A 57,131-nucleotide genomic window follows, 5' to 3' on the forward strand; every position below is an offset into this window, starting at 1 on the left:
CAGTACGCCACTGAGATAGGGCGATGACAACCTTTAATAAACCCGCCATCTCCCCAGACGATCAAGTCGTCCTGCTGGAAGCGCGCGGTCTTACCATAAACGATCGCACCGGGGCGCAGGCATTTCTGCGATCGGTCAGTTTCTTTCGCCTTACGCCTTATATGCGACCCTTTCAGGTAAACAGCAACCACCAATTCGTGCCCGGAACAGGCTTTCGCCAACTAGCCGAGCTCTATGACTTTGACCGCCGTTTGCGACTATTGGTGATGGACGCGATTGAACGCGCGGAAGTGGCGACCCGAGCACAAATCAGCAACCACATGGGAGCCAGCTATGGCAGTCACTGGTATTTGCAGGCAGCACATTTTAAAAATCAACACCAGCAGACTCGTCTCTTGGATGAAATCCGCGAAAAACAACAACATCAGTTGCGCGACTATCACCGGGAATGCAAACGGATTGAACAACTGAGAGCCTCTCCCGACCGCAAACAGGCTCTCAAGCAACGGCGCCAGAAAGAAAGCTATGCTCGCCACTACATCCTTACCTATACAGAACCTGAGCTGATGCCTAACTGGGCAATGCTGGAAGAAATCACACTCGGCACACTCTCGCATCTATACAAAAACCTGAGCCGCGACAGTGACAAAAAAGTCATAGCCAGAGCACTGGCACTCGAAGCGCCCCTGTTAGAGTCATGGCTGCACACGTTAACGGTTGTACGCAACATCTGCGCGCACCACAGCCGCTTGTGGAACCGGGAACTGGGCATCAGACCCGCAACACCCAAAAGCCCACGAGTTTCATGGCCCTCGTACCTTAGAGACGACACCCGATCGCTGCACACTCGAATTGCCGTGATTCTGCCCATATTGCAGCACTTTATGTTGCACTGTGCACCACACGCCAGTTGGAAACAGCGACTATTCGAGCTTTGTGCGGAATTCCCTGACATTCCCCTGCGAGCTATGGGCCTGCCTATTACCTGGCAAAACGATGCCTTTTGGCTTCAACAACCCAATTACTGAGAGACTCATGACCAACAACGACATCGTCCAAAAGCTCTGGAACCTCTGCGACGTGCTGCGCGACGACGGCATCAACTACTCGGACTATGTGACCGAACTGGTCCTGCTACTGTTTATTAAAATGGTGCACGAGAACACCGAAGCCGGCACCCTGAAAAAACACCCCTTGCCCGAAGGCTGCCGCTGGGTCGACCTGAACGGCAAATCCGGCATCAACCTGCTGAACGACTACAAACGCATACTGCTCAGCCTCTCGACCGGCAGAGACGGCGACGGCACGGAAGTGCATAACGACCCTTTGATCAGCGCGATCTACGCCGACGCCCAGACCCGACTGCGCGAACCTCGCCATCTGGAACAGATGATCAAAACGCTCGATCAGATCGACTGGTTCAGCGCCCAGAAAGACGGCCTGGGGGACCTGTACGAAGGCCTGCTGGAAAAAAACGCCAACGAAACCAAATCCGGCGCGGGGCAGTACTTCACCCCCCGCGCCCTGATCAACACCATGGTGCAGTGCCTGAAACCCCAGCCCGGCGAACGCATACAGGACCCGGCCGCCGGCACCGGCGGCTTTCTGATAGCCGCGCACGAATACATCAAAAGCCAGACCGATGATCTGTACACACTCACCGACAAAGCCAAAACCTTCCAGACCACCCAAGCCTACACCGGCATTGAACTGGTGCCCGGCACCCGCCGCCTGGCGCTGATGAACTGCCTGCTGCACGGCATGGAAGGCGACGAAGAAGGGGTGATTCACCTTGGCAACGCCCTAGGCCAGCAAGGCGCGAACCTGAGCAAGGCCGACATCATTCTCGCCAACCCGCCCTTTGGCACCAGCAAGGGCGGCGACGCCAGCATCACCCGCGACGACCTGACCTACAAGACCAGCAACAAGCAACTGGCCTTCCTGCAGCACATCTACCGCAACCTGAAACCCGGTGGCCGCGCCGCCGTGGTCTTGCCAGACAACGTTCTGTTTGAAGCCGGTGTCGGCACCGAGGTACGGCGCGACCTAATGAACAAGTGCAACCTGCACACCATTCTGCGCCTGCCCACCGGCATCTTTTACGCCCAGGGCGTGAAAACCAACGTGCTGTTCTTCACCAAAGGCAGCGCTAAAGACAAGCATCAGGAAGAAAACTGCACCGAGAACGTCTGGGTCTACGATCTGCGCACCAACATGCCCAGTTTTGGCAAGCGCACTCCCTTCGGCCAGCCGCATCTAAAACCTTTCGAAGCCGTCTTCTCTCCCCTCGCCGCTTCTGGGGGAAAGGGGAAGACAGCCACAGCCGCCCATCCAACCGGCCGCACCGAAGGCGAATGGAGCTTCCATTCCGACAAAATCGAACTGCCGGAAGCCACCAAAGCCACCGACGAAAACCAGGGCGTCGACGAACGAATGATTCACAGCCGCTGGCGTTGTTTCTCGCGAGAGTGGGTTGCCGAGCACAAAGGCGACTCGCTGGACATTGCCTGGTTGAAAGACAGCGACAGTGTGGATGCGGCGAACTTGCCGGAGCCGAGTGTGTTGGCCGGTGAAGCGATGAGTGATTTGGTGCAGGCTTTGGGAGAACTGGATGGGTTGATGCGGGAGTTGGATGCTGGGGAAAAGGCTGACGGGGCTCGGGTATTGATGAGTGAATTGTTAGATGGTGTTAAATAATGGTAGATGCGCTAATCCCACAGCAGTGGGTCTCTGTTCCATTAAACGAAGTAATTCAGCGTATAGTGGGCGGTGGAACCCCGAGCAAAGCCAAACCTGAATACTACAGAGGCGAAATCCCTTGGATGAGTGTCAAGGACATGAACAAGCATGTCCTCCTGGATACAGTCGATCACATATCGCAAGAAGCGGTGGATAACAGTAGTACTAATGTTATACCAGCAGGCACGCCAATTATTGCAACACGTATGAGCCTCGGGAAAATTGTTGTCGCTAACTTCGACTCGGCAATCAATCAGGATTTGAAAGCGCTCTTCCTACCCTCCAATTTAAATCGGAACTATCTGATTTACTGGTATCGGTCGATTGCGCGAACAATAGAGCAAATGGGTACAGGCACCACAGTCAAGGGAATAAGACTGGAGGCTTTAAAGGAGCTGGATTTCTCACTACCACCCCTCGCTGAACAAAAAGGCATCGCCGACAAACTCGACATCCTTCTGGCCCAAGTGGAAAACACCAAAGCCCGCCTCGAACGCATTCCGCAAATCCTCAAACGCTTTCGCCAGTCCGTGCTGGCTGCGGCGGTTAGTGGGCGGTTGACGGAGGAGTGGCGAGAGCAAACATGCCCTCCTCAAGTGGACCTTCAAAAAATTACAGATTTGTTATTTAACGATGGAATAACGACCGGGAACTTTGGAAAAAAGTTAGATCGAGCCCCGAAATACAGTGATGGAGAGCTTGAACTAGCAATTAAACATATTGAGGGCTGGCCATTCGTTAGAGTAGGTGAAATTTGCGCTTGTATAGTTCCAAATAGAGACAAACCGAAATCATTCAGCGGTGGGTATCACTGGCTCTTAACACCTAACTTTAACGAACAAAGTATTTACATCAACTATCGCGATGTAGAGCTCGGATTGAGTGAAAAAGAAGTCAAAGACTACAAAGCTAAAGTTATTCCAGAAGGTAATGTTGTGATGACCTGCGTGGGCCGCCTTGGGCTATCTGCAGTTATTGAAGAGCCATCTGTAATCAATCAACAGCTCCATGCTTTTATAGTTAATAAAAATATTTTATCTGAATACTTATCTTTTTGCATTCGAGCAAACCGAAGGTTTTACGAATCCAGGTCAACCTCAACTACTGTCAATTACCTTAATAAGCTCGCCTGCAATTCATTGCCTATACCCTTACCCACTATTAGCGAGCAGACCGAAATCGTCCGCCAAGTAGACCAACTCTTCGCCTACGCCGACCGCATCGAACAACAAGTCAACAACGCCCTGGCCCGAGTCAACAACCTCACCCAGTCCATCCTCGCCAAAGCCTTCCGGGGCGAACTCACCGAGCAGTGGCGCAAGGACAACCCAGACCTGATCAGTGGCGAGAACAGTGCCGAGGCTTTACTGGAGCGCATCAAAGCTGAGCGAGCTGAGGCAAAGCCCGCCAAACGATCAAGGAAAGTCAGTGCATAACCACCGCAATCACTAACAGGGAGATTCAATAATGGACAAGCAACTGCATCACAGCCTGAACCAGCGGCTGCAACGGCTGGACTAGGAGTCTGTCGGACTTAGGGGGATTGAAGCGAGGGAGTGGGATGGCGAGATCAAATGTTCGCAAATTTCGTGTGCATAGTGGGCCTATGTGCTCGACATTTGCGGGCATTTGGGCCGTCGTCCCGCTTCCGCAGCCAATTCATCCTAAGTTCGACAGACTCCTCGCAATCGGATATCGAGTTCTGGTTTGCCCGAGACCTGCAGCAGCCACTTGGCTACGCCCGTTGGGAGAATTTTCTCACAGTGATCAATAAGGCTATAGCTGCCTGCACCGGCACGGGAATAGTGGTTGAGGACCATCTTCGTGGCGTCACGAAAATGGTCCCACTCGGTAGCGGCTCAGACATGACGTACGGCTAACAAGTTCTCTCTTTCTGTTACCGCCTAGCAAACGTTAACACTGAGTCATAAGACACAGTGTGCTAGTATTTAGAGGCTCAGTTATGTAACACCATCATTTACAGGTGGCTCGTGGGAAAACACATAAATATCAAAGACTTAGAGTCAAGCCTTCTGGGAGTTGGGTTGTACACGCCCGCCGAGGCGGCGGCTTACACAGGCATTGATGCAGCGCAGATCCGCCGCTGGTTGTTTGGCTATACGTCTGGTGGAAAGCACCATGAGGGCCTGTGGCACACTCAATTGGAAGGTGAGCTTGAACAAGCCCTGAGTTTTCATGACTTGCTGGAAATTCGCTTTGTGAATGCATTCCGCCGCCACGGTGTCAGCCTACAGGCTATCCGCAGGGCTTCCACTTACGCCCGGGAAACGTTCAACCAGCCATACCCCTTTACCTGCAAGCGCTTTCAAACCGACGGGCGCAGTATTTTTGCCACCGTCCTTGAGGAAACCGGTGATGAGTCACTGTTGGACCTGGTAAAAAGACAATATACGTTTACACAGGTCATCAAACCCTCACTCTACCGGGGTATCGAATACGACAACGGCAAAGCCCTACGCTGGTATCCTCTCAGCCGCAACCAGAATGTGGTTCTGGATCCTATGCGTAATTTTGGAAAGCCGATTCTCACAGGCAGCGGAATGACTGTAGATGCTATCGTCACCGCCTGGCATGCTGAAGGGCAGCATGCGCGTCGAGTTGCCGCCATTTACGAAGTGCCCTTGGCTGAAGTGGAGGCAGCTATTCAGTTCGAGCAAAGGACCGTTGCTTGAAATTTTTACTGGACAATAACTTACCACCTTCCCTCGCGAGAGCCCTCAATGAACTATCTTCAAGCGAAGGCCATACCGTCGTTCATTTGACTGAAAAGTTTTCCCGTGACACACCCGATATCGAATGGATCGGTACCCTCAAGACCGAGGGTGATTGGGTTATAGTCTCTCAGGATCAATTTAAAAAAAGCGATCTGGAAAAACAGGCATTTCGTCGGTCAGGGTTAACCGTGTTCTGCCTGGCTAAACACTGGAGCAGCGTTTCGTATTGGGAAAAGGCACACCAGATCGTCCGTTGGTGGCCATCAATTATGGCTCAATCTGAACTTCTGGTCGGTGGGGCCGCACTACGCGTACCATGGCGCTATGTTGCCAAAGGGCGATTTGAACAAATAAAATGATCGATCAGCTGGCACTGATTTCGAGGTTAATGACGACTTTGATCCATCAGAGTCAGCTCATCCAGCTTTAATCCTTCCGCCTTTGCCTGTTCTTTGAATCGGGCCGCCACCGCTCATTCACGTCCGGCCTTCTACTCATGTACCCACTTGAATCGTCGCTTGAGATCATTACAAAACTTCATGTCTAACAGCCCACGGTGTTGCAGTTGGCCTACTACGATGCCCGGTGAAATTGACATATCCACGGCAAATTCGCAGATACGCTGCTTGCTGAACACGCCTTCCGCGATAAAGGCCATAAATGCCTTGGGCGGTATCAACTGAGCCTCGGCAAAACGGTTCGCTTCTTGCTCTTTCTCCGCATCCAGCCCATTGGTTCCTTCCAGAAACATTTCTCTCTTTCCATGCAGTAAGATGTGCCCCGCTTCATGAAAAAACGTAAACCACAGGTGATCATCGCTCTTATATCGCAGGCTGAGTTGAATCAGCGCCTTGTCTTTATTGAGCCACCGGGTTGCACCGCTGATACCCGTCTTGGGCAAGGCTGGAACAAAAACGACGGCTACACCGGCCTCGGCACACAGGCGCTGCAACTCGGGCACAAAGTGATCCGGGTCTGCAGTAGTCAACGACCGTACCTGCTCCAATACGGTTCGAAAGTGGCTTTTATCATAGGGTTCACACACAATCCCGGAAGCCTGCAGTTCACCCTGTCGCAGCCAGGCTGACACAGACTCCGGGAAAATTTCATGTTTGTTGTGTTGGCGATAAGCGATGCTCAAATTAGGCCACATTTGCTGCCATTGCTTCACTTCCGCAATGCCAAAGAAATTGAGTAATTCGACCAACTGCGCTTTTTGGTCTTTATATTTTTTGATCCAGCCTAACTTGACCATGTCACTGACAGGCACACGTTTCAGCCAGTCCAGGTCATCGGCCAACTGCTCTTCTTCGTCCAACCGTGCCAGGACCTCCCGGTAGTTGGCTTCAAGATTAAGCCAATAATCACAGGGCATGCCCAGCGCACGCTCGAACTTGATCGCCGTATCTGGCGTGATTGAGGCTTTGGCCTTCAAGATGGCAATGAGATGCTTGGGGGTCAGGCCGGTGCGATTGGCCAGCTCTTGCTGGGTCATGCCCCGGATCTCGAGCTCGTGTTCAAGGACTTCGCCCGGGGTTACCGCGTAGTCGGGGATGTATTCGTTCAGGTGATTACCCATGGGTATCCTCCACGCCTTTAATCTTAATAGCTGTCACCTGAGCCCAATCCAATCCTCCCTCAGATCGCATTGGAAAAGGGTCATGGTTGGGAATAAAGGTCAGCCGGTATGGATGATCAAGGTCGAGTGATAGTTGGCCTTTCCGGTTACCTGTCAGCTCATGACAGCGGTGAGGCGGACTGTACGGCGGTGCGAAGGCAGCCAGACTGGGCGCAGCCCTCAATTGGGTCATGAGGATCTTCAGCTTTTTCGTGCGACGATCACCAAATGCCTTCTCCATGGTCTTTGCTTCACTGAGCTGTTTCATGAGCTTTTTGGAAGAAAAAACAATATCCATATAAAAACCTTAACCTATCTGGTTAATAAAATATCATATGTTTTGGTAAAGTGAAAGCGGTTGACCAATAGCAAACCGTTTCTTGCACCCGTTTTAGTCAGTTTTCCCCAACTTATAGGCACACGGTATTACAGTTGACTGAAAAGTTTGCCAGGAGTCTGTTGGATTTAGGGGTATCGATGCAAGATAGCTTCCGTGCTTTGGCGCTTATCTCCACTGTAGCCAAATAGCCTCCTGCTCAAGCGCAAGCCCGCTGCGTTGCATCACGTCCATCAGGCACTTCAATTCAGGCTCTTCCCCCGGCGTTCCTTCAAGCCCTTGCGCAGCGGCTCGAAACTCTCGTTGTGTATCCTGCCAGAGGGCGTTACTTCCAAATCGTTGCAGTTTCTGATGCCAGTCGGGCATCAGCCAGAAGCGGGCACGCGAGCCAAGCTGCTGTTTCAATCTGAGGTAGTTGAACAAGCCCACGCCGTCGTAATCCGGAAACAGGGTGACACTGATGTTCGCCTGTTGCGCTAGCCAGTCGATCAGGTGGTTGCGCAAGTGGCCGCTGTACCAGGCGAGGCTTGTGGCGTCGGTGCCTGGTAGCCAATCGGTTCGGTCGAACAGGGCCTGGTTTTCAACCAGCCAGATAGGGCTGTTGGTGCGCCAGATCTCCTCTGTCGACGGGGTAATGGCGAGCACGCCAGCACCCTGGGTTTGGGTTTGCAGATTCAGATCCAGTGTCTGGCCATGGTCATGTTGCCACACCGGATCGCCACGGGCTTTCAGCAGCAGGTAGTATTGGTCGTGCCCGTGTGTCCCGCCTTTACTGGAACGGGTGTGACCGAGGTTGGCCGCACGCCCGGGTAGGGTCTCGTCCGTTACCGTTCCGGCAAAGGGCGAGAGGTCAGCCAAGTGCTGTTCGACGATGCCCGGGTGTACCATTCGAAATACGCGCCCACGGCCACTGCGTTGTTGCTGAACCGCTCCGGTTCGCTGGCTGAAGGCATCCAGTGCGCGCTGTTGTGACACCGTCAGCGCTGAGGCGGAGACAAACCCGTCCTCCGCTTTTACCAGTTTGAGCAGGGCGGCTCTGAGCGGCGTGTTCATGGTGTCAGCTCGTCGGCGGACAGCGGTTCAAGAATTTGCCAGCTGTCCCGGCTGATGTGATTTTGGCCCTGGTGATGGTGAATCGGTACGCAGTATCGCACCGTGGTCAGTGGCGCCGGTGAGGCAAAGATCAGTGAAAAACCAAAGTCCTTCGCGGTGGCGATCAGGCTGGTCTGGTTGCGGCTGTCCAGTGCCAGGGCTTCGTCGAGGTAGCAAATGGCGTGCAGGGCATGGCGTTTGTCCTGCATCAGGTGCAGCATGGCGAGACCGGTCACCAGCTTGGCCATCAGCACGGTGCCGTTGGAGGCGGCGCTGTCGATGTCTTCAAAGGATTCGGGTTTCTGATCTTTCTTGCCCACCACGAACACAAGCCGAAACAGGTCGGCGACTTTCAGGCCCTGGCGTGCGTTGCCTTCGTTGATCAGTATCTGCTTGGCGCGGTCGAGTTTGGCGTCGTCGAGCACGCTTTGCTGATTGAACAGCTCGAAGCTGTCACCGGTGTTTACCTGATCCGCTTTGTCGATAAGCACATCGATGGCTTCGACCAGATGCGGTTCATCCTCGGCTTCGATCTTGAAGATGTTCAGGTCAGACAACTGGCGATGACCGATCAGCCGATTAAAGCTGTTCATTTTGCTCTGGAAACTCAACAGGCCATCGCGCAGTTCGCGCAAGCTGGCGGTCACGTTGACCACGGCGCTGCGGGCTTTCTTTTCGAGGGCTTCGTGTTCCTGCGGCAACTGATGGCTGAAGTCGATGATGCGCTTCAGTTCCTGATCTCTGGATTCGCTGTACTGGTATTTGGTCAGACCCCCGGCATGGAGTTCATTCAGGCCAGCATTCAGGTCGGCATTGAGCTGTTGCAAGGTGCGGCAGTCACGCTGATATTGCTGCAGATGGTCGGCCAGCTGTGCCAGCGACCAGTCCGCTTCACCCAGCCACCGGTGGTGGGGTAAGTCAATGAGGTAGCTGTATTCCTCGGCGGTATCGGCTCGGTTGTCACGCAGTTGTGTGATGCTGCGATGGTCATGCTGCAGGTCGTCCTGTTTGCGATGGACGTCGTTTAACCTGTCTTGTAGCTGAGCGCCGTGTTCTTTGGCGGTCTCCAGTTGGTGAGTCACTTCTTCCAATTCACTGGTGAAGCCCTGTTGCCGGGCCTGCCGTTCGGGTTCGCTCTGCACCAGCGTCTGTAACTGATCGAAATCGGCCAGGTCCTGCTCGCGCTGTCGGCTTTCCCGGGCCAGGGCCGATTTACGTTCCTGAGTCTGTTGTAACGATTGGGCGGCGTCGAGTTGTTGTGCCAGATCGCCGAGCTGGCGCTCTGTGTCGGCAATCTGTTCGTCGAGCTCGGCCGGAGTCAGTTGCTGGTGTTGCGGGCTGAGCTCGGTCAGGCTGAGATCGAGCCCGGCGAGCTTTAGACGGTCCGCCGAGGTGTTTGACAGCGCAGACCGCAAAGCTTGCACATCCAACTGATAGGCATCAGGCGGCAACACCAGTGCCTGACCATTGAGCGCCCGGTTGAGTCGATCCAGTTCGTCGGCAGGCAATTGCTGGCTGAGCGTCAGGTAGAGGTTGTCGTTCAGGTGCCGCTGCTGTTGTTTCAGGGTGTGCAGGCGTTGCTCCTGCTCTTTGCGGTCGCGTTCAATCACCGCCGGAGAACGGCCGTCGGCCTGGTTCAGTATGGTGATGATACGCTCCAGTTCAGCCTGAACTTGCCGGTATTCCTGTTCCAGCGCAGAACGCTCGGTGACCAGCGCAAAGCGCTGTTGCAAGGCATCCTGTTGGGTCTTTTGTTTTTCCAGATCTGTCAGTGTTGTTTGCAGATCAATTTGTCGCCGGGTTAACTGCCGGTCCCGGTCGGTCAGCGCCTGTTGCTGCTGGCCCAATGTTTCAACCTCGGCTACCAGCCGGGTCGCTTCCTGTTCATAGTGTGCCTGCCAGTGCGATAACCCGTCATCGATGCGCGGTCGCCAGTCGATAATTTTGCCGCGCAGCGTCAGACGTGCCTCGTAGTTTTGCTCCAGGGATTCAATGCGCTTTACTTGATCTCTGGCCGCCAGGTACTGGGCCCGGTCGGCATTGACGTCGTGAAAGGCCTTGTCCCACTCCTGCTTGAAGTCGATCCCGGCAGGTCGCGGCGGAATATCTGCAACAGATAGGTTTTGACTTCGGTTGAAGAGAGTTTGTCGAGCCGCAGGGTGCGGGTTAGTACCTGCTGGAACACCTTTGAGTCGGAGGCATTTTCCAGTTTAAAGACCGTAAAATCGGGCTCGACACTGCGCCGTTTCTGGTTACCGCCGTAAATCAGCCGGGCGAAGTCGGGGGCATCGTATTGAAATACCGTGCGGCCCTTGCTGGCCAGGTGGGCAATCAGTTCTGGTTGCTGAACCAGCGTGCCTTGCTCCTGGCGAAAGTCATCCAGCTTCAGTTCGCCCTTGTAGGCGAAGTAGACGTACTCGTTGCTGGCCCCCTTACCGACACAACCAAAGACCACAGTACCCGTCTGTGGCAGCACGACTTCCAGCAGAATGTAGGCGCTGTTATTGGGAAAATAGAAGGTGCGCGTTTTAGCCCAGTCGTGCGAGCCGAAATCCATGCGCCTGCGGTCGATGATTAGCAGAAACTGCAGCGCGTTGATCAGGCTGGTCTTGCCGGTGTTGTTCGGGGCGATCAGGGAAACGGCGTCGTCCAGTGGCAGTTCGGCACGCTGATAGCCAGCACTGCCTAACAGGACCAGTCGCTGAAAACCGTAGCGAATCATCGGGTGTCCTCGTCTGGCTCGTCCATTGCCGGGACGGTCGTCTCGTCCGTTAACTGTTCAGCAAGCGCTTCGAAATGGTCCAGATAGCGACAAACGGCGGGCAATAGTTGCCAGTGGCCAGCTTCACGCCGGGCAAAGCCAAAGGTTTCGGCGCGCTCCATCAGGGCCAGCAACGCGTCGACATCCAGCCCCTCAGCCTGAAGCAGCTCCTGGTGGTGTTCACCGGCGGTGGTGAACAGGGCACGGTCGATGGGCCAGTCGCTGAAGCGACTCAGCGCTTTGCCTGCGTCAGCCTGGGTGTCGAAAATCACCATAAACAGCAAGGCGAACTGGCGTGACTGCTGACTGAGCGTGGTGCTTTTTTCATCGGTATGAAACCAGGCGAAGCCGCGCCCGTCGATGCGCAGTTCATAGCCCAGTGCCTGAAACAGGGCCGCGTAGGCTTTCTGTTCCTGCTCAAGCTCAGCCCACAAAGCCGCATCGGACAGCCGGTTCAGGTGTTTGCCACTGTTAAAGTGCCTGAACAGGTCGGCCAGATGCGGCAAACGAGTCAGGTCAATGGCTTGGGTCATGGGATACCTCGTTCTGCGACGTTGCCCGGGCCTGCACATGGTGCGGATAATACCGCACCCGAACCGTTTGTAACGGGGTGCGGACTTCCTCGGCTTGCAGGCACGCCTGCCAGTCGGGCTCGCGCACCAGTTCATCGTAGAGGCGCAACAGCGTCGCGTCTTTGAGTTGCGGGTAGTGTTGTTGTAGCCAGAGCAGCAGGTTGTCGACCGGCAAGGCTCGCGCCAGTGCCTGTTTCAGACGCGGTTCATCGACCCAGTCATTCAGATCAGCCGGGTGGCCGGCCAGAGCTTCGGGAAACGCCTGCACTTTGGGTTCAAAGTGCAGGGCATCGGCCATCAGGGTTCGAACCTCGTCGCCCAGGTGCACCAGGGTGCGGCGTTCGCGTTGCCAGCCGGGCAAGGTGTTCGAGCCTGGGGCTGATCGCAGCGCAGCTTTAAGACCTCGCTTGCGCACCCGACCCAGGAGTGTACCGATCGCACTGGACAGCACATTGTGCTGGCGGGCCTCTTCACGCAGCGGCAACAAGGTGTCCGAGCACTGTTGCGCCACAATGCGCCCGAGACGACGCAGCTCCTTGGCTTGCTGGGCAACCTGGCGCAGTTGCAGCCGCTGGGTGTAGAGCGCGCCGCGAATGGCCAGTGATTCCTCGGCCCGGTCCAGTGTCTGCACCGCGAGCTTGAGATGAGGGTAGAAGGTACCGCCGAGGCCGCTGTCCATCATTTCGTTCATCGGTTCGACATACTGATCATAGGCATCCAGAACGTCACGGTAGCGCCGTGCGATGGGCATGGATGCATCGCTTGCCTTGGCTTTTTCGGCCAGTTCCAGAATGGCATGGCGGTCGGCATCCAACTGCCGTGTGATTTGCCGAAACAAATCCGACAAGCGCGCGGCCCCGGTGCGTACGCTGTCCATATCCTGCTGGTCGACGCCCTCGGCCAATAGCGCGGTCGCCTCACGAACTGCCTCCACACGGGCTTTGAGCACCGCCGACAAACCCAATTCATGCTCACGGGTCAGGCCGCGCACAAAATCCAGCACCAGCGGGTTGATCTGCCAGTCGTCGGTGCGGCTTAATGGCTGCAACAGTTCAGCGGTGCACAGTGAGCGCAGAATGGCCGCCGGCTCGGTGGCATCGTCGCTGGCGGTAAAGTGTTCAATAACGGCCAGCAGGTGCGGCGGCTCAAATGCTGGCAAGTCGCGCGACTGCCGGCACAGGGTTTCGATGATGTCCCAGTGACGATGCAGTTGAAAAATCAGGCTTTTGGGTGAAGCCATGCGACGTCAATCCTGTGAATACGAATGAAAGTTGCCCAATTATGCCAGAGAAGGAGACATGCTGTATGTTGGTGGCGGAGACAACGATTGGATCGCTGGCCCTGGCCTGCTAAGGAATTTAACCATGGTTGCGACTGAATTCGACGCCCTGCTAACCCGCATCCACGCCTGCCAGACGTGCGCCCGGCACCTGTCGCTTGAGCCCCGGCCCATTCTGCAGGCCGACCCCAGGGCTACCATACTGATCGCGGGTCAGGCCCCGGGGATCCGCACCCATGGCGCGGGCATTCCCTTTGATGACGCCAGCGGGGACCGGTTACGCCGTTGGTTGGGCGTAGACCGGGAAACCTTCTATAACCCAGCCCACTTTGCGATTGTACCCATGGGGTTTTGTTACCCTGGCAAAGGGTCTGGTGGCGATGCACCGCCCCGGCCAGAATGTGCCGAGCAATGGCATGCGCCGCTGCTTGAAGCCTTGCCTAATATCCAACTGACCCTGGTGCTGGGCCGGTATGCACTGGCCTATCACCTGCCACAATACCGGCGCAGCACAGTTACAGAGGCGGTTCGCCAGTGGGAGAAGCTCTGGCCCCGGTACCTGCCTTTGCCGCACCCCAGCCCGAGGAATCAGGCCTGGTTCAAGCGCAATGCCTGGTTTGAGGCTGAGCTGTTGCCCGAACTCAGAGACCGGGTCAGCCGATTGACCTCGCCGCCGGGTTAGTGCATTCAGCCAGGCCCCGTGACCGACATTAACGGTACCCGGCTACAATACGATCTGCGCTGTCGTTAAAGTCGGGTGAACGTAACACCTCGTCGATACGCTCGATCAGCATGCGGGTTTCGGGGTGGCTACGGCGCAGACCGACATGAAACGGGATGCGGGCATTGGGTATGAAGTCTACCGGATGGTAGGCAATTTGGCCTGCATACCCAAGGCGGCGAGCGATGGCGACGGCCTGCTCCGGAGGCATTACCAGAAAGTCACCCGTCTGGCGGCGTGCCAGCAGGTGCATCATGGTATCTAACTGCCCCACCAGAATGGTCTTCAGGCTGAACGGAATATTGTCCCGCTCCCACTCGACGCCCTGCTGGCCGATGAAAACCAGACCTTCAAGATCATCAAAGCTTTGTGCCGATTCGAGTCGTTCACGCTGGGGGTGGTCGCTGCGGTACACCAGATAGCCAAAATCGATGTTGTACACTGGCGTTTCACTGAACAGCGCATAATCTCTGCGTTCTGTGGAGGGATAGGTCACAAAACCATCGATTTCCCCGGTCGCCACCCAGCGCTGCATCCGTATCCAGGGGCCGGCACTCATCGACAATGACTCACCGGGCAGCCGATCAAACAGTTCCCTGGTCAACTCGGGAAGTATGCCCCAGGCATCCTGCTGCCCGCCATCACTGACTGGGGCTTCTTTTTCGGCAAACCCAAACAGCCAGTCGGCCGCCATTGCCGGCGCCAGGGCAGTGCCCAGACCGAATCCCAATGCGAACAGAAACGTACGCAAACAGCTCCGAAACCACCCTGATAATTGGTTGGCGAATGAATCACGATCACGGCTTATCATGGGAACACTTGCCTCACTACTCGATATTCTGCACCTGCTCACGCATCTGTTCGATCAACACTTTCAAATCGACCGAGGCCTGGGTAACCCTACTGTTCGTGGCCTTGGAGCCCAGGGTATTGGCCTCGCGGTTGAATTCCTGCATCAGGAAGTCGAGCCGGCGGCCGATGGCGCCTTTCTGTTTGAGAATATGGCGAACTTCACGGGTGTGGGTGATCAGGCGGTCGAGCTCTTCGGCGACGTCGGCTTTTTGGGCCAATATGACCACTTCCTGTTCCAGCCTGTCAGCGTCGAGCTCGACCTGCAATTGCGCCGCTTTGGCGTTCAGAGAGTCACGGAAGCTGGCGACCCAGCCGGGCATCTCTTCACGCATCACCTCGACGATGGCGTCGATTTCATCGAGCCGATCGCTGATCATCTTGCCCAGTTCCTGACCCTCGCGACGCCGATGCGCCATAAAATCGGTCAGGGCGGCGTCGAACAGACTGCGCATGGCGGTAAATACCACTTCCATATCCACCGCTTCCGCGGCGAGAATGCCGGGGTACTGCAACAGCGCCAGGGCATCCGGCATCGGGCTGTCGGCGACGTTGTCGCGTACCTTGTGCAGGGCGGCGTTCAGGGCTTGCAGCCGTGCGACGTTGACATCCAGCCCGGCACTGGCCTGGTTCGGGTAAAAGCGTAACTGAACGTCGACCTTACCGCGCTTGACCTGTCTTTTAAGCGCCTCTCGCAACGGTATTTCTACCGGTTTCAACGTATCGGGCTGGCGGAAGGTCGGCTCCAGGTAGCGGTGGTTTACCGAGCGAATCTCGACCGACAGGGTACCGAAGGCGGTGTCTTCCTCGCGCCGGGCGAAAGCGGTCATGCTGTCGGTCATGGCTCAGGCCTCCGGGTTTAGCGCGATTTTCTGGAGTTCGCACAATTCGGCAACGCCCTTGCGAGCCAGCGCCAGCATGGCGTTGAGTTCGTCCGGCTGGAAGGGTTCGCCTTCGGCGGTGCCCTGAATTTCGATGAAACCGCCATCGCCGGTCATGATGACGTTCAGGTCGGTGTCGCAGGTGCTGTCTTCAGCGTAGTCCAGATCCAGCACCGGGGTGTTCTGCCAGATGCCGACCGAGACGGCGGCAATAGGGTGTTTGATCGGGCTGGTTTTGATCATGCCTTTGTCGAGCATGTACTGAACGGCATCGGTCAGGGCAACAAAAGCACCGGTAATGGCGGCGGTGCGGGTGCCGCCGTCGGCCTGAATCACATCGCAGTCGAGGGTGATACTGTGCTCGCCGAGCGCTGTCATATCAATGGCCGCCCGCAGGGAACGACCAATCAGACGGCCAATCTCCACGGTGCGTCCGCCCTGCTTTCCGCGCGCCGCTTCGCGCTGATTACGAGAGCCCGTAGCGCGTGGCAACATGCCGTATTCAGCGGTGACCCAGCCCTGGCCTTTGCCCTTCAGAAAGCGCGGTACGCTGGCCTCGACACTGGCAGTGACGATGACCTGGGTATCACCAAAACTGACCAGCACCGAGCCTTCAGCGTGCTTGGTGAAACCGCGTTGAATGCTGACAGGGCGAAGTTGATCGGGAGTACGACCGCTTGGGCGCATAGGGTAAAGCCTTTAACTGGTTGATGAACCCGACAGTATAGAGGTCGGGCCTGCTTCTGCACACCGTATCAGCCACAGTCTTGGGGCGCCTTTATTGGGCCCATCCAGGTTCCCCGCCAGGCATAACCGGTTAGCATGGCGGCATCGCTAGCGACGCCAACAAAATCAGCACTTGTTTCGCCGCGCTCGAACCCCAAACTCAGATAAACAGTAGTCGGGGCCCTGGCAGGGGCCCATACTAAACCGATCAGGATCAGTACCAGCGCATCGGAAAGCCATCGTGGGTGACGCCACAGAGCGCGAGGCAATGAAGTCATACGTCGGTTATACGACGTTTTGTGACCATTTGGCGACACCGCGATGACCGCACGGGCCAACCCATCGTACTGATCCTTCAAGACTCTACAAAAGGACACCACCATGACCAACCCTTTGCTCGAACCGCATGAATTACCACCCTTTGAGCAGTTTCGGGCGGACCAGATCGTTCCAGCCATGACCGACATCATCGACACCAGCAAAGCGCGGATCAATGCGCTGGTTGAGTCCGTCACCGAGCCAAGCTGGGATACCCTGATCGAACCGATCAGTGAACTGGACGAACGGCTCGACAACGCCTGGGCTGTTTTTGGCCATCTGACTGGCGTTAAGGATTCTCCTGAATTGCGCGAAGCCTACAGCCAGGCGCTGGCGTTACTGACCGATTACCAAAGCTGGCTCGGGCAACACGACGGGTTATTCAAGGCGTATCAGCAGATTGCGCAGCGGGATGACTTCAGCTCGCTCTCTACGGCGCAAAAAGCCGCCATCGAACAGGCCCTGCGCGATTTCCGCCTGTCCGGCATCGACCTGAACGACAACGATAAAAAAGCCTTCGCGACGCTGCAGTCAGAGTTGGCCCAATTGCAGCAACGGTTCAGCGAACACCTGCTCGACGCCACCCAGGCCTGGTCGCTGCACATTACCGACGAAGCACGGCTGTCCGGGTTACCGGCTTCAGCCAAGGCTACGTTGGCGCAATACGCCCGGCAAAAAGACAAGACAGGCTGGCTGGTGACACTGGAAATGCCGTCGGTGCTCCCGGTGCTGACCTATGCCGACGACCGCGAGCTGCGTCGGGAAACCTACCTGGCCCATGTCACCCGCGCCTCGGACGCAGGCCCGCACGGCGGTGTCTACGACAATGGCCCGGAGATGACCGACATTTTGACCAAACGCCATGCAGCCGCACAACTGCTGGGCTATACCAACCACGCCGAAGTGTCTCTGGCAACCAAGATGGCCGACTCACCGGCTGCGGTGCTAGATTTTCTGTATCAACTGGCCGAAAAAGCCATCCCCCAGGCCAAACGCGAGTATGAGGAACTGGTCGCCTTCGCCCGCGATGAACTGGGCATGACCGACGAACTGGAACCCTGGGACATCAGCTACGCCAGTGAAAAACTCAAGGAACGCCGCTATGCAGTCTCCCAGGAGGAGCTCAAACCCTATTTCCCCGCGCCCCGGGTGATTCAGGGTCTGTTCGAGACAGCACACCGGCTGTTTGACGTCTCGTTTGAGCAAGTAACCGAGTTTGAGACTTACCACCCGGATGTTCAGCTCTACAACGTTCTGGAAAATGGCGAGGTCGTGGCCCGCTTTTACATGGACCTGTACGCCCGTGAAGGCAAGCGCGGCGGCGCCTGGATGGATGAATGCCGCAAACGTGTCCGCATCGGGGGCACTTTGCAGAAGCCGGTCGCCTACCTGACCTGTAACTTCACGCCACCGGTCGACGACAAACCCTCACTGCTGACGCACGACGAAGTAACCACCCTGTTCCACGAATTTGGCCACAGTTTGCACCACATGCTCACCCGGGTAGACGTGGGTGACGTCAGCGGCATCAGCGGTGTTGCCTGGGATGCGGTCGAATTGCCCAGTCAGTTTTTGGAAAACTGGTGCTGGGAGCCCGAAGCGCTGGCCTTTATTTCCGGTCACGTCGACACCGGCGAACCCCTGCCCGCCGACCTGCTTGAAAAAATGCTGGCCGCAAAGAACTTCCAGTCGGCCATGGCCGCCGCGCGTCAGCTACAGTTCTCGCTGTTCGACATGAAACTGCACAGCAAGACCGAGGGCTTTATGGTGAACGATGTGCAGGCGGTACTGGACCAGGCGCGATCCGAGGTGTCGGTCATCAAGACCCTGCCGGAGAACCGTTTCCAGCACAGCTTTGGCCACATCTTCGCCGGTGGGTACTCAGCCGGATACTACAGCTATAAATGGGCCGAAGTGCTCAGTGCCGATGCCTACAGCCGCTTTGAGGAAGAAGGCATTTTCAACGCCGAGACCGGCAAGGCGTTTCGTGAGGTGATTCTGGCCAACGGCGGCAGTGAACCCGCGGCTGACCTGTTCAAACGATTCCGTGGGCGCGAGCCCAATGTCGATGCGTTGCTTCGCCACAGCGGCATTGCCGCCTGATCCTGACCTGCTATCGCACCGAGCCAGTCTGACCTTCGCCCCTGGTTGAGGTTCAGACTGGCTACTCGCCCGATGCGCATCAAGCCAATTCGGTCCGCAACTGTTCCAGTACCGGCACACTGTCGGGTCGCACCCCGCGCCATAATTCAAAACTGACGGCCGCCTGGCCCACCAGCATGCCCAGTCCATCGGAGCATTGTCCGGCACCCTGTTCGCGTGCCCAGCGGTTAAAGGCGGTTTCACCCTTACTGTAGATCATGTCATAACAGTGGGTATCGTGCTTGAGCAGCCCTTCTGGCAAAGGGGGTAAGTTGCCGGACAACCCGGCTGAGGTACCATTGATTACCAGATCAAAACGGCCGCTGAGTTCATCGAAAGCACTGGGTGATATTTCCGGGAAATCGTCAGTCAGTTCTTCGGCCTTGGCCAGGGTGCGGTTTGCCAGCACCAGGGTGGCCGGGTTACGCGACAACAGGGTTTCCAAAACCCCCCGCACCGCACCACCGGCGCCCAGAATCAGCACATTGCGATCGGCAATGCGCCACTTGAGCAAGGTTTCCAAATCAAAAACCAGACCTTCACCATCGGTGGTATCGCCCAGAATCCGGCCATCCGGTTGTTTGACCAGAGTGTTAACGGCGCGGGCCCGTTTGGCGCGCTCGGTGAGATCATCGGCGAAGTCATGCGCATCCTGCTTGAATGGCGCAGTAATGTTAAAACCCCGATAACCATCACGAAACATCTGCCAGACCCGGGTTTCAAAACTGGTGACCGGTAACTCGATGGCCTCGTATTCCAGTGCTTCTCCGGTTTGCCGGGCAAAAGCGGCATGAATAGCCGGAGACAGGCTGTGCTTGATTGGGTGGCCCAGTACCGCATAACGGTCCATAGATGATCCTTAGTAATGGGTGAAGTTCGAAATTCTGGCATACGCCCGCCGCGCGCTGATTGAAACGATAATTTGGAGAAAAAACAAGCGCTCCGGGGACCCTCCCGGTACCAGGTCGTGAAAACACCAATTGCTGACGTCAAAACACCAGAGGTCACTGCAAAAACCATAGTCAGGGTAAAGCCGAATGTCTATGTCTATCCGCTACAACCAGAGTTCCCCGATCAACTGGCCCAGTTGCACACCTGCCCACAGCCAAAACCCGACCGATGCCAGCCACAGCCCGCCAATAAGTACTTGGCGGCCGATGCCCGGTGACGGAGTGCTCGCAGCGTCACGGCGGTTCTGGTTCGTATCAGATTCAATCGGTTTCATCGGGCGGGCCAGAGGTGGCAGGTGACAGACGGCTTAAGCCTGACCTGTCCGGTTGGCCGTCGTCAATACCAGACCTGTCTGAATGTGCAATCGGTCCAAAGATCGCGGCATCCGTTGACCACTGTTCCCTGCTTGGGTCACCCCTGGCGGGCTGGTACACTGCGCCGGCTCGTCTTCGCCTCCCTACAGGACACCCAACCCCATGGCACAGCTCAACCCCAGACAAGAAGAGTCTGTCAAATACATCAGCGGCCCGATGCTGGTGCTGGCCGGGGCGGGCAGTGGCAAAACCTCCGTAATTACCCAGAAGATTGCCTACCTGATCAACGAATGTGGCTACAAAGCGCACACCATCGCCGCAGTAACCTTTACCAACAAGGCCGCACGGGAGATGAAGGAACGGGTAAGCAAGCTGATCAAGGGCAAAGCCGCGCGCGGGCTGATCGTGTCCACGTTTCACAACCTCGGTCTGAATATCCTGCGCAAGGAAGCCAGTCACATCAACCTGAAGAACGGCTTCACTCTGTTTGACGATCACGACTCCAAAGCCCTGATCAAAGACATACTGCTGCGCGAAGTGCCCCATGCCGTCGATGAAATCGATCATTTTCGCAACCTGATCAGCCGCTGGAAAAACGACCTCACCGAACCGGCCGATCTGCGTGGCAAGATGGAGGAAGCACGCGATGCGCTGGCGGTCGAGATTTACGAGCAATACAACCGCATGCTCAGCGCCTATAACGCCGTCGACTTTGACGATTTGATCCGCCTGCCAGCGCTGCTATTCATGAAAGAGCCCGAGGTACTGGCAAAATGGCAACGCAAGATTCGCTACCTGCTGGTCGATGAATACCAGGATACCAACTCCTCCCAGTATCTGCTGGTCAAACTGCTGGTGGGCGATCAGCCGCGGTTCACGGTGGTGGGCGATGACGACCAGTCGATTTACAGCTGGCGTGGTGCCCGGCCGGAAAATCTGGTGCAACTACAGACCGATTATCCACACCTGAAAATCGTAAAACTGGAGCAAAATTACCGTTCCACCGGCCTGATTCTAAAAGCCGCCAACACCGTCATCGACAACAACCCGCACGTGTTCAAGAAAACCCTGTGGAGCGAGATGGGTTTCGGCGACCCGATTCGCATAATCCGTACGCCAAACGACGAAGCAGAAGCAGAACGTATTTCCAATGAAATTCTGCACCAGCACCTGATCCGGCGTGGCGATTACCGCGACTTTGCGGTGCTTTATCGCGGCAATCACCAGGCGCGCATTCTGGAAATCAAGCTGCAGCAAAATCGTATTCCCTACAAGATCAACGGCGGCACCTCTTTCTTTGCCAAGGCCGAGATTAAAGACATCATGAGCTACCTGCGCCTGCTGGTTAACCCGGACGATGATGCCGCTTTTTTACGCATCATCAATACGCCACGCCGGGAGATTGGCCCAGCCACACTGGAAAAACTCACTGAATACGCCAGTCACCGCAAGGTCAGTTTGAGTGCCGCCTGCCAGGAACTGGGGCTGCAACAATTATTATCCGCAAAAGCTGGCGAACGCTTGCATCGTTTTTCCGACTGGCTCGGCCGCATCATTCACAAACTGCACACCGAGGCCGACCCGGTGATGGTCATTCGTGAAGTGGTGACCGACATCAATTACGAAGCCTGGCTGCGCCAGGACAGTGTCTCCGACCTGCAGGCCGAAAAGCGGCTGGCCAACGTTTACATTCTGATCGACAGTCTTAAATCGATGCTCGAACGGGGTGATGAAGACGAAGAATCGGATCTGCAAATTCAAGATGCCATCGGCAAGCTGGTGCTGCGCGACATTCTCGATCGCCAGGAACAGGAAGACGAAACCGATGCCGTGCAACTGATGACACTGCATGCCTCCAAGGGCCTCGAATTTCCGCACGTGTTTATTATGGGCCTGGAGGAAGAGCTGCTGCCGCACCGCAACAGCATCGAAAACGGCGACATCGAAGAAGAGCGTCGCCTGATGTACGTCGGCATTACCCGCGCCCAGCGCACCCTGGCACTGACGTTCGCGGCCCGGCGCAAGCAATTTGGCGAGATCATCGACTGCACGCCCAGCCGTTTTCTGGATGAACTGCCCGCCGACGACGTTAGCTGGGAAGGCCGGGACGCCAGCAGCACTGCTGACCGGGTGAATAGTAAAGAGACTTTTGCCAACCTCCGGGCCATGCTGAACAATTAGGAAAAATCGGTTACGCTCTATTATTCATAAGGCCAAAAAAGATAACAAATTCGTGCCGACGTCGAATAACCTCCCGATCACATCCGCGAAATTGCTTATCGATAAAGAGTATCGGCTGATATCCATGGGTGATGCACAGGGGTTGCTGACACCACCACCGGTCACCGGCCAGTGCCTATCTGACTACTGGCTCAATTTTGATGACTGGCTGGTCCGGTACCAGGCTGTTGATCCGGAACGGAATAATTTCCAGACCTGTATCCCCGGGGCAATGGCCAGCCTGACGCCGCTGAACGGCCAGTATCTGTTACACATCTGGAAACACGTCGATGTGCTGCAGAGCAGCCTGTCACTGCTGCAGCTTAATGCCCTGATCTTCGATGCCAGCCAAACCCTGGTTTATGCCAACAGCGCCGCCCAGCATTTTCTTGCCTCACTGGGTCTTCAGGATTGGGAAACCTTATTGCCCGAACGCTGGCACCGGGATTTCCCGAACTGGCTGCGCCAAAACACTTCCGTTAACCTGGAACGGGAATGTCAGGGCATGTGCCTGCGTTGGGAAATCACCAGCGACCCTAACCAGCAATTCGTGGTCCTGGTCTGCCACCCCATGGAGGAGCACGAAAACTACCGCCGCATTCTGGAATACTCGGTAGACGGTATTTATCAAACCGACGCCGAAGGTGCCGTTGTTTACGCCAATAACTCCCTGGCCCGGCTGTTTCGCTACGACTCACCCGAAGACATGAAAGAGCAGGTCAGGCGTGCGGCGCTTGACATCTACGCTCACCCGCAAGACCGGACACGCTTTCTCGACGTCCTGGCACGCAACAACGAAGTGTCCGGTTTCGAATGCCAGATGAAACGAAAGGATGGCGACCTAATATGGGTTCGGCAGAACGCACGGCGAGTGGTAAACGAGCAGGGCGAACTGGTTCACATCATCGGCACTATTGCCGATATTTCCGAGCTAAAACGGTCGGAAGAAGCTCGCAGAAACGCGGAAAGTGACTACGAAGACCTGTTCAACACTGCTCAGGCCGGGCTGTACCAATCGACCATCGGTGGCACCTTTATTCGGGTAAACCATTTACTTGCGCACACGCTGGGGTGTGCGTCGCGCGAAGAATGCCTTGCTTATTACGATGACATCACACAGAAACTCTACGACAGCCCGCGTCAGCGCCTACGCCTGCTGTCGATGCTGCAACGCGACCGAGTGGTAATGAATGAGCGCGCCCGAATAATCCGCCGTGACGGCAAGCCAATCTGGGCGCTGATGAACGCCCAGTATGTAACGGAACGTCACACCGGGCGCGAGGTTATTCAGGGGTCGATCATCGACATCACCGAACAGGTCGATGCCGAAAATGAAATTCGCTACCTGGCCGAACACGATACGCTGACCCAGTTGCCCAATCGCAGTCAGTTTCAGCAGCAATTGCAACAAGCCTACGAACACTGGCAATTGCACCAGCACCATGAGTTCACAGTAATTTTTCTTGACCTCGACCATTTCAAAGACATCAACGACACCCTGGGTCACCTGGTCGGTGATGCGCTGTTGATTGAACTGGCGCAACGGTTGCAACAGCCACTCAATGCGCCCTGCAAAACCTTTCGGCTTGGGGGTGATGAATTTGCCATCCTGGTCGACGGCGCGCTGCCGGAAACCGAACTGGATACTCTGTGTGTGCAGATAGGTGATCGCGTCAGCCGGGGATACCGCTATCAGGATGCAACGCTCAAAGTCACCGCCAGTATGGGCGTGGTGCAGTGTCATCAACTGGATGCGGACCGGCCGCACGCTGTGGTTGAAGATGTCATGAGCGCGGCCGATCTTGCTCTGTACCGCTGCAAGCGCACCGGTCGCGCTGGCTACCGCTTCTATGAGCACCTGATGCGCGTGGATCTGCAATCGGAAAAATCAATGGAGCACGAGCTGACACTGGCGCTAAAAGCCAACAAGCTACTACTGCATTTTCAACCGGTTTTCGATGCTAAGAGCAAACGCATCATCGGTGCCGAAGCGCTGATTCGCTGGCCAACCGACGAAGGGTTTATCAGCCCGGCCCAGTTTATTCCGCTTGCCGAACGGTCTGGCCTGATCGCCGATATTGATCTCTGGGTACTGCAGCAAATCCTGGATCATTGCGATCAGCTCAGCCGAAAGCACTCCGATCTGGTACTGAGTTTTAATCTGTCAGCGCACCACTTCAACAAACACACCTTTACCGACATCATTCAGCCGCTGTTGCCGCGCATTAAACGGGTTGGCCCACAACTGGCGCTGGAACTGACCGAGCGGGTTATGTTTGAGCGCACCGAAGGCGTTATCGCGTCGCTGCACTCGTTGCGACACCTGGGCGTGCATATTTCACTCGATGACTTTGGCACGGGGTTTTCATCCCTGAGCTATCTGACCCAGTTTCCGATCGATAAAATCAAGATTGACCAAAGCTTTATCAAAACCATGCACAGCAACACCACCGCCCGAGCGGTGGTGCAGGCCGCTGCACAAATTGGCAAGACATTAGGTTTGGTTGTTAACGCTGAAGGCGTTGAAACCGAGGAACAATTAGCGGTGGTGAGCCAGCTTGGCATCGATGAAGTGCAGGGCTTTCTGTTCGCCAGGCCGATGCCATTTGATGCGTTCTTGAAGTTGCTGGACGATTAGCGTGGTGACCTCAACCCAGTGCCAACCAAACCCCAACCACCAACATTAACGTACCGGCAATCCGATTGATCAGCCGCACGTTCTGACCACGCGATAAAACCACACTCAACGATTTTCCGCCGCCGGCATACATCATTAGAGCCACCCATTCGATCAGTAGCATAATGGCGACCAGTGCCGCTAACTGGGGTGCCAGGGGTTTGCTATCATCCAGAAACGGCGGCAACAAGACCATGGTAAAGGCCCAGCCTTTGGGGTTGGCAACAGCGGTAACAAAGCCCTGCAGGGCCAGCTGCACCCGACTGGCACCGGCATGGGCCGAGTCGCCGGTTTCCGGTATCGCAAGCTTGCCGCGCGATTGCCACATTTGCAGCCCAAGCCACATCAAATAGAGACCACCGGCCCATTTGAAGAGGGTAAACACCAGGGGGGCGCTGAGCATAATGGCGGCAACGCCAATGACGGCCAATACACTGACCAGGCCAACGCCGATCAGTTCGCCGATCATCATCCACAGGGTGCGTTTAATGCCGATGGTAATGCCGAGACTCATCGACAACGTCATGCACATGCCCGGTGTCAGCGACACCAGCGCGAAGGTGGGAATAAAAGCAGCCAGCAAGGCAGTGTTGATCATGATGCGGATGACTCCTCAGACAACCCAGGTTTTGAACTGATCCAGAAAACGAGGCCGGTGGCGATGGTTGCCAGCAGGCCGCAGCCGATAAAGACGCCATCGTAACCGCCCCACTGAGCGATCACGCCACCCAGACCGGCGCCGGCGAGGCTGCCGATCTTGATCGAGGTGGTGTACAGCGTGGAGGCCATACCGAGCCGGTCTTTCATCAGCGTCTGAAAGATACTGATGCCTATACCTGCCGCCAGGCCGACCAGGCCAGCATTAAATACCTGCATGGCGAGCAGCATGGTAAAGCTGTCGAACCACCAGACGCCAGTATAAAAAATCATTCCACTGACGGCGGCGACTTTGAGCGGTGCGAACAGGTGCCAGCGCCAGGCCCGGGCACCACCATAAATCATGATCGGAATTTCCAGCCCGGCGGCCAGACCCATCAGCAAACCGGGGGCAATGGTCATTAAATCCAGCACGTCCCGCACATACAACGGCATATAGACAATGTACATGGAGTTGGCGGCAAAGATGGCGATGGTCACCAGCATCAACCCCAGAACCCTGGGGTCGGTAACGGAGACTTTACCGGTCGACCCCGACAGCCGGGTATCTCTCATACCAGGCAGCATCAACAGCGTCAGGAAGAAGATCGCTGCGGTAATCATCATCAGGGTACGAAAGCCAAGCAGGTCGAACAGCAGATAGGCCAGCGGTGGGCCGGCTATCCAGCTCATTGAAATGGTGGCCCGTAGCACCGACTGAAACAGCGCCGCCTGTTGCTCGTTCACCTGCTCCCGCGCCAGTGCAAAGAGTTGTGGCTGGGCAGTCGACGACAAACCAAACCAGACCATCCCAACCACCACCAGCAGCGGATACCACTCAACCACACCCAACGCCACCGAGCCGAACATCGATACAATAACGGAAACGTAGAGAATCTTCATCCGGCTCATGCCAGCGTCGGAACGATGGGCCAGCCACTGACTGACGCCAATACCGGCCAGGGTATTGGCAACAAAAAACACCCCGATCCACAGCGGTTCAATACCCAAATTGATCGCCAGATGGGTACTCAACACCGGAAACACGGACGCACCGGCCGTCCCCAACAACAGACTCAACGCCAGCAGCCGCAATACCATCGGCTGTAACCAAAATGCTCTATTCAAAGTTCACACTCATTGTCATCGTGGTTGAATTTAATGTTGCCAAGAGGTCGTGGCAGGCACGAGGTATGACTATTAAGGGTCGCGGTGAACCCATCCATGGTGCGGACTACCCTCAATAGCCATACCTCGCACCCACCACTGAATCTGTGGAAAATTTTAATTAACAATCCAACTAACATACTTTGTACACGACAAGAAACGGGCCTGGCATCCACCAGACCCGCTTTTGTTTTTCTCTAAAAATCCTTACTGTCCGAAGCGCTCGGGGCCGGCCGGTTTGTTATCCAACACGGCATCAATACGCTCCATGACAGTCGCATCAAGTTTGTCCGTCACATCCATCGCTTTCAGGTTGTCTTCCAACTGACTCAACCGTGATGCACCGAGAATTACCGTGCTGACATTCGGGTTGTTCAAACACCAGGCCAGTGACAGATGCGTCAGGCTCAGGCCCAGCTCATCGGCAATCGGTTTCAGTTGACGCACTTTTTCCAGTCTCACTTTGCCGGCATCGCTGAGCAGGTTGTCTTTCAGCCACTCATAGCCGGGCAGGTTCATGCGGCTGTCGTCGGGAATGCCATCGAGGTATTTACCGGTCAGAATGCCCGAAGCCAGTGGCGACCAGATCGTAGTACCAAGACCGTATTGCTCGTAGATCGGCCGGTACTCACCTTCAACTTTGTCGCGGTTGAACATGTTGTACTGCGGTTGTTCCATCGTCGGTGGCGTCAGGTGTTCCTGGCGGGCAATAGCGTGGGCTTCGGTGATCTGCTGTGCATTCCATTCCGAGGTGCCCCAATAGACAATTTTACCCTGCATCACCAATTGATGCATGGCACGTACGGTTTCTTCGATGGGGGTATCGACATCGGGACGATGACAGAAGAACAAGTCGAGGTAGTCGACTTTCAGACGACGCAGCGCGGCATCGCACGCATCCCGCACGTGCTTGGCCGACAAGCCCAACTGAGTCGGCTTATCGCCACCCCAGAACACCTTGGAAGACACCGCAAAGGTATCACGCGGCAAGCCCAGTGCATTAATGGCATCGCCCATGATTTTTTCCGACTCACCGGCTTCATAACCTTCGGCGTTGTCGAAGAAGTTCACGCCACTGTCGTAGGCGGTTTTCAGCAGGGTTTTGGCATCGTTCAAATCAACCTGTTTGCCAAAGGTCACCCAGGACCCTAAAGACAGGGCCGATACTTTTAGGCCGGAACGGCCAAGACGACGATATTCCATGATGACTCCTATACGACTCAAGGTCGTTTAAAAAGTGATTGATTGCGCTTTTAGCTAAAAAATGTGACATCCAAACAAGACGTTCGACCCAAAACTCAGGGCTGTGCGGGAGTTTCATGGAACAGCGGGCAGGACGCCCGCGCCCCTGTCAGCGACACAGGGATGTGTCTCTGACAGGGGTGGAATGAAGCTCACCCTCAGCCCGAGCGATTGGCAAAAAAGCAAACGCTGAACGTCGGGCCAGTGGCACCCTACGAAACCTTACCAGGGAAGCAAATGGGTGCCCTTGTCAGTGAAACCATCCCAGAACGTTTCCAGTCGCGCCCGGTCGGCAGCCGACAGTCGCTGGCCAGTGGCCCCGAAGTTGGCGCCCAGTTGGGCCTGGGAACGAATGCCCGGAATCACACTGGAGACTTCATCGTAACTGAGCAAATAGGCCAGTGACTGCTGCGCCAGGTTGCGTTCTGCAGTGGGCAACCAAACCAGTTGCTCAACCAGCGACGCCCGCTGCTCAACATCCGCCTGGCTCCAGCGCTTGCGCACACCATCGAAAACGGTTTGGGCATTGTATTTGCCACCGAGCCAGCCGCTGTCCAGCGGTACCTTGGTGATGACGCCAACGTCGTTGGCGCGAACCTGATCGAAGGCGAGCCGAACATCCTGATGCAATGCATTAAACAGCAGCTCTAGCACCTGGGCATCTGTCGTCTCCAGGGTTTCGCGCACTTCAAAGGCGTAGTCGGTGCTGGCACCGTAAAAGCGGACCTTGCCCTCGGTCTGTGCTTTTTTCATCGCTTCCCAGATCGGGTGCTCACCGTTCAACACTTCCAAAGGCGGGCTGTGCACCAGCACGACGTCCAGATAGTCGGTCTTCAATCGCTCCAGCGAACCGTGCAGACTTTCCTGAAACGCCTCGGCACTGTAGTCGGTACCGCCTTCGGGTTTGTGACCGAATTTACTGACCAGCACCACGCTCTGGCGCACACCGCGCAGCGTTTCGCCCAACAAACGTTCGCTGTTGGTTTTAGCGTAATTCGGCGCGGTGTCGAACAGGTTACAGCCTTTATCCAGCGCCTCGGCAACGAGCTGGTGCGCGGTGGTATCATCCATACCGCCCCATTGATCGTTGTTGCCCAACTGCCAGGCGCCAAAACCAATGTCGGATACCTTCAGTTCGGTTTTGCCCAGTCGCCGATAGTGCATCAGATCTCTCCCCGAATATGCTGACGCACCCGGTCGTGATAAAAATGAGACAGATGGGTGTGCAATTCGTTGTCGAGTGATGGCAGGGTAGAAACCGCTGCATTATCGGCAATCTGTTCGGGTCGGCTTGCACCGGTGATTACACTGCTGACGCCTTGTTGATCCAGCAACCAGCGTAACGACATCTGCGCCAGTGTCATGCCTTCCGGCACCAGGCTTTTCAGTTCATCTGCCAATGCCACCCCTGTTTTGTAGGGCAGACCAGCGAAAGTCTCGCCGACAAAGAAGGCATCGCCATCCTGATTGAAATTGCGATGATCTTCCTTGGCAAACTCATGATCAGCCGTCATCTTCCCGGACAACAGTCCGCTCGCCAGGCCGAGACGGACAATCACGCCAACCTCTTTCTGATGCGCCAGCGGCAGAATGGATTCGGCCATGTCCTGGCGCAACAAGTTCACGATCAATTGCAGTGAGGCGACGTCCGTATTTTCCAGGCAATAGCGGGCATCGTCACAGGTTTCAACACTGGCCCCAAACTGGCGGATCAGACCCGCCTGTTTGAACTCAGCAAGCCATTCAAACACCTCACCGCGCTTGATCTCACTGATCGGAATGCAATGCAGTTGCACCATATCGAGCTGCTCGACCTGCAGACGTTCACGCGATGCCTCGACAGCCGCTTTCAGCCGCTCCCGGCTATAGCCATCCGGATACAGTTCCGGTGTGCGGCCCGCCTTGGTGACAATGATGCGTTTGGTCTCGGGATGGGCTTTGTTGAACTCGCCAATAATGCGTTCACTCTCACCACCGCCATACACATCGGCGGTATCCCAAAAGGTAACGCCGTTGTCGCTGGCCGCCTGCAAGACAGACTCAGCCTGACCGGCAGGCAAAGCGCCCCAGTCGCCACCCAGTTGCCAGCAACCCAGGCCGATTTCAGATACGGAATACCCGGTTTTACCGAGTGGTCTGTGTTGAACAATCTGGCTCATAGTCTGCTCCTGGTCATTACGTGGAAATGGTTTGCTTAGGTGCCAGCTATGTCAAAAACGGAGTTTAGGTACCCTTTGGTGGCTGAGATACGTGCCAGCTACCGGGTAGGCCTGTTCGGGGTCGGCGTAAACCCGTCCATGGGGCCTAGGCTTCGGGATATGAATCCCATCCCTGGGATTCACCCTTCGGGCTCGCTGTGCTCTTGCTAAAACGCTCCAGGCGTTTTAGTCCATGCCTCAGACTTCCCCGAACAGGCCTACCCGGCCGCCGTCACTTGGTCCAACGCTAGCTATGCACTAAAAAATATTCGAACCAGTATAGTTGCTATCATTCCAGTTATAATCCTGCAAAAATTAACCTTATTCGTTAATGAGACTAACCAATGGATCGTTTTTCCGAAATTGAAGCCTTTCTTGCTGTCTGTGATGCCGGGAGTTTTACCCGGGCGGCGGAGAAGCTGTCGATATCGCGCGGGCGCATCAGTCAGCGTGTTGCCGAGCTGGAAACCCGGCTGGGGATTACCTTGCTGCATCGCACGACCCGGAGTGTTTCACTCACCCCCGAAGGTGAGCACTTTCGGCTGCGTACCCAGTCGAGTCTGAACCAGATTGATGCGGCCGAGCACAGCCTGAAGATGATGGCCGACCGACTGTCGGGTCCGGTACGCATCAACTCGGTGGGTGGCATTCTGGGCGAGCACTATCTGGCGCGCATGCTGACCGAAGTGGCCGCACAGCATCCGCAATTGCAGTTTCAGATCGATTTCAGCAGCGCCCGCGTCGACCCCAACCAGGACCCGGTCGATCTGGTGTTACGCGGCGGTGATGACCCTGGGAGCGGTGTCGCCGCCGAACAGGTCGGACGTCTGCGCTTGATGCTCTGTGCCAGCCCCCGTTATCTGAACCAGCACGGGTTTCCGCGTCACCCCGGCGAGCTGGGTGACTTCAACTGCATCACCGGCACGCCTAAATCCTGGCAGTTTCGGCGAGGAAATGACCATCACCTACATTACCCCCAGGGCAGCTGGCATGCGCCCAGCAGCCAGGCTCAATTACTGGCGGCCGAACAGGGTCTGGGCATTGCCCGGTTATCAAATCTGGTGTTAAGGGAACCCTTGCAGCAGGGTCGTCTGGTGCAGGTTATGCCAGATTGGGAGATTGAGAATACCTCACTCTGGCTGGTCTGGGCGCAGCGCAGTGAATTGCCTAAGCGAGTCGCCGTGGTCCGCGACCATCTGATTCGTCGGTTTCACAGTTTCGATCTTGGCGCTATATGATGACCAGGTTCTCATCTGCCAACGCCGCCGGTGGCTGCCTCCCAGAGCTATGATACACTGATCAGGATAAACATGAGGAGTTACCCATGCACCTGCCGCTTCGTTTCAGCTTGCCACTGGCTGCCCTGGTTATTCACCCAATGGCGTGGGCCGACCCCGGCGCACTGGACCGATTCGATTGTCACAATGACGCCATTACCGGCGAATACCATTGTCATGGCGAAGACGCACTGGCCGATCTCGGCGGCTTTGCCATCGGTACGGGCGCTCGATCCTCGGTCTGGGTTTTTACTGATGACAGCACTTACGAGGCATTCGTTGGACCCTCGATCGATATTGAAGCCGGACTGGGTGCTTTCGCTTTCCAAGGCAGCTATCACTATAAACAGCTAGTAACAGACAGCGCAGACATCTATTTGGTCGGATGGGACATTGGGGCCAAAATCGGTCGGGGGGTGGCTCGATATGGTTCTAAGTACTACGGTAGCCTCGGTTATTTTACGGAATCCGCACAGCAAGAGGGAACGGAAAACGTAAGTATAAGTGGCTTCTATTTTGGGGCTGGTGGGGGCTACAACTGGGACGAGTTTGGTCTCGATGTACAAGCAGACTGGCACCTGAGTGATGGGTACTCAGACTTTGCAGGTAGCGATGTGCAAACCCTATCCATTCGCACGGTCCTAAGTTATCGCTTCTGACCCGTCCGCCGCCCCCTCTCTAACTCTCTCCACAGGGTGGAGAAAGGTCGGTTACGTTCGGTGGTGGCTATTGCAAACAACAATGCTTGTATTTCTTACCACTGCCACAGGGGCAGGGGTCATTGCGACCGACCGACGCGCGGGGCTCTGCTGCCGACTGAGCAACGGCTCCGACCGAAATAGACAGTCGCGAAAACAGATCTGCCGCCTTGGGAAACTGACCGAGAATCTGGTCAGCCAATTGCTCGGGGCGAAGCGGTGACGTGCGTTGGGCAATAAACTCCCGTGCTTTATCCGGTGCGGCAAAAAAGCTAAGCGCGAAATACAGGCTATCGAGCTCTGAACGCAATTCCGCCGGTACCAACGTCAACCACAACGGCCGGGCATGAACGAAGCCAGCTTCAAAGCCGAGACTCCAGTCGTTCATCCGGTGACCGGGCTTGATCTGATTAACCGCATCCATACCGGCGGTATCCGGTATCGGGTAATCCTGTTTCTCACAAGCCTGTTCAATGTGGCGCTGCAACGAGAGCACCGCATTCAGGGCCTTCGAGGCCGGTTCGATATGCCCGAAAAGCGGCAACACATCGCCGAGCCAATCGCTGGCAGAAACCGGCACCGGTGCCTGGCTGATGGCAAAGAAAAACCCGTTTAGTCCGTCCAGACTCGGCGGAACCGGCCCCTCGGCGTTTTCCGCAGGCAGATTGGCCACTACCCAGTCGCGGGCATCCTGATAACTCAGGCTTTTGATATCGAGTGATTCAGTCATGCTTCGCCTGCTTTGAAAAAGCGCTCTGTTGAGCATCGCTGGCTTCGGTCTGGTATTTGGTTTTCCATTGCTCGTAGGGCATGCCATAGACGATCTCGCGAGCGCTGTCTTTATCGATATCGACGCCCTGCTCCTGCGCCGCTTCCTGATACCAGCGCGACAGGCAATTGCGACAAAAACCCGCCAGATTCATCATATCGATGTTTTGCACATCGGTGCGTTCCTGTAAATGCTGCACTAAACGGCGAAACGCCGCTGCTTCAAGTTCAGTCTTGGTTGGGTCTTGCATGGGGAATGCTCCTAGCCACCGGCTCGTTTAACGGTGTAGCCCTGCTGGCTTAACTCGGTCACCAGCAGATCGCGCTGGTCACCCTGTATCTCGATCACACCGTCTTTGACGGTCCCGCCCGTGCCACACTTGGCTTTCAGTTTTTTGGCCAGGGCTTTCAGGTCTTTTTCCGCCAGCGAAATGCCGCGAATCAGGGTTACGCCTTTGCCTTTGCGTCCCTTGGTCTCGCGGCTGATGCGAACAATGCCATCGCCCTCGGGAATTGCATCCTGGGCGTTGCACTGGCACTGATTCCGGGGTTGCTGGCAGTCCGGGCAGGTGCGCCCCGATTCGGTGCTGTATACCAGAGCCATGATAGCCTCTTCAACGGGTTCAAAATCTCTGCCCAGTTTACCATAGCCACCGCCTGAAACTCAGGCGGTGCTGACGTTCTCACTGGCAATTTGGCGCAGCGCCTGAACAAATACCTCGGCGGGCTGACCGCCGGTGATGGCGTACTTGCCGTTCACGATAAAGGTCGGCACTGAGCTGACGCCCATCTGTTGATAATGCCCTTCTTCGGAACGCACCGCCTGCTCAAACCGATCGGACGCGAGCACCGCCGCTGCGCTGTCACGGTCGAGTCCTGCTTTATCCACTGCATCCAACAGAACCCCGGTATCGTTGACATCGGTTTGATCAGTAAAATAGGCTTCAAACAACGCCAGTTTTAGCGCCGTTTGCTGCTCGGTGTCCTTCGCCCAGTGCAGCAGGCGATGGCAGTTGAAGGTGTTCTGGGTTCGCATATCATCGGTGAAGTTAAAGGTAAAACCCACCTGGTTACCGGCTTCAGTGATGCGCTTGCGGTTTTCCTCGCTCTGCTCATAACTCATGCCGTATTTGGCCATAATGTGCTCACGCCAGTTTTCACCTTCCGCTGGCGCATCCGGCCGCAGTTCAAAGGCGTGCCAGGCGAGGTCTGCTTCGATTTCTCCTTCCAGCGACGCCAGTGCCTGCTGCAAATTTTTAAAGCCAACTACGCACCAGGGGCAGGCCACATCGGAGACCACATCAATACTAAGCTTATTCATAACATCCTCTTTGATTCGGTACACATTGTTACTGCGCTGTTTAGTCTGCCCAGTGTTCGATCAGCGTTTTGGCCAACCGGTGACCACTGCGCCAAGCACCTTCGAGACGATCGCCCTGAGTCCAGTCACCCGCCAGACCAATCGCCAGGTTGGCATCATAAGCTTCGCCCAGCAGGTTGGCAGACCCTGAACGGGCGTATAGCCAGCGATGCTTGAAGCGGTCGGTAACAGACGGCAGTTCCGACTGACCCAGTCGACGTAACGCCGCCAGACACTGCTGTTCCAGCAGACTATCCGAGGCATTCAGATGATTGGCCGACCACTGAGCGGTAAAATGCGCCACCCAGGTTTCAGGTTCTGCCGAACGCCCCGGTTTGCTGCTATCACGGGCCAGCCAGTTAACCACCCCGGCTTTAACAAAGGCCGCGTCTGCTTCAATTCCGGTTGGCTCACTGAAGGTGATCGCCACAGCCCAGCATGGGAGCATGGCGGTCGTGCCACGCAAGGGTACTTCCAGTTGCGAGCCTGGGGGCAACAATGCCAGCGCCTGGGCCAGCGGCGCTGTCAATAGCACGGCATCAAACTGGCCGTATTGCTCGCCCTGGTCATCCCACAGGCGCCACTGTCTACCCACCCGTTCAAGCCGATCAACCCGTGTCTGGAGAAACAGATCCAGTCCCTCACTCATGCCTTGCACCATGGCGTTCATTGAGGGCACACCGACGTATCGGGTCTGTTCATCGGGTGACGGCTGCACCCCATCGCGATCCAGCACCACCGGCGTTACCGCCCAGGGGGCAACCCAGCCCCGGGCAAGCCATTGGTCTACTTCCTGCTGGAACTCAGGGCTGCGCACGGTAAAATACTGCGCCCCGTGGTCCGCTTGCCAGCCATCACGGCGTCGCGTCGCCAGGCGGCCGCCGCGGCCGCGGCTCTTCTCGAATACCTGACATCGATGTCCGGCTTGCTCGAGCTCACGCGCCAACGTCATGCCCGATAACCCGGCACCCACGACTGCAAACACTGCCATGATGACACTCCTGACTTAATCTCTGTTTTTACAGGGGACGGTCGTATAAATGATAACAACAGTCCGGCTAGGTTCGTCGAATCTGCTACGGTTATGCTACCGGCACCCTGATCCCTGTGCTTATGACACCTACTATGGGGCCACTCGGGCTAACCGCAAACCGGTTAACAAAAGAAAATGGTCAGCCCAAATCAGATCCGTTTGAAGCGCGATCAATTGAGCAAATGCGTTACACTGTATCCTACTCGGGTCCACCACAGCCGGATCACCTTTTAATCGGCTCCTTTTGACCCAATCTTTACCCACATTACAGCCTCTTACCGAGTATCAGAGACCACCATGAGCATCGAACAACGCGCCACTGTCACTATTCCGCTGGGTGAAGCCTCGGTGCCCACCCGCTTTGTCAGCTTCAATTCCCTCAGTGACAACAAAGAACATCTGGCCATTCTCTATGGTACCCCCGAACAGGATGATATTCCGCTGGTGCGCCTGCACAGCGAGTGTCTGACCGGTGATGTTTTTGGCTCGCAACGCTGCGATTGCGGTGAACAGTTGCACGAAGCTCAGCGGCTGCTGGCCGATCAGGGCGGCGTTTTACTGTACCTGAGGCAGGAAGGTCGGGGCATCGGCCTTTACAATAAACTGGATGCCTATGCGCTTCAGGATCAGGGCATTGATACCTACACCGCCAATGAAATGCTCGGCTTCGCCCACGACATGCGCGACTTCAAACCCGCCGCCGACATGCTGTTGGCGTTGGGCATCAAGCGCATCCGTTTGCTTTCGAACAACCCGCATAAAGCCAGCCAGCTGGAAGAGTTCGGCATCGAAGTGGTCGACCGCCAGGACACCGGTGTTTACGTCAACCGCCACAATGCAGCCTATCTTAAGGCCAAGGTCGACCAGCAGGCACACAGCATCTTGCTCGATCAGGCCAAAAAACCCGCCTCGACCGATCAGTAACGGGCTGTGTATAACCCCGGTATAAGATCTGAATGAGTTGGGATCTAACTGGGGATAATCATTAAGACATTTCCAAAAAGCGCCAAACTACGCGGCTCAACCGCCGTTTATCTGGGGATATTTCTGTGTGTTATGACTGTTGATAACGTCAGACGTTTTCGGAATAAACCCTGTTGACTGCCACTGCGTATCCTATCGCTCTCGTTAGGCTGGAAGGCTCCAACCGTATGTCCCGATCACAACGGTCAGTGGCAAAGCAAAACTTGCCCGAAAAAATCACATCAATGCCGGCTGAGTGCGGCGAATACTGGACGTTGCGCTGGCTGCATGACACTCTGAAGGCGTTAAATAACGCGTCAGGATTCAGGGCATGCAATATCTCGAAGAATGGTTAACAACACCCGATGGTCACACCATCCCGGTCAAAGTCTGGCGCCCGCGTGCACCCACAGCCACGCTGGTTATCGCGCACGGCATGGCGGAACATGCCAGCCGCTATGCCGCCCTGGCCGACTGGTTGAATGACCATGACATCGCCGTGGTGGCGGTTGAGCATCGCGGCCACAGTGACGATTGCCCCGAGGCTGATCTTGGCCACTATGCCGATCAGGATGGCTGGAACAAGGTGATTACCGACCTCGACCAGGTCGTCGATTACGCCCGCTCACTGGAACCAGACGCCCCCCTGACACTCTTTGGCCACAGCATGGGGTCGTTTATCGTCCAGGTTTATAGTCAGCGGTTTGGTGACAAACTGCAGGGGCTCATTCTTTGTGCCACCAACCGCATCAACCGGCCGCAATTGATCGTCTCCAAGCTACTGGTCAATGCGATCAAGGCCGTCAAAGGCCCACGCCACCTTAGCCCGCTGATCACCAACATGACCTTCGGTGCCTTCAACAAAACCTTTAAACCCAACCGTACAACGCATGACTGGCTAAGCCGGGACAACGCCCAGGTCGATGCCTATCTGGACGATGCTTACTGCGGCTTCGATTGCACCGTTCAGCTATGGAGCGACTTTATTGGCGGCTTGCTCAGCATCGATCCGCACCAGTGGCCTAAAAATCTGCCAGTGCATGTTCTTTCCGGCACCATGGATCCGGTGGGTGAGTTCGGCAAGGGCATTGGCAAGCACATCGAGGCGTTCAAAGCAGCCGGCGTCAATCTGGCCAGCACCCGAATGTTCGAAGGCGCTCGCCATGAGCTGGTGAATGAAACCAATGCGCTGGAGGTGTGGGAACATTTGGCAAGCTGTGTGGCCCAACCCTAACAGCTGGAACACGAGGGTGCAGAGTGCTTCAATCACGAAGCTTTGAACCCTTATTTGCCAATGCAGAAACTGGAAAAAATCCGTCCTAGCAAATCGTCAGAAGTGAATTCACCGGTAATTTCGCTCAGCGCGTTCTGCGCCAGGCGCAGATCTTCGGCCAACAGTTCACCCGCGGCTGCGCCGAGCAATTGGGCTTCACCGGACTGCAAAAAAGCCTGGGCCTGATGCAAGGCCTCCAGATGTCGGCGCCGGGCAATAAAACCGCCTTCGCGCGCACTTTCATAGCCCATCAGGTGTTTCAGGTGTGCCCGCAGGGCGTCGAGACCGATTTGGTCCCGTGCGGACAGGCGGATGACCGCTTGAGACTTTTCTGTGGATAAACCTGGGGATTCTTCAGTAAGATCGATCTTGTTGCGCACTACTGTGATCGCCGCGTTAGCGGGCAGGCGATGAACAAAATCGGGCCACAACAGGGCCGGGTCGGTTGCTTCGGTTTCGCTCGCATCGACCATGAGCAGTACCCGATCGGCCTGTTCGATCTCCTGCCAGGCGCGTTCAACACCAATGCGTTCGACCGCATCCGGGGTGTCCCGCAGACCGGCGGTATCAATGATGTGCAACGGCATGCCGTCAATGTGGATATGTTCGCGCAGCACATCCCGGGTGGTACCGGCGATGTCGGTGACGATGGCCCGGTCGTTACCGGCCAGGGCGTTCAGCAAACTGCTCTTGCCAGCGTTTGGACGACCGGCGATAACCACCGTCATGCCGTCGCGCATCAGGCTGCCCTGGTTCGCCGCTTCAGTAACCCGGTCGAGCTGACCAATAATGGCGGCCAAATCCGACTGCACCTTGCCATCGGACAGAAAGTCGATTTCTTCTTCCGGAAAGTCGATCGAGGCTTCCACATAGATGCGCAGCCGAATCAGTTGCTCGACCAGACTGTGGATTTCTTTGGAAAAGGCGCCTTGCAGGGAACGAACCGCCGAACGGGCGGCTTCGCTGGATGAAGCGTCAATGAGATCAGCAATGGCTTCGGCCTGGGCCAGGTCCAGCTTGTCGTTCAGAAAGGCGCGTTCGGAGAATTCGCCCGGTCGCGCCAGGCGTGCGCCGAGCGCCATCACCCGCTGCAGCAGCAGATCCAGAATAACCGGTCCGCCATGCCCTTGCAGTTCCAGAACGTCTTCACCGGTAAAAGAGTTAGGGTTGGCAAAAAACAGGGCGATGCCTTCATCCAACGGTTGCTGGTCGGCATCGAAAAAGGGGCCGTAATGGGCGTTACGCACCTGGGGACGGTGTCCCAGAATGGCGACTGCGATAGCGGCTGCGCCTGCCCCGGAAACCCGGATGATGCCAACGCCACCCCGTCCGGGTGGCGTTGCCAGTGCACAGATCGTATCGCGGTCGGACATCAGCTCGCCGATTTGGCCTTGTCGGCTTTCTCGAACTGACGGTTAACAATGTACTGCTGCACAATGGTGGTTACGTTGTTGACGAACCAGTACAGCGTCAGACCGGCCGGGAACCAGAGGAACATGAAGGTGAAGATCACCGGCATGAACTTCATCATCCGCGCTTGCATTGGGTCCATGCTCGGTTGCTGTTGCATCTGCATTTGCACGAACATCGAGGCGCCCATCAGCAGCGGCAGCACGAAGTAAGGGTCCTTGATCGACAAGTCTTCGATCCAGAAGATAAACGGCGACTGACGCAGCTCCACGGCTTCCATCAGTACCCAGTACAAGGCGATAAAGATTGGCATCTGCACCAGGATCGGCAAACAACCGCCCATGGGGTTCAGCTTCTCTTTCTTGTACATCTTCATCATTTCCTGACCCAAACGCTGCCGATCGTCGCCGAACTGCTCGCGCAGTTGCGTCATCTTCGGCGCAAATTTGCGCATCTTGGCCATGGAACGGTAGCTTGAAGCGGTCAGCGGGTAGAGGACCATCTTGACCGTCAGGGTCATCAGTACAATTGCCCAGCCCCAGTTGCCAACCAGGCCGTGCATGAATTGCAACAATTTGAACAACGGCTGGGCTGCCCACCACAACCAGCCGTAATCGACCGTCAGTTCCAGGTGCTCGGTGATGGTTGCCAGGTTGTCCTGGTCTTTCGGGCCGACGTAGAGCTGGGTAGAGGTGGTTGCCGTGTCGCCCGCTGCAACCGTTAACGCCGGTGACTGAAAACCAGCGTAATAGAGGCCATTGGCGAGCTGGCGCGCATAGTAGCTGTGCGACTGATCGGCAGCGGGTACCCAGGCCGACAGGAAGTAATGCTGCAGAATGGCTATCCAGCCACCGGTCTGGGTAATGCGGAAGGTTTCATCTTCCATATCGCCAAAGGATATCTTGCGATAGCGATCATCCGGTGTGGTGATCGCCGCACCTAGATAGGATGCCATGCCAATCTGACCACCGGCACTGGGGTCGTCGGAGCGGTCACGCTTGAGCTGTGCAAAAAGATTGGTGGTGATGGCCTGTCCGGATTCGTTCTGAATCTCGTAACGAATGTCGATCAGGTAGCGGCCACGTGTCAGCGTGAACACCTTGTTAACGGTAACGCCGTCGTCGGTGGTGTGCGTCAGGGTGACTTCAATCTGCTCGCTGCCGTCTTCCAACTGGTACTCGTTTTGTTCCGCCTGGTAGCGGGCACGTTGCTCACTGTCGATGCCATCGGGCCCTACCAGACCACTCATGGCCGTGTAAGTGCGCTGACGATTTTCGAGAATGCTAAAAGGGACGTTCGGAGTATCGGCGCGGGCCGGGAACTCGGGCAGCGCCGCATTAATGACATCGCCACCGATCAGGTCAATCGTCAGATCAAGCACGTCTGATTGAAGTCTGACCACGTCACCACTGGTCGCGGGAGCCGCCGCAGTGGTTCCCGGGCCACCCGCTGCTTCGGGCACTTCACTGTCCGGCGCGACACGGGCGGTTTCATCCGGAACCTCGGACTGAGGGACTTCCAGAGGTGCCATTTCTGACGAACTGGCGGTTTGCTCTTGCTGCGGCGCACCGGAATAGTCAGATGACCACTGCAGGACCAAGATGTAAGAGACCACGGCCAAACCCGCGATCAGGACAATACGGCGCACATCCATAATCAATTTCCAGTCAGATCATTAACCCCGAACCGAATCCTGACTGTCAAAAACACGCAATATCCAACGCATCAGGGGCTGGATCAGGATGGGAGCAGTCTGTGGTTGCCCGGTTCAGGCTGAGGAAGCGTACATGACAGACGTTATCCGCCCGCTTCCTGTGTAAAAAGCGCCGAAATGGTACCTGCACAGGGTGCGTATTGCCAGCCAAATACCCCTGGCTGTACAAAAACCCTGAAGATGGTTTCAGGCGGAGTCCGTCATCGCCTTGTGCCAGCGACGTGTCAGGCGTCTGAGCTGCTTTTCAATCAGCTCATGCAACTGCTCATGCGGCAGCGTTCCCAGCTCTTTTCGACCCATCAGAATGATGTCGAGGGGTGGCCAGTCGGCATAATTCAGGCGAAAAACTTCCCGGGCACAGCGCTTGATTCGATTGCGGGCGACTGCGGTACGGATGTTTTTTTTGGCGAGAATAAACCCAAGTCGGGCAGTGCCTGTTTGAGCGGGGCGAGACAGCAGCAGTAATTCAGGGCAGGCCGATTTGACAGCCACCTGGTCGAACACGGCACGGAAATCCCCGGGTGTCAGTAAGCGATGACTGCGGGGATGTCCGTAGCCCGATACGGGTGTAGAACCGGGTACCAGGGCGCTTTCCGTAGAAATACCGGTTAGACCGTCAGGGCAGCACGACCACGAGCGCGGCGACGAGCCAGAACTTTACGCCCGTTTGCTGTTGCCATACGGGCACGAAAACCGTGGGTACGCTTGCGCTTCAGGACGCTGGGTTGAAAAGTACGTTTCATGGTTGTTCTCACACCGTGTCGGGGGAAGCAAAGCTTCCGTTGGGCATCGGGTCCGCCAGTTACTCACATTTGGAGCTTGCGAACCCATAAATTTGGATGGCGGATTCTAATCACTTTGGTTGAGTAATTCAATGACGATTTTTTAATCAGCCAATTATCACGGTCGCTGGTTTTCAGAGGTCGAATGATTCTCGTATCACTTGGTTTTGAACACTTGAGTACTTAAAGAATTAATTTAGGTTTATAGGGTCTTAGGATAGTTCTTTTTTGTTATTAGTTAAGCACGATGTTTTCTGTTTAAAAGTAAAAAAAAATCATATAAAACAATAGGTTACAGGCATAGTAACCTCGGGTTTCCCTGGGTACGGACTGGGCATGACCGGCCCAAAAGCTGTGTGTAACCTGGCTACTTATACACAATCTTTTATGCACAAAACCGTCCAGAGGGTTACACACAGCCTTGTGCGCCCGGTTATTCACAGCTTTGCAGGGACCCGGGCGATATAGTGGAAACAGCCTGTAGTGACCGCCTTTGGCGGGATTTCAGGATTCCCGGGTCTGTCGGTGCGGGGACTTGTTTCAGGCTCGACTGCGACTGGCGTGTGCCGTGTGGGCAAGTTAGAATGCGGCTTCTATTTTGGTATTCATCCGGAGTGTTTGTGCCCGATTCAGCCTGGCAACAGTGTCTTGATCTGCTGCGCGGGGAGGTTCCCTCGCATCAGTTCAATACCTGGATTCGCCCACTGAGCCATCGTCTGGAGGGTGAGGCTCTGGTGTTGCTGGCACCCAACCGGTTTGTGGGTAACTGGGTGCGGGACAAGTATTTGCACCGAATCCAGGAACTGATGAACCAGTTCGGGGCCGCAGATGCACAGGTGCTGGTTGAAGTCAGTGCCCGCTCTGGGCGACCAGCACGCCCCGCTCGCCGACAACCGGAAACTCAAACCCTGGCAGCGGCTGGTTACGCAGGGAGTCAGGCGCAGGCAGCGGTCGAACCGGAAGTCAGTCAACACGAGAGCCGGCATCCCAGTCCTGAGCCCGCACCCGTGGTGGCCGAACGGATTAACAGTGATCCGATGCCGGTTCAGACCACAGGTTCGCAACGTGGTAAGGGTAAGTTTCAGAATTATTTGAACCCGGGCTTCAGTTTCGCTTCTTTTGTGGAAGGCAAGTCAAATCAGCTGGCGCTGGCGGCGAGTCAGCAGGTTGCGGACAACGCTGGCGGTGCTTACAACCCACTCTTTATATACGGTGGCGTTGGTCTCGGTAAAACTCACCTGATGCAGGCCATTGGTAACCATATCGTTGAACAGAACCCTGGTGCCAAGGTGGTCTATCTGCATTCGGAGCGTTTTGTGGCCGATATGGTCAAGGCGTTGCAATTAAATGCCATGGCTGAGTTCAAGCGCTTCTATCGCAGCCTCGATGCGCTGCTGATTGACGACATTCAATTTTTCGCCAAGAAAGACCGCTCGCAGGAAGAATTCTTTCATACCTTTAATGCGTTGCTTGAAGGTAACCAGCAGGTGATTCTGACCTGCGATCGCTACCCCAAGGAAATTGAGGGGCTTGAGGATCGTCTGAAGAGCCGGTTTGGCTGGGGTTTGACGGTCGCGGTGGAACCACCGGATCTGGAAACCCGGGTCGCGATTCTAATGAAGAAGGCGGAAAAGCAACGCGTGAAGCTGCCAGCCGATGCAGCCTTTTTTATTGCTCAGCGAATTCGCTCGAATGTCCGTGAACTTGAGGGTGCACTGAAGCGTGTCGTGGCCAATTCCCAATTCACTGGCGCGGCGATCAATACCGCCTTTGTCAAAGAGTCTTTAAAAGACCTCTTGGCGCTGCAGGACAAACAAGTCAGTATTGATAACATTCAGCGCACCGTGGCTGAGTATTACAAGATCAAGATATCGGATTTGCACAGCAAACGACGCAGTCGCAGCATTGCACGTCCGCGTCAGGTGGCGATGGCACTGGCCAAAGAATTGACCCAGCACAGTTTGCCGGAAATTGGCGAAGCCTTTGGCGGACGCGACCATACAACGGTGTTGCACGCCTGCCGCAAGGTCAAGGAATTGCGCGAAACCACCCTGGACATCAACGAAGATTACAACAACCTGTTACGAACGCTGACCACCTGATTAATGGATGGAAACGGACTCATGATTCAATTCTCACTGCCACGAGACACCCTGTTAAAACCACTGCAACTGGTGGGGGGTGTCGTTGAAAAACGTCAGACATTACCGGTGTTGTCTAACGTTCTGCTGGAAATCGAAGGTAACCAGTTGTCGCTTACCGGTACTGATCTTGAAGTTGAAATTCAGGGTCGGGTAGAGCTGACGGAACCGTCCACTGAGGGCGCGGTAACGGTACCGGCGCGCAAATTGCTCGACATAGTCAAGTCGTTACCGGATGACAGTCTGATCAGCCTGATCCAGAACGATGACCGGGTCGTGGTCACCAGCGGGCGCAGTCGTTTTACGCTCTCTACCTTGCCCGCATCGGATTTCCCGAATGTCGAGGAAGATGAAAATACCCTTAACTTCAACATGCCGCAAAAAACGCTGAAAAAGCTGGTCGATGCAACCTCCTTTGCGATGGCTCAGCAAGATGTGCGCTATTATTTGAACGGAATGTTGCTGGAATTGTCGCAGAATAGGGTACGTACCGTCGCGACTGACGGCCATCGTCTGGCAATGAGCAGCCAGGGCGTCGATGCCTTGGGTGTCGAGGAACGTCGTCAGGTAATCGTACCGCGCAAGGGCATTCTGGAATTGAACCGCCTCATGGGCGATTCTGATGATTCGGTCGAAATTTCCCTGGGCACCAACCATCTTCGTGCCAAAACCGCCGCCTTTACCTTCAGTTCCAAGCTGGTGGATGGCAAGTTTCCAGATTATGAACGGGTTGTGCCCCGTGGTGGCGACAAGGAAATCGTCGGTGATCGTCAGTCATTGCGTTCCATTTTCAGCCGTGCTGCTATTTTGTCTAACGAAAAGTACCGTGGCGTTCGGCTGATGCTCAGCGAAAACAACCTGCAGGTCAGGGCTAATAACCCCGAGCAGGAAGAGGCCGAGGTCAACCAGGAAATCGATTATCAGGGTCCGGAACTGGAAGTCGGGTTCAATGTGTCCTATCTGCTGGATGTGATGAACGTCACCCAGGGAGAGCAGGTTAAACTGGTGCTGTCGGATGCGAACAGCAGCGCCTTGCTGAGTGATTTTGACGATGATTCTTCGGTTTATGTCGTGATGCCGATGCGTCTGTAATCGGGCATAGGCTCTAAAGCCCGGAATGTCCATTCATCGTTTGACCATTCAGGGTGTCCGTAACCTGGCGGACACCCGTTTCGACCCCGGCCCCGGCATCAATATATTGTCCGGTGATAACGGCGCTGGCAAGTCGTCGGTGCTGGAAGCCATTCATCTATTGGCGCTGGCCCGTTCCTTTAAGGTCTCCCGCACCCGCACTCTGATTCGTCAGGGCGTTGACGACGCCACCGTCTTTGCTGAGTTTAACAACAAGACTCGTATTGGCGTTCAGCGTTCACGCAATGGTCACCACAGTATCCGCATTAATGGCGAGGCGGTCAGTGCAGTCTCTGAACTGGCGCAACGACTCCCCTTGCAGCTGATCCACAGCGATAGCTTCCTATTATTGGAAGGCTCTCCAGGACACCGCCGGCAGTTTCTCGACTGGGGGGTTTTCCATCAGGAAGACAGCTTCCACACCCAGTGGCAGAACGCGCAAAAAAGCCTGAAAAACCGCAACTCTCTGCTCCGATCTGGTAGAATAGAGCGTTCGCAGCTGGCGGTCTGGCAGCGTGAATTTATTACCGCTGCGGAGCAGTTGGATGATTTGCGAAAGCAGTACCTGGAGGGGTTTGTGCCCCGGTTTCATCAGGTGCTGGCAGCCCTGGTCGATTTACCCGAGGTGCGGATTCACTACTACCGCGGCTGGGATAAAGCCCGGCCATTGGCTGAGGTGCTTGAACAGCAACTGGAGCGGGATCTTAAGCTGGGGTACACCCAGAGCGGCCCGCAACGATCAGACATGCGCATTAAAGTAGGCGCCCAGGCGGCGAGTGATGTGTTGTCACGGGGCCAGCAAAAGCTGGTGGTGTGCGCGCTCAAGGTTGCTCAGAGCCTGCACTTGCAAGACGTTCATCACCGGCCAACGACTTTTCTGGTGGATGACCTCCCAGCAGAGTTGGATCGGCACCATATTCAGAAGTTAGGCGCCCTAATGGAAGGACTGACCGGTCAGGTTTTTATGACCAGTGTCGACCCGTCACTCCTCAAGGATTTTTGGCAAGCGCCGGATCAGGTTCGAATGTTCCATGTGGAACAGGGCCAGGTACGTCCGGCGAACGATTTGGAGCTACCAGATGAGTAACAGTTACGATTCCTCCAGTATTAAAGTACTCAAGGGACTGGATGCTGTGCGCAAGCGTCCCGGCATGTACATTGGGGATACGGACGATGGCACCGGTTTGCACCACATGGTGTTTGAAGTGGTGGATAACTCCATCGATGAAGCCCTGGCCGGACACTGCAAAGACATCAAGGTAGTGATACACCCGGATGAATCGGTCACCGTCAGCGACGACGGCCGTGGCATTCCGACCGACATGCACGAAGAAGGGCAGTCGGCCGCTGAAGTGATTATGACCGTGCTCCACGCCGGTGGTAAGTTCGACGATAACAGCTACAAAGTATCGGGCGGTTTGCACGGCGTTGGTATTTCGGTGGTAAACGCCCTGTCTTCTGAAGTGATACTCACTATTCGCCGCGACGGCAAGATTCACGAACAACGCTATGTACATGGTGTGCCGCAAGAGCCGCTTAAGATCGTCGGTGAGGCCGATTACACCGGTACGACCATTCACTTCAAACCCTCGGGTGAGACCTTCACGTCGATCGAGTATTCGTTCGATATTCTGGCCAAGCGCTTGCGTGAGTTGAGCTTCCTGAATTCTGGTGTAGCCATCCACCTGAAAGATGAGCGCAGCGGTAAGGAAGAGTACTTCAAGTATGAAGGCGGTCTGAAGGCGTTTGTCGATTATCTGAACAAGAACAAACAAACCCTGAATCAGGTATTCCACTTTTCCTTTCAGCGTGAAGAAGATGGTATCGGCGTGGAAGTGGCGATGCAGTGGAACGATACCTATCAGGAAAATATCCTCTGTTACACCAACAACATCCCGCAGCGCGATGGTGGTAGCCACCTGGCTGGTTTCCGCGCTGCACTGACGCGTACGTTGAATACCTATATTCAGAATGAAAACCTGCAGAAGAAACACAAGGTTCAAACCACGGGTGACGATGCCCGTGAAGGACTGACTGCCATTATTTCGGTTAAGGTGCCCGATCCCAAGTTCAGCTCCCAGACCAAAGACAAGCTGGTATCCAGTGAGGTCAAGCCGGCCGTTGAGCAGGAAATGGGCAAGCAACTTGGTGATTTTCTGCTGGAAAACCCGGGTGAAGCCAAGATTCTGGTTGGCAAGATGATCGATGCAGCCCGGGCCCGTGAAGCGGCGCGCAAAGCACGTGATATGACCCGTCGTAAAGGCGCGCTGGACATCGCCGGCCTGCCTGGCAAGCTGGCCGATTGCCAGGAGAAAGACCCGGCGCTGTCTGAACTCTACCTGGTGGAGGGTGACTCTGCCGGTGGTTCTGCCAAACAAGGGCGCGACCGCCGTACCCAGGCCATTCTGCCGCTGAAAGGTAAAATCCTGAATGTAGAGAAAGCCCGCTTTGACAAGATGCTGCAATCTGCTGAAGTCGGTACGCTGATTACGGCGTTGGGCTGCGGTATTGGCCGTGAAGAGTTCAATCTGGCCAAGTTGCGCTATCACCAAATCATCATCATGACGGATGCCGACGTCGATGGGTCGCACATTCGCACCCTGTTGCTGACTTTCTTTTTCCGGCAAATGCCGGAGCTGATTGAAAACGGCCATATCTACATTGCGCAGCCGCCGTTGTTCAAGCTGAAAAAAGGTAAGCAAGAGCAATACATTAAAGATGAAAAGACACTGGAACAGTATCTGATTTCCCAGGCGCTCGATGGCACTGAATTGTTCGTGAATGAGACCGCACCTCCGATTCGGGATACCCAGCTGGAAAACCTGGTTAATCAGTATAAAGACGTGATGAGCCGGATTGAACGCATGAGCCGGGTGTATCCGAAGGCGGTGCTGCAAGAGCTGATCTATATGCCGGATCTGACGCCGGAGATGCTGTCCAGCCAGGATGAAGTCGCAGATTGGGTCGATCACCTCAGCGACCGGCTGCTCGATACCAATGCGGGCAGTACGACCTATCAAATGTCCATTACCGAAGACAAAGAGCGTCATATCTTTGTGCCCAAGGTGCAGGCGATCGCCCATGGTTTGGGTACGGACTACCAGTTCTCTCATACTTTCTTCGAAAGTAAGGAATATCAGGCTATCGTCGCCTTGCGTAACGTGCTCGACGGGCTGATTGAAGACGGCGCCTACCTGAAGCGGGGCGACAAGTCCCAGCCGATTGCTGAGTTTGAAGAAGTGATCGAGTGGATGATGGGTGAGGCCAAGCGCGGCTATAACATTCAGCGTTATAAGGGCCTGGGTGAAATGAACCCGGACCAGCTGTGGGAAACCACCATGGATCCGGAGCAACGCCGCATGCTACAGGTCACCATTGAAGACGCCATCGGTGCCGATCAGATCTTCAGCACCCTGATGGGTGATGATGTAGAGCCACGTCGTGCCTTTATTGAGACAAATGCCTTGCTAGTGAGCAACCTGGACTATTAACACAAGTTTCGGAGTTCAGTTTTGCCTTGGTGCCAGGAATCTGTGTCAGGCACCGGGTTTACCTATCTGGGGTCGGCGTGGACCCATCCATGGGGCCTAGACCACAGCATCCATGCTGTGGACTCCCCCAGATAGGTAAACCCTGCACCTGACACTCAACTGGTTGCGAACTCCGAAACTTGAGTTTAAGCGGTCGCATGTTTTGGTTTCTTCCGGTTCGTGCAGAAGACTGGGCAGGGCAGAGCTATCTACTTTGTATTCGAAGGTTTTAAAAAAGGGGTCTAAATGGCTCCTTTTTTGTGGGAAGTAGAAAATCAGTTCAATCTTGTTGAGGGAGGAGGAAGTCAGCTAAGTTTAAGTTGTTACTTTGAACCATATAGCCCTAACTGTTCAGCAGTTTGTTTTCGACTGCTGAACAGTTCCACGTGGAACATGGTTCAAACGCTATTCTCGCCCACTATGGTGTGAGTACCCAAACAGTCTGGCCAGTATCGGTCCATTGGAAAACGCCCCCGCTTGTCTGCAAGAAGCCCCTCAGCCTTCAATAATTCATATTGAACGATGGAACCCGGATGTTCGGTAATTTTACGTTGGCTGTTGATGATTCTAAACCAGGGTAGACCCGACTCACGCGGCAGTGTTCTCAGCCAAGCCTGTATTTGCCGAACGTGAACACCGCACAAGCTGGCCAGACGCCCGTAGCTGGTGAAATAGCCCGGGGGAATGGAGGCCAAAGTCTGGTAAAACGCTGCTTTGGGTGTTGTGTGGACGTCATCATTCGCTGACATGAATGTCTCCTGGAGCAGAGTAGGCCAATCAGTTTAGACGCTGTGTAGGGTCAGGTGAATGCCTGATGGGAGAAGGAGAAGATAGGGGGGTGAAGAGTGTTAAACAAGACTGTGGATTGTTATGGGTGTGTTCCACGTGGAACACACTCGGAGCGGTTTCCTTTGTCAGCCTAACTCCGAAACTTGAGTTAGGAGCCTAAACCTGAATCAAGGGCTTCAATAACCTTTTCCGAGGAACTGACTTCAAACTGGCCTGGCTCGTCAACCGCTATCCATTCTACAACACCATCGTTGGCGATCAGCGCGAAGCGACGTGAACGCACACCCATGCCCCGGCTGGTCGCGTCTACTTCGAGCCCCAGAGCCTCGACAAAATCGGCATTGCCGTCGGCGATCATATCCAGGGCCTCAGCGTTTTGCTGCTTGCCCCAGGCGGCCATGACGAAGGCGTCGTTGACACTGAGGCAAACGATGCGATCCACACCCTTAGCCTTGAGGGTATCGGCATTGATGACAAAACCCGGTAAGTGAGACTGGCTGCAGGTTGGGGTAAAGGCGCCCGGTACGGCAAAGAGGACAACCCTTTGATTCGCAAACAAATCATCAGACGACACACTGACGGGGCCACCTTCGCCCATTCGGTGCAGCAGCACATTGGGCAGGGTTTCTCCAGCTTGAATGGTCATAGTTGCAGGGTTCTCCATAGGTTTCATTTGCAGTGTGATTGATTGCTTATCGACGGCACCGGCGACGGGTATGCTTTGCACAATGTCTTGGTATCCGTATGGGGCCATAGTATACGAAAGTCAGACGCCGATGGACTTAAGGGGCGTTTACTGAGACATTTTAACAGAGCCCCAGACTTCCGGACACAAGATAGGAGTGAACCACCAATGGCGCCTGAAGACACCGCCGATAAAGAGAGTAATCCATACACGCTTGAGCTGATTCAACCCGCTGACAATGCTGCCATGGCAATTGTCATCCGCCAGGGCTTGAAGGAATTTGGCGCTAACCGGCCCGGTTTTGCCTGGCAGGATCCGGAGCTGGACGAGCTGAGTCGTGCTTACAGCAGTGATACCACGGCGTATTGGGTTGTCAGAGGCCGGGATGGGGTTGTGGGTGGCTGTGGCATAGGTCGGTTGCAGGGACTGGCTGATTGCTGTGAGTTGCAGAAGATGTATGTCCTGGCTGAGCATCGCGGTGCCCGCCTTGGCGCCCGGTTGATGAAAGCGGCATTGGACTTTGCCAGCCAGCATTACCACTGGTGTTATCTTGAAACGATGGGCGGTATGAATCGGGCGGCTGCGTTATATCGCCGTTCCGGCTTTATCCGGCTGCCGCAGCCTATTGGACAAACCGGTCACAATGCGTGCGATCACTGGTATATTAAAGAACTCAACAGCAATGACATAAAATGCTGATCGCGGGCTGAGTTATCCGGGTCATAACCCTCCCCAGTTGTAAGCGCCTGCCCGCCCATGCCCGGAGCTACTATATGGATATAATGTTAAATACACGCCGGAGTGCGATGGTGAGTTTGAGCTACCCGCAACGGTTTCCCGGGCGGGGGCACCGGTCAGGAGTCTGGCGTCGGTTGCTGGTGTTATGGCTGGCAACACTGACGGTGTTGGTTACCCATGCAGAGCCAACGGTACCTCTGATCGAGCTGACTCAGTCGGATGTGGAAAACCTGGGCCCCCAGGTATTGCTTCTGGCTGATGATAGTGGCCGCTTGTCGCCATTTGATATTCTGCAACCTGAATACGCCAGTCAATGGAAGGGACAGAACGAGCAAAGCATTAACCGTGGCTACGACGATACGCCGTTCTGGGTGCAGTTCAGACTGAATGCGGCTCAGTCAATTCACAAGGAGTGGCACCTGGTGCTATCTAATCCGTTACTGGATTATGTGGATGTGTATCAGGTGTTTGGTAACAGTGGGCCGAGGTTGATTTATCGGTCCGGGTTGCATCGTCCGAACCAGAGTCGCATTGAAGACCATCGCTTCTTCATTATTCCTGTCGAGGTCTATGGGCCTACAACCTATCTGATGCGCCTAGAGACCTCACCGTCGGCGCTGGTGCCCCTTCACGCCTATCCCAGCGATGAGTTTTGGTCGCCGTTGCTCAAAGCCGACATTGGTAACTGGCTGTTTTACGGTGTGTTACTGGCGATGGTTTTGTACAACACCTTTTTATACACCACGGTTCGTGATGTCAGCTATCTGTTCTACGGATTGTTTATATCCGGTTTCGGAGTGTTGCAACTGTCACTGGACGGATATCTGGCCCAGTATCTCTGGCCTCCAGGTCTGATATATCACTATCAATACAATATCTGGATTACGCTGGCTACGGTAACCTCTGCCTGTTTTTTTATTATTCACTTCCTGAACCTAAGGCAAACATCTCGTGCTCACCTGTGGGCGCTCTATGGCATGGTCGCACTGCAAGTTATAGCGGGTATTTTACTGGTTACGATTGAACTCGACTGGTTTGTCCGATTTTATACACCCACTATATTATTGTTTATGGCCCTGGCGATTTCAGCTGGCATTCACGCCTGGCGTGCAGGCTTTATGGCCGCAAAATTCTTTGTGCTGGCCTGGGTGCTGTTCGCACTGGGCAATGCCGTTTTTCTGCTGGGGGTGGAACCACCGCTATCCCCTAATCTCGCTTCCAAGCTGGGCGCCTTTGCTGAGGCCATGTTGTTGAGCTTTGCACTGGCTTATCGAATTCGTCTGTTACGGGAGGAGCAGGAACGTCAGCGCATGAGGGTTGAGGCACAGAGCCAGTTTCTGGCGCAAATCAGCCATGAAATCCGAACCCCATTGAACGGTGTTCTGGGAATGACCGAGGTTTTGTCCCGCACACACTTGGATAACGAACAGCGCAGCTACGTTGATACTATTCAGGGATCAGGCAGTTCCTTGCTGGCACTGATCAACGACATTTTGGACTATTCGAAAATTGAAGCGGGTAAGATGTCCTTTCGGCGAGAGCCGGTGGATGTTCACCAGTTGGTTGAGCAGCAGGTCAAACTGTTCCTGTCTCAGGCAGAGCATAAATCACTGTCCTTGACGGGCGACATTGACCCCACTGTACCGGCCTGGGTAATGCTGGATGCCCAGCATGTGCGTCAGGTAATGTCGAACCTGGTTAGTAATGCCATTAAATACACGGACGAGGGAAAGGTCACGCTGACGCTCTGTATCGACCCAAAAGCGCCACGGCTGCTTGAATTCAGGATTGAAGACAGTGGCATCGGCATTTCCGAAATTGATCAGAAAAATATGTTTAACCTCTATTCCGATGTCGATCCCGGGCGGCAGCGTAAGGCTGGCGGCACTGGTCTTGGCCTGGCGATCAGTCGGGAGTTGGTGGTGTTGATGGGCGGTAGTCTGATCGTATCCAGTGTGCCAGGTCAGGGCTCATGCTTTACTGTCAAACTACCTTTTTTACATGCCAGACGGCGGTCGGAGGAAGCTCGACTGGCGGATCCGAAATCACAAAACGGTTTCAGGGTGTTGGTTGCAGAAGACAATATGGTTAACCAGCGAGTTATTCAGGGTTTACTGGAAAAGCTTGGCCACCAGGTCGTGTTGACCAGTCACGGCGGGGAAGCCGTCGAGGTGCGACAGTCTGAAACCTTTGATTGTGATGTGCTGTTGATGGATTGCGAAATGCCACATCTGGATGGCTACCAGGCAACCGAGGCGATACGCGCTTATGAAAGGAGTCACAATCTACCGAGGCTGCCTATTGTAGCGCTGACGGCTCATGCCCTGGAGGACGTGCGCCGACACTGCCTCGATGCCGGCATGGATGACTTTCTGACCAAACCCATCAATACCCGCTACCTGGAACGGGTATTGGCTCTGACGACGCGCCGATGAGGCGTGTGGCTTTTATCGGGCCAGTTCCGGTAACTCTATTTCAAGTGCCACCGGCAAGTGATCAGACAGCGGAAAGTCCAGGACGCCCATGCGCACAATTCGCAGATGACGACTGACCAGAATGTGATCGAGACAGCGATGCGGCTGCCAACTTGGAAAGGTCGCCCGGGCGTGGGCGGACTTAAGGCCGCATTCACGCAACGGTGAGTCATTTAATAACCTCAGGCTGTGCGTGTTCATATCACCCATGACGATGACGTGTTGGTATTGCTGGATCAGATTCCGAATAAAGCGCAGCTGCTGATCCTGTGCTTTCTTACTGAGAGCAAGGTGCAGCATGACGATCACCACCGGATGCTCATCACCCAGCTGAACCACAATGGCCCCCCGGCCGGGTAAGCCGGGCAATGCATGAGTATCGATGCGGTGCGGTTCGAAGCGAGAAATAAGGCCGTTGCTGTGCTGGGCAAAGCGCCCGAGATTGCGATTTAATTGTTGGTGCCAATAAGGCTGCCCGGACTTTTTTGCCAGGTATTCAACCTGATTGACAAACCCGGTGCGAAAACTGCCACCGTCGACCTCCTGCAATGACACCACATCGAAATGTTGGATCAGATCACTGATCCGATCAAGATTATGTTGACGCGATCGGCTGGGCCACAGATGTTGCCAGGACTTCAGGAAATAGTCGGGGTAATGCCGGGTATTAATGCCAACCTGAATATTGAAACTCAGCAGCGTCAGATGGTCTGGATCGGCCTTGCGGTAGAACTCACGGGGATCACTGAGGTGAACCGGGAGTTCATAATCAAGGTGACTCGATCTCATTGACGGGCTCCTGTAGATGGTGACCCGACGGCAAATAACAAGAAGAACAGAAGGGCCGGTTGGTTACACACAGTGTAGCTCAACCGGTACTGGGATATGTATCAGGCAACCGTTTTAGACGAACTATTACAGCTGTGGGTCATTGCGTATCAGCCATTCAGCAACGGTGAACATCCGTTCATTACCGCCAGACATCTGGCCGGAAATCAGGTATTTGCCGTTAACAACCAGGCTGGGTGTCCCCTGAATCTGGCTCATCTGAGTGATTTTCTGAGCCAGGGAAATGCGGGTGTTGACCGCGAAAGAATTGGCCATGTCCATATAGTCATTTTCGCTGATGCCGAAACGCTCGAAAATCTCGGCAAAATCTTCGTCAGACGAGAGCCGGTTCCGGTTTGCGTGAATTTCGTTATAAATGGACGGATGGCTCTGGTCGATTACGTTCAAAAACTGACCGGTGTAATAAGCCTTGGCTTCTGGAATCTGCCGGGGATTAAAGATAACCGGTACCGGTGTAAAGCGAATGTCGTCAGGTTTGCCTTGTTTCCAGGAGGTAACAAAGGGTTCCAGGTTAAAGCAGTGAATGCAGCTGTAACTGAAAATCTCCATAATTTCACCGGCTTCTTCGCCACGATAACTGGTGGGCAATTTTTCCGGTAATACCTGGTAGTGAGTTCCTGCCCGGAATTCTTCTGCTGCAGCGGAACCGGCGAGCACGATCAGTGCCAGCGCAGACAACATCACACGTTTAAACATAGGTTGGATCTCCACAATCGGATCAGAGTAGGCAAGGCAGTCACTTTGCCTGAAAGCCTGCCACAAAAAAAGCGAAGGCCGTTAGCCGGTCTTCGCTTTTCATTGTCTTTACCTCGGGTTAACCGGGCCTGAACGGCCGGTTTAAGCCGGGCCTGGGATCAGTGCAGCCCGCTGATATAGCTCGCCAGTGCTTCAATTTCGAAGTCTTTCAGGCGGAAAGCGGTTGAGCGCATAACCCGGGATTCACCATCGTTGGTGCGGGCTTCATCGCTGGGTTCAGACGCCCGGTAGCCACGCTGGAATTTATTCAGCTGGCTTTCAATATAAGCGGCATGTTGACCAGACAACATTGGATAGCCAGCGGGTGCGTTACCGGCACCGGTAGGTGAATGACAACCGGCGCATGAAGGTACACCGGTTTCCGGGTTACCACCACGATACAGTTGCTCACCGAGTGCGACCAGGTCCGGATCGGCGTTGCCAACGGTCTTGCTCTGACTGGCATAGTAGGCGGAGATGTCTTCGAGCTGGTCTTCACTGAAACCGTCGAGCAAGCCAGCCATCTGGGGGACGATGCGATCGTCGTTTTGTATGTCAATCAGCTGTTTCAGCAAATAGGCTTCACCCTGACCCGCCAGCTTGGGGAAGGAAGCGACAGCACTGTTGCCATCGGCACCGTGGCAAGCGGCACAGGTCTCTGTGTATTGCTCGCCGTCTTCAGCATTGCCCTCGGCCACTGCAAAACCGGAAATGCCAGCCAGCATGGTAAGGCCTACGATCAGTTTTTTCATGTCGCGTCCCGCACGTCAAAGGTGGAAAAGGTCTGTCATCAGAACGGATATGCACGGATCCGGTTTCTGATCACGCCAGTAATATAACCGGGCATTATATAGACCCGGGAGGGTGTTGAGAAGAAACCCCGCGACTTGAGTGGGTATTAATTGAACGTAGACTGGTCAGTAGGACTCCGTCCAGGCCGGATTTCAGGTACACTGCCGGTTTTTAACCTCCGGTGAGAGACCCCATGTCGGTTTTGCGTTTTGATTCGGCCCGATTCCTGACCAGTGCCCAGCATTTACAACAAAGCCCCCCTGACAGTGGGGCTGAAGTAGCCTTTGCCGGTCGCTCCAATGCGGGCAAAAGCAGTGCGATGAATGCACTGACCCGTAATTCCAAACTCGCCCGTACGTCCAAAACGCCGGGGCGCACCCAGTTGATCAACTATTTTTCGTTGTCGACCGAGAACTGCCGTCTGGTCGACTTGCCTGGGTATGGATACGCCAAGGTCAACCGGGACATGAAGGAAGACTGGGAAAAGAACATCGGCGAGTATCTGGCCGACCGGCACAGCCTTAAGGGAATCGTACTGGTGATGGACGTGCGCCACCCGATGACCGAGTTCGATGAAATGATGGTGCGCTGGGCGATTCAGACGCAGATGCCGCTGCGCGCCCTGTTAACCAAGAGCGATAAACTGAAGAAGGGCCCGGCCAAGACTACTATGATGAAAGTGCGCAGCCAGTTGCAGTCGCAGGCCAACTGGCTCTCGGCGCAGTTGTTCAGCTCACTGAAAAAGGACGGTGTCGCCGAACTGGAAGGCTGGTTACGGGAGCAGATGGAGCCTGAGCCAGAACCTGAAGACACCACTGATGACGTTTCCGGGAATTCTGACTCATAGCTTTAAACCGTGCCACTCATCGCTAGCCAAAAACCTGCTCGGCAATCGGGTTATCAATGGCCATGTCGGCGGACAGGGGTTCAGCAGAGTGTCGGGTTTGGTAAGCATGAGGCTCATGCAAGCCACCCGCACACAAGCACTGGCGACAGCTAATCAGCTTAGCACAGGAACTTCTCTGGCTGATGGCGTTTTGACCAAGCGGTCGACAATGACGCTGCTGCGCCACTTCCGTATAATGGTGATTTTAAGAGGCAGTTGACGATGACAGTCCGATTTATCGCCGGTGCGGTATGCCCTAAATGCGGCACAATGGATACCCTGAAAGCGGGCTATGAACATGAGGGTGCCGTCATGGTGCGCGAATGCGTCGACTGCGGCTACATTGACCGGATCAGTCAGACCCACCAGAGCCTTAATGAAATTAAAACCCGGGTCACGCCGCCACCGGCCGAACCGGACGTCGAAGCAACCCCGGTCAAAATTATTGATCCAACCCTACCCGCTAAGGATGACACCCAGTGACGCAAAACGCCCCGGTTGTAACCGTTGGCATCATTATGGGTTCCCAGTCCGACTGGGCAACGATGAGCCATACCGCCGATACCCTGACCCATCTGGGGATCGCCCATGAATGCAAAGTGGTGTCGGCGCACCGTACGCCCGACCTGCTATTCGACTATGCGCAATCGGCTTTTGACCGGGGCCTGAAAGTCATTATCGCCGGTGCTGGTGGTGCGGCTCATTTGCCCGGTATGTGTGCTGCCAAAACGCATTTGCCAGTGCTGGGTGTCCCGGTTCAGAGCAGCATGCTCAGCGGTGTTGATTCTTTGTTGAGCATTGTCCAGATGCCAGCTGGCATCCCGACGGGAACGCTGGCTATCGGCAAGGCTGGCGCGATCAATGCCGCTTTGCTGGCCGCTAGCATCCTCGCTAACGACGATGCCGAGGTACGTGCCGCGTTGCTCAA

53 protein-coding genes (1 of these 53 only partly in view) are annotated in these 57,131 nt (G+C 55.3%); 22 read left to right on the forward strand and 31 right to left on the reverse strand.

The window, feature by feature from the left end; all coding sequences use genetic code 11:
- Positions 1-23: 23 nt before the first annotated feature.
- The 5 genes from WEB54_RS01665 (at position 24) to WEB54_RS01685 (ending at position 5,833) form a co-directional block, all read left to right on the forward strand.
- Positions 24-1,028 (forward strand): Abi family protein, encoded by a 1,005-nt coding sequence (locus WEB54_RS01665; RefSeq protein ID WP_368052912.1) that lies wholly within the window; start codon positions 24-26, stop codon positions 1,026-1,028.
- Positions 1,029-1,035: 7 nt separating this feature from the next.
- Positions 1,036-2,697, forward strand: a complete 1,662-nt coding sequence (locus WEB54_RS01670; protein ID WP_368052913.1) for an N-6 DNA methylase — start codon at positions 1,036-1,038, stop codon at positions 2,695-2,697.
- A complete protein-coding gene (locus tag WEB54_RS01675) occupies positions 2,697-4,175 on the forward strand; it encodes a restriction endonuclease subunit S (protein ID WP_368052914.1) in 1,479 nt (492 codons plus the stop codon). The genes WEB54_RS01670 and WEB54_RS01675 overlap by 1 nt, the downstream gene beginning before the upstream one ends.
- Before the next feature lie 609 nt (positions 4,176-4,784).
- Positions 4,785-5,432, forward strand: coding sequence for a DUF433 domain-containing protein (locus WEB54_RS01680; protein ID WP_368052915.1), 648 nt, complete (start codon positions 4,785-4,787; stop codon positions 5,430-5,432).
- Complete coding sequence (locus tag WEB54_RS01685) at positions 5,429-5,833, forward strand: DUF5615 family PIN-like protein (RefSeq protein ID WP_368052916.1); 405 nt, start codon at positions 5,429-5,431, stop codon at positions 5,831-5,833. Before WEB54_RS01680 ends, WEB54_RS01685 begins: the two co-directional genes overlap by 4 nt.
- Before the next feature lie 131 nt (positions 5,834-5,964).
- Here WEB54_RS01685 and WEB54_RS01690 read toward each other — a convergent pair whose 3' ends face one another.
- From WEB54_RS01690 to WEB54_RS01720, 7 genes are all read right to left on the reverse strand, one after another.
- A complete protein-coding gene (locus WEB54_RS01690; protein ID WP_368052917.1) occupies positions 5,965-7,053 on the reverse strand; it encodes a HigA family addiction module antitoxin in 1,089 nt (362 codons plus the stop codon).
- Positions 7,046-7,390 carry a type II toxin-antitoxin system RelE/ParE family toxin gene (locus WEB54_RS01695; protein WP_368052918.1) on the reverse strand — a complete coding sequence of 115 codons (345 nt, stop codon included), beginning with the start codon at positions 7,388-7,390 and terminating at the stop codon, positions 7,046-7,048. Before WEB54_RS01695 ends, WEB54_RS01690 begins: the two co-directional genes overlap by 8 nt.
- Before the next feature lie 207 nt (positions 7,391-7,597).
- Complete coding sequence (locus WEB54_RS01700; protein WP_368052919.1) at positions 7,598-8,482, reverse strand: hypothetical protein; 885 nt, start codon at positions 8,480-8,482, stop codon at positions 7,598-7,600.
- On the reverse strand, positions 8,479-10,368 hold the full coding sequence (locus tag WEB54_RS01705) for a hypothetical protein (RefSeq protein ID WP_368052920.1): 1,890 nt from the start codon (positions 10,366-10,368) through the stop codon (positions 8,479-8,481). Before WEB54_RS01705 ends, WEB54_RS01700 begins: the two co-directional genes overlap by 4 nt.
- Before the next feature lie 152 nt (positions 10,369-10,520).
- Positions 10,521-11,243 carry a hypothetical protein gene (locus WEB54_RS01710; RefSeq protein WP_368052921.1) on the reverse strand — a complete coding sequence of 241 codons (723 nt, stop codon included), beginning with the start codon at positions 11,241-11,243 and terminating at the stop codon, positions 10,521-10,523.
- Positions 11,240-11,815 (reverse strand): hypothetical protein, encoded by a 576-nt coding sequence (locus WEB54_RS01715; RefSeq protein ID WP_368052922.1) that lies wholly within the window; start codon positions 11,813-11,815, stop codon positions 11,240-11,242. The genes WEB54_RS01710 and WEB54_RS01715 overlap by 4 nt, the downstream gene beginning before the upstream one ends.
- On the reverse strand, positions 11,799-13,094 hold the full coding sequence (locus WEB54_RS01720; protein WP_368052923.1) for a hypothetical protein: 1,296 nt from the start codon (positions 13,092-13,094) through the stop codon (positions 11,799-11,801). Before WEB54_RS01720 ends, WEB54_RS01715 begins: the two co-directional genes overlap by 17 nt.
- A gap of 124 nt (positions 13,095-13,218) precedes the next feature.
- Between WEB54_RS01720 and WEB54_RS01725 the strand changes: the two genes are divergently transcribed.
- The gene (locus WEB54_RS01725) at positions 13,219-13,815 is read left to right on the forward strand and encodes a uracil-DNA glycosylase family protein (protein ID WP_368052924.1); all 597 of its coding nucleotides are present in this window, start codon (positions 13,219-13,221) and stop codon (positions 13,813-13,815) included.
- Positions 13,816-13,843: 28 nt separating this feature from the next.
- Here WEB54_RS01725 and WEB54_RS01730 read toward each other — a convergent pair whose 3' ends face one another.
- The 3 genes from WEB54_RS01730 to rph form a co-directional block, all read right to left on the reverse strand.
- Complete coding sequence (locus WEB54_RS01730) at positions 13,844-14,605, reverse strand: substrate-binding periplasmic protein (protein WP_368052925.1); 762 nt, start codon at positions 14,603-14,605, stop codon at positions 13,844-13,846.
- Between the two features lie 76 nt (positions 14,606-14,681).
- Entirely contained in the window at positions 14,682-15,545 is an 864-nt protein-coding gene (locus WEB54_RS01735; protein ID WP_368052926.1) for a YicC/YloC family endoribonuclease, read from the reverse strand.
- Between the two features lie 3 nt (positions 15,546-15,548).
- On the reverse strand, positions 15,549-16,271 hold the full coding sequence (gene rph, locus WEB54_RS01740; protein WP_368052927.1) for a ribonuclease PH: 723 nt from the start codon (positions 16,269-16,271) through the stop codon (positions 15,549-15,551).
- A gap of 420 nt (positions 16,272-16,691) precedes the next feature.
- On the opposite strand from rph, the gene WEB54_RS01745 reads away from it, so the two are divergent.
- A complete protein-coding gene (locus WEB54_RS01745; RefSeq protein WP_368052928.1) occupies positions 16,692-18,731 on the forward strand; it encodes a M3 family metallopeptidase in 2,040 nt (679 codons plus the stop codon).
- Positions 18,732-18,810: 79 nt separating this feature from the next.
- Here the strand turns inward: WEB54_RS01745 and aroE are convergent, their stop codons facing one another.
- On the reverse strand, positions 18,811-19,620 hold the full coding sequence (aroE, locus tag WEB54_RS01750; RefSeq protein WP_368052929.1) for a shikimate dehydrogenase: 810 nt from the start codon (positions 19,618-19,620) through the stop codon (positions 18,811-18,813).
- 204 nt (positions 19,621-19,824) lie between these two features.
- A complete protein-coding gene (locus tag WEB54_RS01755) occupies positions 19,825-19,995 on the reverse strand; it encodes a hypothetical protein (protein ID WP_368052930.1) in 171 nt (56 codons plus the stop codon).
- 202 nt (positions 19,996-20,197) lie between these two features.
- Between WEB54_RS01755 and rep the strand changes: the two genes are divergently transcribed.
- Together rep and WEB54_RS01765 are read left to right on the forward strand one after the other, a co-directional pair.
- A complete protein-coding gene (rep, locus tag WEB54_RS01760) occupies positions 20,198-22,216 on the forward strand; it encodes a DNA helicase Rep (protein WP_368052931.1) in 2,019 nt (672 codons plus the stop codon).
- A 52-nt stretch (positions 22,217-22,268) separates the two neighbouring features.
- Entirely contained in the window at positions 22,269-24,893 is a 2,625-nt protein-coding gene (locus tag WEB54_RS01765) for a putative bifunctional diguanylate cyclase/phosphodiesterase (protein ID WP_368052932.1), read from the forward strand.
- Positions 24,894-24,903: 10 nt separating this feature from the next.
- Here WEB54_RS01765 and WEB54_RS01770 read toward each other — a convergent pair whose 3' ends face one another.
- From WEB54_RS01770 to WEB54_RS01790, 5 genes are all read right to left on the reverse strand, one after another.
- Entirely contained in the window at positions 24,904-25,530 is a 627-nt protein-coding gene (locus WEB54_RS01770) for a LysE family translocator (RefSeq protein ID WP_368052933.1), read from the reverse strand.
- Positions 25,527-26,696, reverse strand: coding sequence for a sugar efflux transporter (locus WEB54_RS01775; RefSeq protein ID WP_368052934.1), 1,170 nt, complete (start codon positions 26,694-26,696; stop codon positions 25,527-25,529). Before WEB54_RS01775 ends, WEB54_RS01770 begins: the two co-directional genes overlap by 4 nt.
- Positions 26,697-26,942: 246 nt before the next feature.
- Complete coding sequence (locus WEB54_RS01780) at positions 26,943-27,938, reverse strand: potassium channel beta subunit family protein (protein WP_368052935.1); 996 nt, start codon at positions 27,936-27,938, stop codon at positions 26,943-26,945.
- 261 nt (positions 27,939-28,199) lie between these two features.
- On the reverse strand, positions 28,200-29,141 hold the full coding sequence (locus WEB54_RS01785) for an aldo/keto reductase (RefSeq protein ID WP_368052936.1): 942 nt from the start codon (positions 29,139-29,141) through the stop codon (positions 28,200-28,202).
- Positions 29,141-30,136 (reverse strand): aldo/keto reductase, encoded by a 996-nt coding sequence (locus WEB54_RS01790; RefSeq protein WP_368052937.1) that lies wholly within the window; start codon positions 30,134-30,136, stop codon positions 29,141-29,143. The genes WEB54_RS01785 and WEB54_RS01790 overlap by 1 nt, the downstream gene beginning before the upstream one ends.
- A gap of 383 nt (positions 30,137-30,519) precedes the next feature.
- On the opposite strand from WEB54_RS01790, the gene WEB54_RS01795 reads away from it, so the two are divergent.
- Both WEB54_RS01795 and WEB54_RS01800 read left to right on the forward strand, forming a co-directional pair.
- Positions 30,520-31,413: a LysR family transcriptional regulator gene (locus WEB54_RS01795; RefSeq protein ID WP_368052938.1), complete on the forward strand. Its 894-nt coding sequence runs from the start codon at positions 30,520-30,522 to the stop codon at positions 31,411-31,413.
- Between the two features lie 86 nt (positions 31,414-31,499).
- The gene (locus WEB54_RS01800; protein WP_368052939.1) at positions 31,500-32,111 is read left to right on the forward strand and encodes a hypothetical protein; all 612 of its coding nucleotides are present in this window, start codon (positions 31,500-31,502) and stop codon (positions 32,109-32,111) included.
- 67 nt (positions 32,112-32,178) lie between these two features.
- On the opposite strand, the gene WEB54_RS01805 is transcribed toward WEB54_RS01800, so the two are convergent.
- From WEB54_RS01805 to WEB54_RS01825, 5 genes are read right to left on the reverse strand one after another with little or no spacing between them, the layout of a single operon-like run.
- On the reverse strand, positions 32,179-32,880 hold the full coding sequence (locus WEB54_RS01805) for an SEC-C metal-binding domain-containing protein (protein WP_368052940.1): 702 nt from the start codon (positions 32,878-32,880) through the stop codon (positions 32,179-32,181).
- On the reverse strand, positions 32,873-33,169 hold the full coding sequence (locus WEB54_RS01810) for a DUF1244 domain-containing protein (protein ID WP_368052941.1): 297 nt from the start codon (positions 33,167-33,169) through the stop codon (positions 32,873-32,875). The genes WEB54_RS01805 and WEB54_RS01810 overlap by 8 nt, the downstream gene beginning before the upstream one ends.
- 11 nt (positions 33,170-33,180) lie before the next feature.
- Positions 33,181-33,522 (reverse strand): translation initiation factor Sui1, encoded by a 342-nt coding sequence (locus tag WEB54_RS01815; RefSeq protein ID WP_368052942.1) that lies wholly within the window; start codon positions 33,520-33,522, stop codon positions 33,181-33,183.
- A 60-nt stretch (positions 33,523-33,582) separates the two neighbouring features.
- Entirely contained in the window at positions 33,583-34,239 is a 657-nt protein-coding gene (locus tag WEB54_RS01820; RefSeq protein WP_368052943.1) for a DsbA family oxidoreductase, read from the reverse strand.
- A 40-nt stretch (positions 34,240-34,279) separates the two neighbouring features.
- The gene (locus tag WEB54_RS01825) at positions 34,280-35,269 is read right to left on the reverse strand and encodes an NAD(P)/FAD-dependent oxidoreductase (RefSeq protein WP_368052944.1); all 990 of its coding nucleotides are present in this window, start codon (positions 35,267-35,269) and stop codon (positions 34,280-34,282) included.
- Between the two features lie 339 nt (positions 35,270-35,608).
- On the opposite strand from WEB54_RS01825, the gene ribA reads away from it, so the two are divergent.
- Both ribA and WEB54_RS01835 read left to right on the forward strand, forming a co-directional pair.
- Entirely contained in the window at positions 35,609-36,235 is a 627-nt protein-coding gene (ribA, locus tag WEB54_RS01830; RefSeq protein ID WP_368052945.1) for a GTP cyclohydrolase II, read from the forward strand.
- A gap of 370 nt (positions 36,236-36,605) precedes the next feature.
- On the forward strand, positions 36,606-37,508 hold the full coding sequence (locus WEB54_RS01835; protein ID WP_368052946.1) for an alpha/beta fold hydrolase: 903 nt from the start codon (positions 36,606-36,608) through the stop codon (positions 37,506-37,508).
- 50 nt (positions 37,509-37,558) lie between these two features.
- Here the strand turns inward: WEB54_RS01835 and mnmE are convergent, their stop codons facing one another.
- The 4 genes from mnmE to rpmH all read right to left on the reverse strand — a co-directional run bounded on the left by mnmE (position 37,559) and on the right by rpmH (position 41,414).
- Positions 37,559-38,920 carry a tRNA uridine-5-carboxymethylaminomethyl(34) synthesis GTPase MnmE gene (gene mnmE, locus WEB54_RS01840; protein WP_368052947.1) on the reverse strand — a complete coding sequence of 454 codons (1,362 nt, stop codon included), beginning with the start codon at positions 38,918-38,920 and terminating at the stop codon, positions 37,559-37,561.
- Positions 38,920-40,611 (reverse strand): membrane protein insertase YidC, encoded by a 1,692-nt coding sequence (yidC, locus tag WEB54_RS01845; RefSeq protein ID WP_368052948.1) that lies wholly within the window; start codon positions 40,609-40,611, stop codon positions 38,920-38,922. The genes mnmE and yidC overlap by 1 nt, the downstream gene beginning before the upstream one ends.
- A 246-nt stretch (positions 40,612-40,857) precedes the next feature.
- Positions 40,858-41,256, reverse strand: coding sequence for a ribonuclease P protein component (gene rnpA, locus WEB54_RS01850; protein WP_368052992.1), 399 nt, complete (start codon positions 41,254-41,256; stop codon positions 40,858-40,860).
- A 23-nt stretch (positions 41,257-41,279) separates the two neighbouring features.
- Positions 41,280-41,414 (reverse strand): 50S ribosomal protein L34, encoded by a 135-nt coding sequence (gene rpmH / locus WEB54_RS01855; RefSeq protein ID WP_028670321.1) that lies wholly within the window; start codon positions 41,412-41,414, stop codon positions 41,280-41,282.
- A gap of 659 nt (positions 41,415-42,073) precedes the next feature.
- On the opposite strand from rpmH, the gene dnaA reads away from it, so the two are divergent.
- Genes dnaA through gyrB form a run of 4 tightly spaced genes read left to right on the forward strand, consistent with a single transcriptional unit; the run spans position 42,074 to position 48,216 of the window.
- Positions 42,074-43,555 (forward strand): chromosomal replication initiator protein DnaA, encoded by a 1,482-nt coding sequence (dnaA, locus tag WEB54_RS01860; RefSeq protein ID WP_368052949.1) that lies wholly within the window; start codon positions 42,074-42,076, stop codon positions 43,553-43,555.
- 24 nt (positions 43,556-43,579) lie between these two features.
- The gene (dnaN, locus tag WEB54_RS01865) at positions 43,580-44,686 is read left to right on the forward strand and encodes a DNA polymerase III subunit beta (protein WP_368052993.1); all 1,107 of its coding nucleotides are present in this window, start codon (positions 43,580-43,582) and stop codon (positions 44,684-44,686) included.
- A 25-nt stretch (positions 44,687-44,711) separates the two neighbouring features.
- Positions 44,712-45,812, forward strand: a complete 1,101-nt coding sequence (gene recF, locus WEB54_RS01870) for a DNA replication/repair protein RecF (RefSeq protein WP_368052950.1) — start codon at positions 44,712-44,714, stop codon at positions 45,810-45,812.
- Complete coding sequence (gyrB, locus tag WEB54_RS01875; protein ID WP_368052951.1) at positions 45,805-48,216, forward strand: DNA topoisomerase (ATP-hydrolyzing) subunit B; 2,412 nt, start codon at positions 45,805-45,807, stop codon at positions 48,214-48,216. The genes recF and gyrB overlap by 8 nt, the downstream gene beginning before the upstream one ends.
- Positions 48,217-48,653: 437 nt before the next feature.
- On the opposite strand, the gene WEB54_RS01880 is transcribed toward gyrB, so the two are convergent.
- Positions 48,654-49,004, reverse strand: a complete 351-nt coding sequence (locus WEB54_RS01880) for an MGMT family protein (RefSeq protein ID WP_368052952.1) — start codon at positions 49,002-49,004, stop codon at positions 48,654-48,656.
- 188 nt (positions 49,005-49,192) lie between these two features.
- The gene (locus WEB54_RS01885) at positions 49,193-49,690 is read right to left on the reverse strand and encodes a peroxiredoxin (RefSeq protein WP_368052953.1); all 498 of its coding nucleotides are present in this window, start codon (positions 49,688-49,690) and stop codon (positions 49,193-49,195) included.
- 207 nt (positions 49,691-49,897) lie between these two features.
- Between WEB54_RS01885 and WEB54_RS01890 the strand changes: the two genes are divergently transcribed.
- Positions 49,898-50,428 (forward strand): GNAT family N-acetyltransferase, encoded by a 531-nt coding sequence (locus WEB54_RS01890; protein ID WP_368052954.1) that lies wholly within the window; start codon positions 49,898-49,900, stop codon positions 50,426-50,428.
- Positions 50,429-50,502: 74 nt separating this feature from the next.
- A complete protein-coding gene (locus WEB54_RS01895) occupies positions 50,503-52,902 on the forward strand; it encodes a 7TM diverse intracellular signaling domain-containing protein (protein ID WP_368052955.1) in 2,400 nt (799 codons plus the stop codon).
- A gap of 12 nt (positions 52,903-52,914) precedes the next feature.
- Here the strand turns inward: WEB54_RS01895 and WEB54_RS01900 are convergent, their stop codons facing one another.
- The 3 genes from WEB54_RS01900 to WEB54_RS01910 all read right to left on the reverse strand — a co-directional run bounded on the left by WEB54_RS01900 (position 52,915) and on the right by WEB54_RS01910 (position 55,277).
- A complete protein-coding gene (locus WEB54_RS01900; protein ID WP_368052956.1) occupies positions 52,915-53,730 on the reverse strand; it encodes an endonuclease/exonuclease/phosphatase family protein in 816 nt (271 codons plus the stop codon).
- A gap of 126 nt (positions 53,731-53,856) precedes the next feature.
- Positions 53,857-54,486, reverse strand: a complete 630-nt coding sequence (locus WEB54_RS01905; RefSeq protein ID WP_368052957.1) for a thiol:disulfide interchange protein DsbA/DsbL — start codon at positions 54,484-54,486, stop codon at positions 53,857-53,859.
- Between the two features lie 158 nt (positions 54,487-54,644).
- Entirely contained in the window at positions 54,645-55,277 is a 633-nt protein-coding gene (locus WEB54_RS01910) for a cytochrome c (RefSeq protein WP_368052958.1), read from the reverse strand.
- A 233-nt stretch (positions 55,278-55,510) separates the two neighbouring features.
- On the opposite strand from WEB54_RS01910, the gene yihA reads away from it, so the two are divergent.
- The 3 genes from yihA to purE form a co-directional block, all read left to right on the forward strand.
- A complete protein-coding gene (gene yihA, locus WEB54_RS01915; protein WP_368052959.1) occupies positions 55,511-56,164 on the forward strand; it encodes a ribosome biogenesis GTP-binding protein YihA/YsxC in 654 nt (217 codons plus the stop codon).
- 261 nt (positions 56,165-56,425) lie between these two features.
- A complete protein-coding gene (locus WEB54_RS01920) occupies positions 56,426-56,686 on the forward strand; it encodes a YheV family putative zinc ribbon protein (protein WP_368052960.1) in 261 nt (86 codons plus the stop codon).
- Positions 56,687-56,721: 35 nt separating this feature from the next.
- Positions 56,722-57,131, forward strand: partial view of a 5-(carboxyamino)imidazole ribonucleotide mutase gene (gene purE, locus WEB54_RS01925; protein ID WP_368052994.1) — the 5' portion only. The gene runs 55 nt beyond the window's last position; 410 of the gene's 465 nt are visible here — the first part of the coding sequence; its start codon is at positions 56,722-56,724; its stop codon lies beyond the right edge, outside the window.

This window comes from Saccharospirillum sp. (assembly GCF_040881935.1).
Taxonomy (GTDB): Bacteria; Pseudomonadota; Gammaproteobacteria; order Pseudomonadales; family Natronospirillaceae; genus Saccharospirillum.

What these genes read in the sequence shown, in the direction of transcription:
- WEB54_RS01665 (WP_368052912.1), top strand. Translation starts at nt 24, where the DNA reads ATGACAACCTTTAATAAACCCGCCATCTCCCCAGACGATCAAGTCGTC.
- WEB54_RS01670 (WP_368052913.1), top strand. Translation starts at nt 1,036, where the DNA reads ATGACCAACAACGACATCGTCCAAAAGCTCTGGAACCTCTGCGACGTG.
- WEB54_RS01675 (WP_368052914.1), top strand. Translation starts at nt 2,697, where the DNA reads ATGGTAGATGCGCTAATCCCACAGCAGTGGGTCTCTGTTCCATTAAAC.
- WEB54_RS01690 (WP_368052917.1), bottom strand. Translation starts at nt 7,053, where the DNA reads ATGGGTAATCACCTGAACGAATACATCCCCGACTACGCGGTAACCCCG.
- WEB54_RS01695 (WP_368052918.1), bottom strand. Translation starts at nt 7,390, where the DNA reads ATGGATATTGTTTTTTCTTCCAAAAAGCTCATGAAACAGCTCAGTGAA.
- WEB54_RS01700 (WP_368052919.1), bottom strand. Translation starts at nt 8,482, where the DNA reads ATGAACACGCCGCTCAGAGCCGCCCTGCTCAAACTGGTAAAAGCGGAG.
- WEB54_RS01710 (WP_368052921.1), bottom strand. Translation starts at nt 11,243, where the DNA reads ATGATTCGCTACGGTTTTCAGCGACTGGTCCTGTTAGGCAGTGCTGGC.
- WEB54_RS01715 (WP_368052922.1), bottom strand. Translation starts at nt 11,815, where the DNA reads ATGACCCAAGCCATTGACCTGACTCGTTTGCCGCATCTGGCCGACCTG.
- WEB54_RS01720 (WP_368052923.1), bottom strand. Translation starts at nt 13,094, where the DNA reads ATGGCTTCACCCAAAAGCCTGATTTTTCAACTGCATCGTCACTGGGAC.
- WEB54_RS01725 (WP_368052924.1), top strand. Translation starts at nt 13,219, where the DNA reads ATGGTTGCGACTGAATTCGACGCCCTGCTAACCCGCATCCACGCCTGC.
- WEB54_RS01735 (WP_368052926.1), bottom strand. Translation starts at nt 15,545, where the DNA reads ATGACCGACAGCATGACCGCTTTCGCCCGGCGCGAGGAAGACACCGCC.
- rph (WP_368052927.1), bottom strand. Translation starts at nt 16,271, where the DNA reads ATGCGCCCAAGCGGTCGTACTCCCGATCAACTTCGCCCTGTCAGCATT.
- WEB54_RS01745 (WP_368052928.1), top strand. Translation starts at nt 16,692, where the DNA reads ATGACCAACCCTTTGCTCGAACCGCATGAATTACCACCCTTTGAGCAG.
- aroE (WP_368052929.1), bottom strand. Translation starts at nt 19,620, where the DNA reads ATGGACCGTTATGCGGTACTGGGCCACCCAATCAAGCACAGCCTGTCT.
- WEB54_RS01755 (WP_368052930.1), bottom strand. Translation starts at nt 19,995, where the DNA reads ATGAAACCGATTGAATCTGATACGAACCAGAACCGCCGTGACGCTGCG.
- rep (WP_368052931.1), top strand. Translation starts at nt 20,198, where the DNA reads ATGGCACAGCTCAACCCCAGACAAGAAGAGTCTGTCAAATACATCAGC.
- WEB54_RS01770 (WP_368052933.1), bottom strand. Translation starts at nt 25,530, where the DNA reads ATGATCAACACTGCCTTGCTGGCTGCTTTTATTCCCACCTTCGCGCTG.
- WEB54_RS01780 (WP_368052935.1), bottom strand. Translation starts at nt 27,938, where the DNA reads ATGGAATATCGTCGTCTTGGCCGTTCCGGCCTAAAAGTATCGGCCCTG.
- WEB54_RS01785 (WP_368052936.1), bottom strand. Translation starts at nt 29,141, where the DNA reads ATGCACTATCGGCGACTGGGCAAAACCGAACTGAAGGTATCCGACATT.
- WEB54_RS01790 (WP_368052937.1), bottom strand. Translation starts at nt 30,136, where the DNA reads ATGAGCCAGATTGTTCAACACAGACCACTCGGTAAAACCGGGTATTCC.
- WEB54_RS01795 (WP_368052938.1), top strand. Translation starts at nt 30,520, where the DNA reads ATGGATCGTTTTTCCGAAATTGAAGCCTTTCTTGCTGTCTGTGATGCC.
- WEB54_RS01800 (WP_368052939.1), top strand. Translation starts at nt 31,500, where the DNA reads ATGCACCTGCCGCTTCGTTTCAGCTTGCCACTGGCTGCCCTGGTTATT.
- WEB54_RS01805 (WP_368052940.1), bottom strand. Translation starts at nt 32,880, where the DNA reads ATGACTGAATCACTCGATATCAAAAGCCTGAGTTATCAGGATGCCCGC.
- WEB54_RS01810 (WP_368052941.1), bottom strand. Translation starts at nt 33,169, where the DNA reads ATGCAAGACCCAACCAAGACTGAACTTGAAGCAGCGGCGTTTCGCCGT.
- WEB54_RS01815 (WP_368052942.1), bottom strand. Translation starts at nt 33,522, where the DNA reads ATGGCTCTGGTATACAGCACCGAATCGGGGCGCACCTGCCCGGACTGC.
- WEB54_RS01820 (WP_368052943.1), bottom strand. Translation starts at nt 34,239, where the DNA reads ATGAATAAGCTTAGTATTGATGTGGTCTCCGATGTGGCCTGCCCCTGG.
- WEB54_RS01825 (WP_368052944.1), bottom strand. Translation starts at nt 35,269, where the DNA reads ATGGCAGTGTTTGCAGTCGTGGGTGCCGGGTTATCGGGCATGACGTTG.
- ribA (WP_368052945.1), top strand. Translation starts at nt 35,609, where the DNA reads ATGAGCATCGAACAACGCGCCACTGTCACTATTCCGCTGGGTGAAGCC.
- WEB54_RS01835 (WP_368052946.1), top strand. Translation starts at nt 36,606, where the DNA reads ATGCAATATCTCGAAGAATGGTTAACAACACCCGATGGTCACACCATC.
- mnmE (WP_368052947.1), bottom strand. Translation starts at nt 38,920, where the DNA reads ATGTCCGACCGCGATACGATCTGTGCACTGGCAACGCCACCCGGACGG.
- yidC (WP_368052948.1), bottom strand. Translation starts at nt 40,611, where the DNA reads ATGGATGTGCGCCGTATTGTCCTGATCGCGGGTTTGGCCGTGGTCTCT.
- rpmH (WP_028670321.1), bottom strand. Translation starts at nt 41,414, where the DNA reads ATGAAACGTACTTTTCAACCCAGCGTCCTGAAGCGCAAGCGTACCCAC.
- recF (WP_368052950.1), top strand. Translation starts at nt 44,712, where the DNA reads ATGTCCATTCATCGTTTGACCATTCAGGGTGTCCGTAACCTGGCGGAC.
- gyrB (WP_368052951.1), top strand. Translation starts at nt 45,805, where the DNA reads ATGAGTAACAGTTACGATTCCTCCAGTATTAAAGTACTCAAGGGACTG.
- WEB54_RS01880 (WP_368052952.1), bottom strand. Translation starts at nt 49,004, where the DNA reads ATGTCAGCGAATGATGACGTCCACACAACACCCAAAGCAGCGTTTTAC.
- WEB54_RS01885 (WP_368052953.1), bottom strand. Translation starts at nt 49,690, where the DNA reads ATGACCATTCAAGCTGGAGAAACCCTGCCCAATGTGCTGCTGCACCGA.
- WEB54_RS01890 (WP_368052954.1), top strand. Translation starts at nt 49,898, where the DNA reads ATGGCGCCTGAAGACACCGCCGATAAAGAGAGTAATCCATACACGCTT.
- WEB54_RS01895 (WP_368052955.1), top strand. Translation starts at nt 50,503, where the DNA reads ATGGATATAATGTTAAATACACGCCGGAGTGCGATGGTGAGTTTGAGC.
- WEB54_RS01900 (WP_368052956.1), bottom strand. Translation starts at nt 53,730, where the DNA reads ATGAGATCGAGTCACCTTGATTATGAACTCCCGGTTCACCTCAGTGAT.
- WEB54_RS01905 (WP_368052957.1), bottom strand. Translation starts at nt 54,486, where the DNA reads ATGTTTAAACGTGTGATGTTGTCTGCGCTGGCACTGATCGTGCTCGCC.
- WEB54_RS01910 (WP_368052958.1), bottom strand. Translation starts at nt 55,277, where the DNA reads ATGAAAAAACTGATCGTAGGCCTTACCATGCTGGCTGGCATTTCCGGT.
- yihA (WP_368052959.1), top strand. Translation starts at nt 55,511, where the DNA reads ATGTCGGTTTTGCGTTTTGATTCGGCCCGATTCCTGACCAGTGCCCAG.
- WEB54_RS01920 (WP_368052960.1), top strand. Translation starts at nt 56,426, where the DNA reads ATGACAGTCCGATTTATCGCCGGTGCGGTATGCCCTAAATGCGGCACA.